Origin of the sequence: Mesorhizobium sp. CU3 (assembly GCF_006442965.1) — a bacterium.
In the GTDB taxonomy this organism is placed as follows: Bacteria; Pseudomonadota; Alphaproteobacteria; order Rhizobiales; family Rhizobiaceae; genus Mesorhizobium.
The window spans coordinates 222432-278350 of sequence record NZ_VFWX01000006.1 but is presented as its reverse complement, the minus strand read 5'-3'; the positions used below and the strand labels follow the sequence as shown (position 1 = coordinate 278350).

Here is a 55919-nt window from a genome sequence, read left to right as displayed (position 1 = left end):
GAGCACGTCGAGCGCGAACGGGCCGTAGGAGCGCATCGCGGCTCGCGAGCGCAGCTCGTTGATGATCGCCAGAGCCGGGATTTCCCACAGCGTTGTGTACATCCAAGGGCCGGGGAAAGAGAGTTCAAACTGGCCGTCGCGCCTGGTGAGCTCGTAGTCGGGCAGGCGGAAACCCTCCAGCCAGGCGAGGAATTCCGGCTCGAAGATCTGCTTGCGGCCGTAGAAATTGTTGCCGCCCAGCCAGATCATCTCCTTCTTGGAAAAGCGCAGGGTACGGGCATGGTCGAGCTGCTCGCGCAATTCGCCCTCGTCGATGTCGTCGGCGAGACGCACCGAGGTCGTGCGGTTGATCAGCGAGAAGGTGGCGTCGACCTTGGGATACATGCCCCAGATCATCTGCAGCATCAGGAGCTTGTAGAAGTCGGTGTCCAGCAGGCTGCGGACGATCGGGTCGAGCTTCCAGGTGTGGTTGTAGACGCGCCGCGCTATATCGGTCTTTGCCATATCCAACTGCCAACTTTGCTGCTCGCTGCGGAAGGAAGCCTCTTAGCATCGAATTTATGCAAGCGCTGCACTGCTTTACGGGCTGGCCCGACAAAAAGCAGCTATTCCGGTCCTGCCATCAGGATGCCGCCCTCGCCCCGATCACCTTCAACGCCGGCCGTTTCCTGCGGCTCGGCACGCGGCCGGCCACCGGCGCATCGGCGCGGCCCTCATCCTGTTCCTTCTCGGCGAACAGCCAGTCGATGAAGAGCTGGACGATCGGCGCCGAGCGCATCTCGTTGCGGCAGACGACGTAGAAATCGTCGACCGCCGGCACCGACAAAGTGAAGGGCGCGACCAGCATGCCCCTGGCCAGCAGCGCACGCGCCGTCACTGAATCACCAAGCGCCACGCCATGGCCGTGGACGGCGGCCTCCGTCGCCATGCGGGCGTCGCCGAGATGATGGCGGCGGCCGCGCGCGAGGTCGAGCGCGTCGGCGGCGGCGAGCCAGGTGTGCCATTCGCGGCCATCGTCGCCATGCAGGAAGACATGGTCGGCAAGGTCGCGCACGCCACGGATCGGGCGGTTGTTGATCAGCGTCGGGCTGACCACCGGAAACAACTCCAGACCGGACCATTTGCGCATCCAGCAATCGGTCCAGCCGCCGTCGCCATAATGCACGCAGACGTCGATCTCGGGAGCGCGAATGTCGCGGGCGTCGTTGGACGGGATCAAGGTGAGCTGGATGTCGGGATATTGCGCGGTGAAGGAGCCGAGCCGCGGCGTCATCCAGAGCAGCAGCAGCGCCGGCACGCAGGACACCGAGAGCGCGCCGGCGCTTGCCGGCCTGGTCATGCGCTGCGTGGCGGCGGCGATGCCTTCGAAGGCGGTCGAAACCGCCGGCAGGAATTCCGCGCCATGCGGTGTCAGCTTCACCCGCTGGCCCGTGCGCTCGAAGAGTTTCACGCCGAGCGACTGCTCGAGCGCCTTGATCTGGTGGCTGATGGCGCCATGCGTGACGTTGAGCTCACCAGCGGCCTTGGTCAGCGAGGCGTGCCGCGCGGTAGCTTCGAAGGCGCGCAGCGGATTGAGAGGCGGCAGGCGCTTGGCCATGGGGAGCTCCCTACTTTGTGAGATTTTCTCACACCGAAGACCCTAACAATATCAATTGATTTTTCAATGCCGCTGCCCGACACTTTTATCTGGAACAGCTTTCAAGAGACGTGAAATCCGCAGGGACAGCGGGCAACGATCCAGCCGGACAACAGGCTGGCTTGGCAAGCCATCCGTGCGGGCAGCAAGCAGAGGAGGACCGGACATGGGTTACGATCGCGGCAAGCTCGAAGCGTTGCGCCGCAAATATGGCGAGAGCCATGGCGGCGAGATGTTCGACCCGAAATTCCGCAAGGTCGCCGACAAGATCTTCAACAAGTCGGGCACGCGGCTTGCGCCCTATTCCGGCATCCCGACCTTCCTCGCCGCGCCCTATCGCGAAATCGCCGCCGAGAACCCGGATTTCGGCGACCTGCAGGTGGCGATGATCGGCGTGCCTATGGATCTTGGCGTCACCAATCGTCCGGGCTCGCGCTTCGGGCCGCGCGCGCTGCGCACCATCGAGCGCATCGGCCCCTACAACCATGTGCTGGAATGCGCGCCGACGCATGAGCTGCGCGTCGCCGACATCGGCGATACGCCGTTCCGCAGCCGCTACCGGCTGGAAATCAGCCATGAGGACATCGAAAAGCGCACCAACCAGATCGTCGATGCCGGCGTGCTGCCGCTTTCGGTCGGCGGCGACCATTCGATCAGCCATCCGATCCTGAAGGCGGTCGGCAGACAAGCGCCGGTCGGGATGATCCATATCGACGCCCATTGCGACACCAGCGGGCTGTTCGACCTGACCAAGTTCCACCATGGCGGGCCGTTCCGCAACGCGGTGCTGGACGGCGTGCTCGACCCGTCGCGCACGATCCAGATCGGCATCCGCGGCGCGGCCGAATATCTGTGGGAGTTCACCTACGAGTCCGGCATGACCGTCGTGCATGCCGAGGAGGTGACTGGTCTCGGCATCCCCGCCATCATCGAGAAGGCGCGAAAAATTGTCGGCGACGGGCCGACCTATATCTCCTTCGATGTCGACAGCGTCGATCCGGCCTTCGCGCCGGGCACCGGCACGCCGGAAGTCGGCGGGCTGACGACGCGCGAGGTGCTCGAGCTGCTGCGCGGCTTCAAGGGCCTCAACATCGTCGGCGGCGACGTCGTCGAGGTGGCGCCGCAATATGACGCGACCACCAACACCGCCCATGTCGGCGCCCAGGTTCTGTTCGAGATTCTCAGCCTGATGGTGTTCAGCCCGGCGATCAAGAAAGACTAATGCCAAACCAACTACGGCCGCCGTGCTGGAGCCGGCGGCCGGTTTCAACAACAAGCCTTCAGCAGGGGAACCAAAAAATGACTCTTCATGCCAAGTTCAAGTCATCCATTGCCGCGGCGCTGATGCTTGCCACGGCTGGCCTCGGCCTCGCCACGCAGGCCAGGGCCGACGCCGTCGACGACATCACCAAGGCCGGCGCCATCAATGTCGGCATCTTCTCCGACTTCCCGCCCTTCTCGTCGGCCAGCGCCGATATGAGCATCAAGGGCTATGACGTCGACGTCGCGCAAGCCATCGCCGATTCCTTGAAGGTGAAGCTCAACCTGGTCAGCGTCACCGGCCAGAACCGCATCCCTTACCTCACCGACAAGCGCGTCGATATATTGATGAGCGTCGGCTACTCCAAGGAGCGCGAGCAGGTGATCGACTTCGCCGCCGCCTACGCGCCCTACTACATCGCCGTCATCGGCCCGAAGGCGCTGGCGGTCAAAGGCAAGGAAGATCTCGCCGACAAGTCGATCGCCGTCAATCGCGGCACGCTGGAGGACACCTCGCTGACCGAGGCCGCGCCCGCCTCCGCCGACATCCGCCGCTTCGACAACTACAATTCGGTCATCCAGGCCTTCATCTCCGGCCAGACGCAGCTGATGGTGGTCGGCAACGACGTCGGCGCCCAGGTGCTGGCCAAGCAGGATGCGCTGCAGCCGGAGCAGAAGTTTCAGCTTTTGACCTCGCCCTCGCATATCGGCCTCAACAAGAACGAGGACCGGCTGAAGAAGGCGGTGAACGACGCGGTCGCCAAGATGCTGGCCGACGGCAAGCTCGACGAGAGCTCGAAGGCCTGGCTGAAGACGCCGCTCAATCCCGACAATCTCAAGGATTGATGTCGATCGGTTCGGCGCCGTAACAGGCGCCGAACCCCTTGCGACCTCTTTCGCCAGGCACCTCCAACAAGGTCAATCGCCATGGGCTACAGCCTCGATTTCGGCTGGCTTGCGGGTGCGGCGGGCGTGATCGCGCGCGGCGCGGCGATGACGCTGCTGCTGATCGTCGTCACCACGATCGCCGGCACCTTCCTCAGCATCCTCGGCGCCGCCGGCCGCCGCAGCGGCCCGAAGCCGCTCAAAGTGGCGATCGGCGTGTATGTCGAGGTGATGCGCAACACGCCGTTCCTGGTGCAGCTGTTCTTCATCTTCTTCGGACTGCCCAGCCTCGGCATAAGGCTAGACCCGATCCTGGCCGCCATGCTGGCGATGACGCTCAACATGGCGGCCTATACGATCGAGATCGTCGGCGCCGGCCTCGACGCGGTGCCGCGCGGACAAACCGAGGCAGCGCTTGCGCTGGGCTTGAGGCCCCGGCAGGTGTTCGTCAAGATCGTGCTGCCGCAAGCGCTGAAGGTGATCTACCCGGCGCTGACCAGCCAGATCGTCATCATGATGCTGGAATCGGCTGTGGTGTCGCAGATCGCGGTGCGCGAGCTGACCTACGAGGCCGACATGCTGCAGGCCCGCACGTTTCGCGCGTTCGAAACCTATTTCGTGGTGACGATGGTCTATCTCGGCCTGTCGATGGGGCTGCGCCGGCTGCTCGTCGCCGGCGGCCGCCGAGCGCTTGGAGCAGGTGTGTCATGATCGAATTCACCTTCTGGGACATCGTCCGCAACCTTTTGCTCGCCGCGCGCTGGACGGTGCTGTTGTCGCTCGCCGCCTTTGTCGGTGGCGCGCTGGTCGGGCTGATCGTCCTGTTCTTCCGCATCGCCAAGAACAAATGGGCGAAGCGGATCGCCTCGGGCTACATTGCGCTGTTCCAGGGCACGCCGCTCCTGATGCAGCTCTTCCTGATGTTCTTCGGCCTGCCGATGCTTGGCCTGCGCATCGACCCATGGATGGCGGCGGTGTTGGGCTTGACCTTCTTCGCCAGCGCCTATCTCGCCGAAATCTGGCGCAGCGGCGTCGACGCGCTGCCGAAGGGACAGTGGGACGCCGGCGCCAGCCTCGGTCTGCACTATCTGCAGGAACTGAGGCTGATCATCCTGCCGCAGGCTTTCGCCATCACCCGCGCGCCGACCGTCGGTTTCCTGGTGCAGCTGATCAAGTCGACGGCGCTGACCTCGATCATCGGCTTCGAGGAGCTGGTCAGGACCTCCAACGCCATCAACAACGCCACCTTCGAACCGTTCAAGGTCTACGGGATGGTGGCGCTGATCTTCTTCGCCCTATGCTTCCCGCTGACGCAGTATGCAAGGCGGCTCGAGCGCGCGGCCGCCCGGTAGTCACTCGCCACGCAAGTGTGATTTGCGGCGGGCCTGGGCGCACCTCATTCTCCGCGTCTCGGCTTGGAGAAGAGGGGGGCGGCGATGCATGCGAAACATCTTGTTGCGCTGTCAGGCCTGTTCGCCCTTTGGCTGGCCCAGCCGGTCATCGCCGCTGAACAGGAGCCGGAAAGCGTCAGCATCCCGGCCGATGGCGAGAACCAGCCGGGAGTGCTGGATGCAAGGCTGTTCAAGCCGCAGGGACAAGGACCGTTTCCGGCGATCGTCGCCATGCATGGCTGCAGCGGGCTCTGGAGCAGCAAGACTATAGGGCTCAGCCCGCGCCATGCCGATTGGGGCCGGCGGTTAGCCGCGCTCGGCTATGTCGTGCTCTTTCCGGACAGCTACGGCTCGCGCGATCTCGGCCCGCAATGCAAGAACGATGACCGGCGGGTCGAGCCCTATCGCGAGCGGGTCGAGGATGCCAATGCCGCCCGCCGCTATCTGCAGACGCTGCCCTATGTGAAGCCGGACGCCATCGGCCTGCTCGGATGGTCGAATGGCGGCTCGAGCGTGCTTTACACGGTGCGGCCGAAGGACAGGCCGAAGGCGGGCTCGCCGGACTTTCGCGCGGCGGTCGCCTTCTATCCGGGCTGCACGGCAATCGCCGACAAGGGCGACTGGGCGACACGCGTGCCGCTGCTCATCGTCATGGGCGAGGCGGACGACTGGACGCCGGCCAAGCCCTGCAAGGCGCTCGCCGACGCCAATCCCGACAAGGTGAAGCTGATCCTCTATCCCGGCGCCTATCATGACTTCGACAATGAGGCGCAGAAGCTGCACGAACTGCATGGCCTGGCCTATACGGCCAATGACGACGGCATTGCGCATGCGGGGCTGAACCCGGCCGCCCGCGAAAAGGCGCTCAAGGACGTGCCCGATTTCCTCGCCGTGCTGAAGCAGTAGGCGGCAAACGCCTACCGCCTTAATGCCCGAAGGCGAGCTTCGGCGCGATGCGGTCGCGCCTCAGCCAGCGCGCGAGCAGCAGCGCAGCCACCACGGCGAGGCCCGACGCCAGGCCGATCCAGATACCGACGCCGTTCAGGCCGAAACGGAACGCAAGCAGCACGCCGAGCGGCAGGCCGACGCCCCAATAGCCGATCGCGGCATAGATCATCGGCACCTTGGTGTCGTGCAGGCCGCGCAGCATGCCGGCGGCTACAGCTTGAGCGCCGTCGAAGATCTGGAACAGGGCCGCGAACACCAGGAAGGACACGGCAAGCGTGATCACCCTGGCATTGGCCGGGTCGGCAAGATCGATGAAGGCGCTGATCAAGAGATGCGGCCACAGGATCATCACCAGGGCCATCAGCGCCATGAAGGAGACGCCGATGACGAAGCTGGTCCAGCCGGCGCGCGAGACGCCTTCCGGATTGCCGGCGCCATGCGCCAGGCCGACGCGCACGGTGACCGCCTGGTTGAGGCCGAGCGGCACCATGAAGGAGATCGAGGCTATCTGGATGGCGATGGCATGGGCGGCCAGCGAATCGGCGTCGATCAGACCCATCAGCAGCGCCGCCGCGTTGAAGATCGTCACCTCGAAGGCGAGGATGCCGGCGATCGGCAGGCCGAGCCGGAGCAGGCCGCGAAAACGCGGCCAGTCGGCGCGCCAGAAGCGGCCGAACAGGCGATAGCGGCGGAATTTTTTCTCCAGCATCACCACCGCGGCCAGGCCGACGAACATCAGCGTGCTGGACAAAGTGGTGGCGAGGCCGGAGCCGGCGATGCCCATCGGGCGGACGCCGAGATTGCCGAACATGAACACCCAGTTGAAGAAGATATTGCAGGCGACAGCTACGAAGACGATGACCAGCGCCCAGCCCGGCCGCTCCAGCGCCGAGATGAAGGAGCGCAGCACGATATAGCCGTAAAAGGGCAGCACCGCCCATTGCAGCCAATGCAGATAGATGCCGGCCTGATGTGCAAGCTCGGGCTTCTGGCCCATGGCAAGCAGGATCGCTTCGCCATGCCAGAGGAACAACCAGATCGGGATCGAGATCAGGATCGCCAGCCACAGGCCCTGGCGCACGGTGCGGCGCAGGTCGCGCACCGAGTGGTGGCGGCGGCCGAGCTCGGTCGCCATCATCGGCGAGGTCGCCAGCATCAGGCCGAGGCCGAAGATCAGCGGCATGAAATAGAGGTTGGCGCCGAGCGCGCCGGCCGCCAGCGTATCGGCGCCCAGGCGCCCCATCATCATGACGTCGGTCGCGGTCATCGCGGTCTGGCCGAGATTGGTCAGCACCATCGGCCAGGCAAGCGCGACCGTCGCCCTGATTTCCTGACGCCAAAGGTTTTCCGGCGCGAGAGCGCCGGTTTCGATCGCAGACATTGTTCCGCTCTTCAGGACACGGCGCGTCGGCAAAAAGGCCGGAAGCCGCACACAAACGGCACGAAATGGCGCCGTTTGCGTCGTCTATTGAACGAAATGCGACACAATGGCAAGGGAGGAGCCCCCGGCAACTATTGAGCCAGCGGCGGGGACCGCCGGCGTCGCGTGCCGGCGAACCAAGGTCGGGAGGTGAGGATTGCCGTTCAGGCGCAGAAAGAACACAGCCGCGATCCCGCGCACGGTGCCGGCCTTCGAGCACATCGTGACCGAGGCGAGCGACAGTTTCCTGTGGCGGCTGGACGACTATCCGTGGGAACGCAATGTCTGGAATTTCCACCCCGAATACGAGATCCATCTGTTGCGCAAATCCTCCGGCGTGGCGCTGGTCGGCGACCATATCGGCGAGTTCGGGCCGGGCTACCTGACCATCGTCGGCGGCGGGCTGCCGCATGACTGGGTGACGGCGGTGCAACCGGGCGAGATGATCGAGGGCCGCGATATCGTGCTGCAATTCGATGCCCAAAGGCTGCGCGGCTCGTCGGGGCTGCTGCCGGAACTGCGCGAGCTGGAGCCGTTCCTCGAACGCTCGCTGCGCGGCATGCTCTTCCATGGCCAGACGGCGCTCGACGGCGCCGAGCTGATGGAGCGAATGGGCGAGGTGCAGGGGCTGGCGAGGTTCCGCCTGTTCCTCGAACTGCTCGACCTTCTGGCCACCACCGACGAATACGAGCTGTTGTCGTCGCCGGATTTTTCGCCGCTTCTCGATGCGGAATCGCTCGATATCATCCAGCGCTCGCTGACCTATCTGTTCCAGCATTTCGCCGAGGATTTGAAGCTGCCGGAGGTGGCTCAGCTGGCCGGCATGAGCGAAAGCACTTTTTCGCGCTTCTTCCAGAAGAACACCGGCAACTCGTTCAGCGACCACGTCGCCAAGCTGAGACTCTGGCAGGCCTGCAAGCTGCTCGCCGACACCGATACCCCGATCACCGACATCTGTTTCCAGGTCGGCTATATGAACATCTCCAACTTCAACCGGGCCTTCCTGCGCAAGCACAGGATGACGCCGTCATCCTATCGCAAGCTGTCGCGGCAGCGGCTGACGCTGCGGACCTGATCCAGGCCGACCACTGGTTTCCAAACGGCACTGATACTCGTGTGACGAGCAGACTCTACCCGCGCTAAATTTTGCGCCGCACAATGCATAAAAGTACAGGTCTGCTGCAACGGGGCTTCTAGTCTCGCTCTCCCCGACTGCTCATTTTGGCGACGGGTGGCAAGTCACCCGGGCGACGGTGAGGGTCGCTTAGCCTGCGGACTTGCCGCTTCCGCGAGTGTTCCTGGAGGAGAAAAACCAATGAATTCAACCCGGCTCGCTGCCAGCCTTGGCGCAGCGTTCGTGCTTACCGCTTCCGTTTCAACCGTGGCTCTGGCACAGGCGCCGGTCTGCTCGGCGCCGGTCAAGGTGCTGGCGCAGCCGCGCGACGGCCTGACGCTTCTGGAGGACTCCAAGGATGAGTTCAAGAAGCTCTCCGGCGCCTCGTTCCAGATCGATTACCTGAACGAGAACGACCGCCGCGCCAAGTCGCGCGCCGATGCTTCCACCGTCGGCAACTACAACGTCTACTATGTCGACGAGGCCAATGTCGCGCTGTTCGCGTCGTCGGGCTGGATCGTGCCGCTCAAGGATTATTATCCGGCTGACTATGACTATGCCGACTTCGACCCGGGCCGCCAGAAGGTCGCCACCTATGACGGCAAGGTGTGGTTCGCGCCGCTGACCGGCGGCGGCGACCTGATGGTCTACCGCAAGGATGTTCTGGAAGCCGCTGGCATCCAGCCGCCGAAGACGCTGGACGAATTGATCGCCGACGTGCCGAAGCTGACCAATGCCGACAAGGGCATCTACGGCATCGCGCTGCGCGGCGCGCGCGGCTCGGGCGCCAATGTCTGGCGCTGGATGCCGTTCTTCAAGGCCTATGGCGGTAAGTGGTTCGACGGCGACAAGCCGGCTTTCAATTCGGACGCCGCCGTCAAGGCGACGGAGACCTACCTCAAACTGTTCAAGGATTCGGCGCCCGGCACGCAGACCGGCAGCTGGGATGAATCGACCGGCGCCTTCCTGTCGGGACAGGTCGCCATCCTTGTCGAATCGACGCCGCTGTCGGGCATGGCGGTCGATCCGAAGACCTCGCAGGTGGTCGGCAAGATCGGCTTCCTGCCGCCGCCATCGCCGCTGCCGGGCGGTGGCTACGGCCACGGGCTTGCCATCGGCACCAAGGCCAATGCCGATGACGCGGCGAAAAAATGCGCCGGCCTGTTCATCGCCTGGGCGACGTCGAAAGAAAACGAGAAGCGCCGGCTCGACGCGCATCAGTTCGGCGAGCTCAACCGCACCAGCATCCTGTCCAGCAAGGAATTCGCCGACATCTACGGCGCCGATCTCGGCCAGGCGCTGGCCGAAACCGGCAAAGTGACGGCGGTGAACTTCTGGCAGGATCCGCGCTGGCCCGATCTCGGCGACCGCTGGGGCATCATCCTGGAAGAGCTGGTCACCGGCACGCGCACCGACATCAAAGGCGGCCTCAACGAACTCGAGGCCTATGCCAACGAGCTGGTGAAGAAGAAGTAATCCTCCCGCCCGTGGCGCGCGGTCCGCGGCATTCGTCGGAATGCGGGGACCTGCGCGGCACGGGTTCCCTGCCCGCAAGCAAACCCAAGCAAGGACAGGCCGATGCGCCGCCGCTCTTCCCTGCCCGTCACCTTTCTCGTGCCGACGCTCGCCATCCTGCTCGTGTTGTCGATGGTGCCGACGCTCTACGCCATCGTGATCGCGCTGCAGAACCGCGAGCTCAGCACGCCGGGCTATTCCTGGGTCTGGTTTTCGAATTTCGCCGACCTCTTTGCCGACCGCCGCTTCCTTAACGCCGTCTGGGTTTCGGTGAAGTGGGAGATAGTCACCGTGGTCGCGACAATGGTGGTGGCAATCGGGCTCGGCGTGCTGATGTTCGAGGTCGCCGGCCCGCGCCTGCGCAATTTCTACTGCCTGTTGTTCATCATCCCGGTGCTTTTGCCGCGCGTGTCCGCCGCCTTCGTGTGGAAATTCGCCTATCACCCGCTCTACGGCATCGCGACCTATCCGTATCGTCTCATCACCGGCGGACTGATCTTCGATCCGCTCTCCAAGCCGGCCAGCGCGCTGTTCGCGGTCGCCTCGGTCGATGTCTGGCAATGGGGGCTGTTCTTCGCCGTCATCGTGCTGAAGCTCTTGGAAACCTTGCCGCCGCAGCCGATCGAAGCGGCCAGGCTCGACCATGCGAAACGCTGGCAGATCCATGCCTATGTCACCCTGCCGATGCTGAAGGCGCCGCTGATCAGCCTGATGTTCGTCAAGATGATCGAGTCGCTGCGCTCCTTCGACCTGATCTATGTGATGACGCGCGGCGGCCCCGGCGTGGCGACAGAGACGCTCGACATGTACGCCTTCTCGCAGGGCTTCATCGAATCCGGCAAGGTCTCCTACGCCTCGGCCATGGCGGTGCTGATGATGGTCGCGACGGTCATCACCTTCACCATGCTGTGGAAGCGGGTGCAGGCATGAAGCCCGGCAAACTGATCGCCAAGGCCATACTGGCGCTGGCCGGGTTCCTCGCCGTGTTTCCGCTCGTATGGACGGCGCTCAATGCGCTCAAGAACAATGTCGACATCATCACGCGCGTGCCGAAGGTGATCTTTACGCCGACGCTCGCCAATATCGGCTACATTCTCGGCCGCGACAGCGTGCTGACCGGGCTCTACAATTCGGTCGTTGCCTGCGGCTCGGCCGTCGCGATCGGCATCGTGCTCGGCCTGCCGGCGGCTTATGCGGTGGCTCGCTATCCCAATCGATGGGCGGGCGACATCCAGTTCTTCGTCCTGTCGCTGCGCTTCCTGCCGCCGGTGGCGGTCGCCATCCCGCTGATGGTGATCTGGCTGCAGATCGGCCTCTACGACACGCTTCCCGCACTGATCGTCACCTATTCGCTGCTCACCATCTCGGTCATCATGTGGCTTGCGATTCCCGCCTTCCAAAGCGTGCCGAAGGAGATCGAGGAAGCCGCCTTCGTCGACGGCTACGGCGCCTATTCGGTGTTCTGGCGGATCGCGCTTCCCGTCGCGGCGCGCTCGCTTATCGGCGCCGTCGCCTTCAGTTTCGTGCTTGTCTGGAACGAGTTCCTGATCGCGCTGATGCTGTCGAGCTCCAACGCCAAGACGCTGCCGATCGTCGCTTCCGAACTGTCGCAGCAAGGCATGAACGTGCCCTGGGGCATCCTCAACGCATCGGTCGTGCTGCTGTCGCTGCCGCCGCTGCTTTTCCTCGGCGTCTTGAGCGGCTTCCTGAATTCCGTTTTCCGGCAAAAGAAGAGTTGAAACGATGCGGGCACTGGTGCTTGAGAAAAAAGGCGAACTGTCGCTGCGCGAGATCGCGCTGCCGCTGGACGTTGGACCGGACGACGTCAAGATCGCCATCCACACGGTCGGCGTCTGCGGCAGCGACGTGCATTATTATACGCATGGCGCCATCGGCAGCTATGTCGTGCGGGCACCGATGGTGCTCGGACACGAGGCTTCGGGAACGGTCATCGAGGTCGGCGCCAATGTCGAGACGCTGAAGGTCGGCGACCGCGTCTGCATGGAGCCGGGCGTGCCGAACCTGTCGTCGCGCGCGGCCAAGCTCGGCATCTACAATGTCGATCCCGACGTCAGCTTCTGGGCGACGCCGCCGGTGCATGGCGTGCTCGCGCCTTACGCCGTGCATCCCGCCGCCTTCACCTACAAATTGCCGGACAACGTCTCCTTCGCCGAAGGCGCGATGGTGGAACCCTTCGCCATCGGCATGCAGGCGGCCACCCGCGCCCGAATCGTGCCGGGCGACGTCGCCGTGGTGGTCGGCTGCGGCCCGATCGGCATCATGATCGCGCTGGCGGCTCTGGCCGGCGGCTGTTCCAAGGTGCTGATCTCCGATTTTTCGGCGCCCAAGCTGGAAATCGCCGCGCAATATCCGGGCATCGAGCCGGTCAATATCGGCGAGCGCTCGCTGGCCGATGCGGTTGGCGCCGCGACCGACAATTGGGGCGCCGACATCGTCTTCGAGGCGAGTGGCAGCCCGAAGGCCTTTGCCGGCCTGTTCGAGGTCGTGCGCCCGGGTGGCGCCATCGTGCTGGTCGGGCTGCCGGTCGAGCCGGTCAGCCTCGACGTGCCGGCGGCGATCGCCAAGGAAGTGCGCATTGAGACGGTGTTCCGCTACGCCAACATCTTCGATCGCGCGCTGCAGCTCATCGCCTCCGGCAAGGTCGACCTCAAGCCGCTGATCACCGGCACATATGATTTCTCCGAAAGCATCCAGGCGTTCGAGCGCGCCGCCCAGGGCAAGCCGCAGGACGTCAAGCTGCAGATCCTGCTCACCGGCCAGAAGGGATAAGGCATGTCCGCAATCGTTTGCTCCCATGTCGACAAGGCCTATGGCGCCACGACCGTCATCCGCGACCTCAATCTCGCGATCGAGGAGCATGAGTTCGTCGTGTTCCTCGGCCCGTCCGGCTGCGGCAAGTCCACGCTGCTTCGGATGCTGGCTGGACTGGAAGAGATCAGCGGCGGCGAGGTGTCGATCGGCGGCAAGGTGGTGAACGATCTGGAGCCCGGCGACCGCGGCATCGCCATGGTGTTCCAGAACTACGCGCTCTATCCGCATATGACGATCTTCGACAACATCGCCTTCGGGCTGAAGCGCCAGAAGGTGCCGGCGGCCGAGATCAGGAAACGGGTCGAGGCGGTCGCCAAGACCCTTGGGCTGGAGCCCTATCTCGGCCGCAAGCCGACCGAGCTTTCCGGCGGCCAGCAGCAGCGCGTGGCGATCGCGCGCGCCATGATCAAGACGCCGAAGGTGTTTCTGTTCGACGAGCCGCTCTCCAATCTCGACGCCAAGCTGCGCAACCATATGCGGGTCGAGATCGCCAGGCTGCACCAGTCGCTGAAGACGACCACCGTCTATGTCACGCATGACCAGCTCGAAGCGATGACGCTGGCCGACCGCATCGTGCTGTTGAAGGACGGCGTGATCGAGCAGACCGGCTCGCCGGCGGAGATCTATCGCCAGCCGGGCAACATGTTCGTGGCCGGTTTCATCGGCACGCCGAACATGAACTTTATCGAGGTCACGGTCGAACGCTCAGGAAACAGCTGGACGCTGACTGGCGCCGGCACGGTGCTTTCGATAGGCGGCTCAGATTTTCATCTCGAGCATGGCGGCCGCGCCGTGCTCGGCATCCGGCCACCCGACTTGAAGACGGCGGGAGGGGCCAGCGGCAATGTGCTGCAAGGCACGGCTGACCTCATAGAATTCCACGGCAATGACGCGCTGGTAACCTTCGGCTCCGGCGGCAAGGAGATCAGCGCCCTGGTGCCGGCCCGCGAATGCCCGCAATTGCGTGCGCCCGTCCGCTACACATTCGACGAGGACAGCATCCACCTGTTCGACGCGGCGACTGGCATGTCGCTGCGCAAGGTCAGCTGATCACGTCCAGCATCTGCCGCTGGCGGTGCATTTCGAGGAAAATGCGGTAGTCGCGGTCGAAGCGGGCGCCGGCTTGCTTGTTGGGGGCGCGCGTCCTGCCGCCTTGCTGCATGGCGACGCAGGCCGCGTTGAGATCGGGATAGAGCCCGGCGGCGGTCGCCGCCACCATGCCGGTGCCGAGCAGCACCGCTTCGTCGGCCAGCGGTTCGACCACCGTGCAGCCGGTGGCGTCGGCGTAGAGCTCCATCAGAAGCGGGTTCTTGGTGTGACCGCCGGTGACGTGCAGCGTGTCGATCAGGTAGCCGTTCTCGTTCAGCGCATCGAGCACATGGCGCACGCCGAGCGCGATGCCGACGGCGGTGCGCCAATAGAGCTTGCACAGGCTGTCGAAGGAAGCGTCCAGCGTCAGGCCGCTGATGACGCCGACGGCATGCGGGTCGGCGAGCGGCGAGCGGTTGCCGTGGAAATCCGGCAGCACATGCAGCCGCGCCGCCAGCGCGTCGCCATCCTCGGCGCGCAACTCGGCAACGCGCCCGGCGATCTTCATGTGCATGGCCGCATCGGGCTCGCCGCCGGCGCCGTGCCAGCGGATGATGTGGTCGAGAAGCGCGCCGGTGGCCGACTGGCCGCCTTCGGAGAGCCACAGCGTCGGCAATGCCGCGCCGTAATAGGGACCCCAGACGCCGGCAAAGGGTTGCGGATCCGGCGACATCGCCATGACGCAGGACGACGTGCCGGCGATCAGCGCCAAATGCCGGCCAATGTCCTTCTCGTCGCCGGCGAAGCCGCCGAGAACGCCGAGCGCGCCGGCATAGGCATCGATGACGCCGGCACCAACCCGGCATTTCGTCGTCAGGCCGAGCTCGGCGGCCGCCTCGGCCGTCAGTGCACCGATATCGGCGCCGACGGGGCTGGCCTTTTCCGGCAGACTGCCGTGCTCGAACAGATCGCCGAGACCGACGAGCTCGAAGAAATCGCGCCGCCAGCCTTTTTCCTCATGCGCGAGATATGTCCACTTCGCCGTCAGCGTGCATTGCGAGCGGGCGAGCGAGCCGGATGCCTTCCAGGTGAGGAAATCGGCGAGGTCGAATAGATAGCCGGCTTCATTCCAAGTCTTCGGCAGATGACGCTTCAGCCACATCAACTTCGGCGTTTCCATCTCCGGCGACATCACGCCGCCGATATAGTCGAGCACCGCATGGCCGCTCGTCGTGCATTCGTCCGCTTCGGCGATGGCGCGGTGATCGAGCCAGACAAGCGTGTCCCAGCGCTTCTCGCCGGTGACGGAAACGCTGAGTGGATCGCCCTTTTTGTCGCGCACGACCAGCGAGCAGGTGGCGTCGAAGGAGATGCCGGCGATGGCATCGCCGGCGACGCCGGATTTCTGCAGAGCGGCGCGCACGGCCTTGCACACGGCCGCCCAGATATCCTGCGAATCATGCTCGGCATGATCGGGCTTGGGCTGGTGCATGGCGATCGGGTGATCGGCGCGTCCGAGAAGGTTGCCGCCGGAGTCGAGAATGCCCGCGCGAGCGCTCCCGGTGCCGACATCGACCGCGCAAACGAAACTCTTCGTCAAGATGCTTTTTCTCTCGCTCCCAGGCCTGCAATCAGATCGGGCAATTGCAGCATGTCAGCGAATATAAAGTCCGGTTCGGTCGACGCAAGCCGGGCTTTCAAGCCGGGATTGCCGGCATGCGAACCGCCGGTGAAGGCAAAGACGCGCATGCCCGCAGCGCGCGCCGCGGCGATGCCGGCCGGACTGTCCTCGATGACCAGGCAATTGCGCGGATGCACCTGCATCGAGGCGGCGGCATGCAGGAAAAGGTCGGGCGCCGGCTTGCCGCGCTTGACCATGGTGGCACTGAAAAGATGCGGCTCCAGGAGCGCTAGCAGGCCGGTGACGTCGAGCGCGTAGCGGATGCGCTCCAGCGTTCCGGATGAGGCGACGCAGCAGGGCCGGCCAAGCTTCGGCAGCACCTCCTTGACGCCCGGGATCGGCTTCAATTCCTCGCGAAATTTGCGCATCAGGTCGACGCGCATGGCAGTCAGATGCTCGTCGCTGATCTCCAGGCCGAAATCGCGGCCGAGGATCTCGCGCACGCTCTTCATGCTCTTGCCGAGGAAATGCTCGTAGGCGGCGTCCTCGCTGACCGCACCGCCGGCGAGATCGATCATGGCAAGCAGCGCCGAGACCGAGAGCGCCTCGCTGTCGACCAGCACGCCGTCGCAGTCGAAGATGACCATTTCCGGCGTCATCGAGGCTTGCTTCCAGTCGATTCTTTGTTGGAGCGTGATCTTTTCCGAAAACCGGTTCCCACTTTTCGGGATCACGCTCTAGAGCTTGCCGGCGAGATAGCGCGTCAGCGTTTCGCGCGCGCCGTTCGCCCACAGCACGTTCAGCGCATGGCCGAAAGCCTCGGCGAAGACGGGCGAGCGGCCGACATCACCATAAATGTCCTCCATCGCCAGCCAGGCCTTCGGATCGTCCTTGGCCTTTCTCGCGGTCGCCTGCATGCGATCCCAATTGGGATCGTTCGGCTCGATCACCGCGCCGCTGTCGGTGGTGCCGAAGCAGTAGCGGCACCACAGCGCCGATTCCAGCGCGAGGCCGGCGACGCCCTTGCCCGCCTTCAACCGGTCGGCGATGGTCGGAATGATGAATTTCGGCTGGCGATTGGAGCCGTCGAGGCAGAGCCGGCGGATGGTGTCGCCGATCTTCGGGTTGGAGAAGCGGCGCTCGATGAGCTGGTAGTAATCCTCCAGGTCGGTATTCGGCACAGGCGGCACGGTCGGGATGATCTCGTCATGCTCGAGTTTCGACAGGAAGCTGCGCACCAGCGGCTCCTGCATGCCTTCATGGACGAAATGGATGTCCATCAGGCCGGCCGGATAGGCGATGGTGGCGTGGCCGCCATTGAGGATGCGTATCTTCATCAGCTCGTAGGGAGAGACATCCTTGACGAACTGCACGCCGACCTTTTCCAGCGCCGGGCGGCCGGCGGTGAAGTGATCCTCCAGCACCCATTGCTTGAACGGTTCGCAGAACACCGGCCAGCTGTCCTCCAGGCCGAAATCGTCGGCGAGGATCTTGCGCTCGCGGTCGGTGGTGGCCGGCGTGATGCGGTCGACCATGCCGTTCGGGAAAGCGACCTTGTCTTCTACCCATCTGGCAAGATCCTCATCGATCAGCCGGGCGAGGCCGATGACGCCGTCGGAGGTGACATGGCCGTTATGGGGGATGTTGTCGCAGGACATGACCGTGAACGGCACGATGCCGTCGGCGCGGCGGCGCAACAGGCCGGCCAGGATGATGCCGAACACCGTCTTCGGCTTTGCTCCCGGCTGCGCGTCGGCGACGATGTCGGGATGGGCCGGGTTGAACTTGCCCGACGCCGGATCGATGAAATAGCCGCCCTCGGTGATGGTCAGCGACACGATCTTGATCGCCGGATCGGCCAGCTGATCGATGACCGCGGCGGCATCGCCGGGCATCAGGAAATCGATCATGGCGCCGGTGACGCGGGCGCTCATATGGCCCTGGTCCTGCTCGACCACCGTGGTCAGCCAGTCCTGTTCCTGCAGCCTGGAGCGGCCGACCTTCTCGCCGTCGAAGACGCCGGCGCCGATCAGCGCCCATTCATGGCCCTGGCCGGTGGCGAAGAGATCGTCCAAATAGATGGCCTGGTGCGAACGGTGGAAATTGCCGACGCCGAAATGGACGATGCCGGCTCTCAACGCCGAGCGGTCGTATTGCGGCCCGGCGACCTTGGACGGAAGCTTGGCGAGGTTCGCGGAGGAGAGTTTCACGGTCATCGCATTTTACCCTTTGGCCGACCCGCAGCCCAACTGTTCCGCCTCCCTGGGAGAGCGAGGATGAGGGGCAGCATCCGGTGCTTCGGCGTGCTGCCCCTCACCTGCCCATGGCGTCTTCTCCGGAGGAAAGAGAGAAGCGCCTTCCCCCTCAACTCATCCAATTGCCGCCGTCGACATTGTAGGTCTGGGCGACAATGTATTCTGCCTCGTCGCTGGCGAGGAAAACCGCCATGCCGGCCAGATCCTCGGGCCTGCCCATGCGCCCGTAAGGCACGTTTTCGCCGACCAGGCGTTTCTTCTCGCCCTTCGGCCGGTTCTCGTATTTGGCGAACAGCGCGTCGACCTGGTCCCACATGTCGCTGTCGACAACGCCCGGCGCGATGCCGTTCACGTTGATGCGATGCTTGATGAGATCGAGCCCTGCCGACTGCGTCAGCGAAATGACCGCAGCCTTGGTGGCGCAGTAGACAGCCACCAGCGGCTCGCCGCGCCGTCCGGCCTGGCTCGCCATGTTGATGATCCGGCCGCCCTTGCCACGCCCGATCATCGAGCGGGCGGCCGCCTGCAGCATGAACAGCGTGCCGGCGACATTGACCGTGAACAATTTGTCGTAGCTCGCCTTGGTGATCTCGACGATCGGCGCCAGGTCGAAGATCGCGGCGTTGTTGACCAGCACGTCGAGGCCGCCGGTTCTGGTTTCGACCGCTTTCACCGCCGCGTCGATCGAAGCCTGGTCGGTGACGTCGAGCTTGACCGCATAGGCCTTGTCGCCGATCGCAGCCGCGGTCTTTTCCGCGGCCGACAGATCGATGTCGGCAATCGCCACCGTCGCCCCTTCGCGCGCGTAGGTTTCGGCGAAGGCCTTGCCGATGCCGCGCGCCGATCCGGTGATCAGCGCCGATTTGCCTCTCAACCTCACAGTCCCGCCCTCACTGAGCCAACGCCTTGCCGTCGGCGCCGAAGCGATGCAGCTTGGTCTTGTCGGGGGTCAGATAGACGGTATCGCCGTGCTTGACCGCTACCTCGCCGTCGGCGCGCACATTGACCGTGCCGATGCCGTCTGCCTGGACATGCAGGAAGGTATCGGATCCGAGATGCTCGGCAACGCCGACCGTCGCCTTCCAGTCGCCCGACGTGGTCGAGATGTTGAGATGCTCTGGCCGGATGCCGATGGTCTTGGCACCATACTTGTCGGCCGGCGCGCCTTCGATGAGGTTCATCTTGGGCGAGCCGATGAAGCCGGCAACGAATAGGTTTCGCGGCGTCTTGTAGAGTTCCATCGGCGAGCCGACCTGCTCGATGTTGCCGGCGTTGAGGACGACGATCTTGTCGGCCATGGTCATGGCTTCGACCTGGTCGTGTGTGACGTAGATCATCGTCGTCTTCAGTTGATGATGCAGTTCGCTGATCTCGAGGCGCATGGTCCCGCGAAGTGCGGCGTCGAGGTTGGACAGCGGCTCGTCGAACAGGAAGGCCGAAGGTTGGCGCACGATGGCGCGGCCGATGGCGACGCGCTGGCGCTGGCCGCCGGAGAGCTGGCCGGGACGGCGTTCGAGATAGTTGGTAAGGTTCAAGACGCGCGCGGCGTCCTTCACCTTCTTGTCGATGGTCGCCTGGTCCTCGCCGGCCATCTTCAGCGGGAAGGCAATGTTCTTGGCGACGGTCATATGCGGGTAGAGCGCGTAGGACTGGAACACCATGGCGAGCTTGCGCTTGGCCGGCGCCTCGCGGGTGACGTCGCGGCCGTCGATGTTGATGGTGCCGCCGCTGGTGTCCTCGAGGCCTGCGATCAGCCTGAGCAGCGTGGACTTGCCGCAGCCGGACGGACCGACGAACACGACGAACTCGCCATCCTCGATGTTGAGGTCGATGTTGGGGATGATCGTCGTCGACCCGAAGGATTTTGAGACGTTCTTGAGCGTGATGTTTCCCATGGTTTCCTCCCGGGGATAGTCTTCGTCGTCCGCCGCTTGGGCGTTCCTACTTCACGGCACCGCGCTACTTCACAGCACCAAAGGTCAGGCCGCGCACCAGTTGCTTCTGGCTGAACCAGCCCATGATCAGGATCGGCGCGATGGCCAGCGTAGAGGCAGCCGAGAGCTTGGCCCAGAACAGGCCTTGCGGGCTGGAGAAGGAGCTGATGAAGGCGGTGAGCGGTGCGGCATTGGTGGTGGTGAGCCGGATCGTCCAGAACGCCTCGTTCCAGGCCAGGATGATGTTAAGCAGCATGGTTGAGGCGATGCCCGGCACCGCCATCGGCGTCAGCACATAGATGATCTCGTTCCACAGCGAGGCCCCGTCCATGCGCGCCGCTTCGAGGATCTCGCCGGGGATCTCGCGGAAATAGGTGTAGAGCATCCAGACCACGATCGGCAGGTTGATCAGCATCAGCATGACCATCAGGCCGATGCGGCTGTCGAGCAGGCCGGAGTCGCGGAAGATCAGGTAGATCGGGAACAGCACCGCGACCGCCGGCATCATCTTGGTGGACAGCATCCACATCAGGATGTCCTTGGTCCGCCTGGTCGGCGAGAAGGCCATCGACCAGGCCGCCGGGATGGCGACGATGAGGGCGAGGATGGTCGAGCCGACCGAGAGCAGCACCGAATTGAAGAAGAATTTGAAGTAGCCGCTCTGCTGCTGCACCTCCGAATAGCTCTCGAAGGTTCCCGACGGGATCAGGTTGAAGCCCTGGATCGCCTCCTGTTCCGACTTGAACGAGGTGATGATCGTGTAGAGGATCGGAAAGAAGATCAGCAGGGCGACGATCCAGGCAGCTAGCGTGGCGATGGTCTTGTGCTGGGTGGTGACTGCGCGTGCCATCTGATCCTCCCTTACTTGTCCAGGTTCTTGCCGACGGCGCGCATGGCGAAGAAGGCGACGATGTTGGCGAGAATGACGGCGATCACGCCACCGGCGGATGCCTGGCCGATTTTGAACTCCAGCAATGCCTTCTGGTAGACGAGGAAGGGCAGGTTGGTGGAGGCGTAGCCCGGGCCGCCATTGGTGGTGACCAGGATCTCGGCATAGACCGAGAGCAGGAAGATCGTCTGGATCAGGATGACGACGGTGATGGCGCGCGACATGTGCGGCAGCGTCAGATACCAGAAGCGGCTGAGGAAGCCGGCGCCGTCCATCTCGGCCGCCTCCTTCTGCTCGCCGTCGAGCGACTGCAGCGAGGTCAAAAGGATCAGCGTCGCGAAGGGCAGCCATTGCCAGGCGACGATGATGATGATGGCGGTCAGCGGATGCTGGCCGAACCAGTCTATGGGTTCGCCGCCGAAGAAGCGCGCAATGTCGGCGAAGACGCCGTATTGCGGATGCATGATCATGTTCTTCCACACCAGTGCCGCCACCGGCGGCATGACGAAGAATGGCGAGATCACCAGGATGCGCACGATGCCCTGGCCCCACATCGGCTGGTCGAGGAGCATCGCCAAAAGGATGCCTCCGACCACGGTGATGATCAGCACGCTGACGACGATGGTGAGCGTGTTGAGGATCGAATAGAGGAAGGCCGGATTGGAATAGAACAGCGCGTAATTGGAGAAGCCGACGAAACCGTCGCGGATCGGGTTCAGCGGATTGTATTGCTGGAACGAGAACCACAGCGTGAAGGCCAGCGGCACGATCATCCAGACGAACAAAAGGATTACCGATGGCGCCATCATGAAACGGGCAAGCGAACGGGTTTGCTGAGTAGCCATGACGGTCACCCTCCAACGGTCAGCCAGGTTTTAGAGTTGTGCCAGAATTTTCCCGAGTTTGAAAAGAGGCCGCCCGAACTGGGTTTCGGGCGGCCTCCTGCCGGTCATGATGCGCGACCGGCTTTCGGCACCGGGAGGAGCCTTACTTGATGTAGCCGCCTTCGGTCATCGCCGCGGTGGCAGCGTCCTGCGCCTGCTTCAGCGCATCGTCGACGCTCGACTGGCCGGCAAGGGCGGCCGAGAAGAGCTGGCCGACGGTGGTGCCGAGGCCCTGGAACTCAGGAATGGCGACGAACTGCACGCCAACATAAGGCACCGGCTTGACGGTCGGATGCGTCGGGTCGGCGGCGTTGATGGAGTCCAGCGTCATCTTCGCGAAGGGCGCTGCCTTCTGGTACTCCGGATTGGCGTAGAGCGAGGAGCGCGTTCCCGGCGGAACGTTGGCCCAGCCCTCCTTAGACGCGACCAACTCGGCATAGTGCTTCGAGGTCGCCCAGGACACGAACTTCTCGGCGGCGTCGGCCTTCTGCGTACCGGCGGGGATCGCCAGCGACCACGCCCACAGCCAGTTGCCGCGCTTGCCGAGCCCATTGTCGGGGGCCAGCGCATAGCCGACCTTGTCGGCGACGGTCGAGTTCTTCGGGTCGGAGACGAAGGACGCGGCGACGGTGGCATCGATCCACATGCCGCACTTGCCCTGCTGGAACAGCGCCAGGTTCTCGTTGAAGCCGTTGGACGAGGCGCCTTCCGGACCGTCGGCCTTCATCAGGTCGACATAGAATTGCAGCGTGTTCTTCCACTCCGGTTGGTCGAACTGCGGCTTCCAATTCTCGTCGAACCAGCGGGCGCCGAAGGAGTTCGACATGGCGGTCAGGAAGGCCATGTTCTCGCCCCAGCCGGCCTTGCCGCGCAGGCAGACGCCGTTCACGCCATTGGCGCGGTCGGTCATCTTGTCGGCGGCCTGCTTGATGAAGTCCCAGGTCGGGGCGTCGGGCATCTTGAGGCCCGCCTTCTCCATCAGGTCCTTGCGGTACATGACGAAGGAGCTTTCGCCGTAGAAGGGCGCGGCATAGAGCTTGCCGTCGACCGAGAGACCGCCGGCGATGGCCGGGATGATGTCCTTGGTGTCGTAGTCGTCGCCGAGCTTGTCGAGCGGCAAGAGCCAGTTCTGCTTCGCCCAGATCGGAACCTCGTAGGTGCCGATGGTCATGACGTCGTACTGGCCGCCCTTGGTGGCGATGTCGGTGGTGACGCGCTCGCGCAGCACGTTCTCTTCAAGCGTGACCCAGTTGAGCTGGATGTCGGGGTTAGCCTTGGTGAAGTCGTCCGTCAGCTTCTGCATGCGGACCATGTCGCCATTGTTGACGGTGGCGATGGTGATGGATTCGGCATGCGCGGCGAAAGCAAGAGCGCTGGCCGACAACAAGCCCAGGGTGAGCGTGCGAAGTTTCATCAAATTCCTCCCATAAACCAAAGTGAGCATTTGCCTTGGCTCTGGGCAATTACTCACTTGGCGTGAATTATGTCAAGGCGGAATCGATGCTGCAGTGCAATAGAAATGACGCAGCGTGACCCAGCCGGCGAGGCGGCCGGCGATAGTCGAAGAACGTAGCTAGAGGCGGTTGGCCTATGGGCAAGCGATCTCGGCGAGGATCCAATCGCGGAAGGCGCGGATCTTCGGCACGTTGCGGCGCGCCGTCGGATAGACCAGCCAATAGGCGTGACCGTCGTCGCCGACCAGGTCGAAAGGCTGGACGAGACGGCCGTCGGCGATCTCATTCTTGAACAGCGCCCGGGTGAGGATAGCGACGCCGTGACCGGCCATCGCGGCGTTCGCCTCATAGGCCTGCGCACCCATGCTGGAGCCCGGCCGCCTGGCGAGGTCGTGCCCGGTGACGCCGGCCGCCTCGAACCATTGCGTCCACCAGATGTCGCCGGGATCGAGGATCGGCAGCCGCAGAAGATCCGCCGGCTGCTTGACCCCACCGATGCTCGCCGCCAGCTTCGGGCTCAGCATCGGCGTGAAATCGGCGTCGAGCAATTTGTGAGACTCGAGGCCCGGCCACTTGCCACCACCGGAGCGGATGGCGAGATCGACATCCTCGCGCGCGAAATCGGTCAGCCGGCTCGACGTGTCGAGCCGCACGGCAAGTGCGGGATGAGCAAGCTGGAAAGAGCCCAGATGCTGCGCCAGCCAGTTGGAAGCGAAGGTGAGCACCGTGGTGACGCAAAGCAGCCCGTCGGCCCCGCCGCGTGCCGCGGCATAGGCCTGGCCGAGGATAGCGAAGGCTTCGCTGACGGCCGGCGCCAGGCGCTGCCCCGGTTCGGTCAATTCGATCTGCTTCGGACGGCGCAGGAAAAGCGGCGCGCCGATGCGCTCCTCGAGCACCTTGATCTGATAGCTCGCAGCCGCCTGGGTCATGCCCAGTTCCTGCGCGGCCTTGGTGAAGGAGAGATGCCGGGCCACCGCCTCGAAAACCCGGATCGCCGGAAGCGGCGGCAACGGTGCAAGCTGCGGGGGCTTCAGATCGGGCATAAAACCTCCTTATGGGTCATGATCGAGGTTTAATTGGCAGCGCGAGTCCGCCAGACCGATATTTGGGGTCGACGATCATTCCAGTTCAAGAAGAAGCGAAAGCTGAAGATCATGACCACGATCCAGGAAAAGCTCGTTACCACCCCGGCGCAAAGCTGGTTTTCCCTGCTGATGCACGAATTTTCACGATTTGCCCGCCGCCGGCGCGGCTATGTCGATGTACGCGATCTGTCGCCGCATCTGCAGCGCGACATGGGATTCCTCGACGGCAACGACCCGCGCGGGCCGTCGCAATAAGTGGCTCGTTTTTATCGGTGTTCAGCCCGCGAGCAGAGCTTCGGCCGTCCGCTCGTCGGTGATGAGACCGTTGACCAGCCGGCGGTTGACCGCCGCCAGTATGCCCGGCAGCTTGCGCTCGCCCATGGCCAGCGCAATGACCAGCGATTTTTCGCGCGACGGCAGTGAGGCCGAAGACACGCGGTCGTTGGTTATGCCCTCGATCATGCGACCCTCGCGGTCGTAAACCCAGCCGACGATCTCGGCGATGCCGCCGGCCTTCTGCAGCGCCTTCAACTCGCTTTCCGAAATGAAGCCGTCCTCATAGAGCGGCGCCTTGGGGCCAAGGTCGCCGATGCCGACGAAAGTGACGTCGGCTTCCGCGGCCAGCGCCAGCGTCGGCTGGATCATCGGCTGGTTGAGCAACATGTCGCGCTCCTCCGGCGAGGAGGCGATGACCGGCAATGGCATCGGGAAGGATCGCGCCTTGACGCGGTCGGCCATGGTGAAGATGACGTTGTAGAAAGCGGCGGAGCCGTCGGGCGAGATGTTGCCGGTCAAGGACACCACCTTGTGCTGCGGGCACTCCATCGGCGGCAGTTGCTCGATCGCTGCCTTCAGCGTGCGGCCGGTGCCGATCGCCATAACGATCGGCGCTTCGGAGCGCAACCGGCGCTCGATCTCGGCCGCGGCCGCTTCGGCGATGCCGATGGTCGTCGAGGTCGAGGTCGGATCGCTCGGCACCACTTCGACCAGGTCGAGCGCGAAGCGCGACTTCAGCCTGGCAGCAAGGTCGAGGCAGTTGGCGATCGGATGGTCTACGCGCACCTTGATCAAGCCCTCAGACATGGCCAGAGAGACCAACCGCTGCGCCGTCTGCCTGGAGATGCCGAGCTTGGCTGCGATCTGGTCTTGCGTGTTGCCGGCAACGTAATAAAGCCAGCCGGCGCGCGCGGCGTCGTCCAACCTGGTGTTGCCGGTTTCCTGTCGCGAATTCACGTCCTGCCTCCCAACCCCGACAAGGGCGCTATAGCTTACAGCGATTATTTTGGCGCGCAATTGTCTGTCAAAAGAGCAAATGTTTGCAGGCGTCGCCCGCCACCAAAAGGTTGCTCGTCCCCAGCGTCAACCATTTGCGGCTGGGCGGTTTATCTCGGCGGCGAAACCCATTAAGGGGAGCGGACAAAGGAGCCGCGCATGACGCCGAAAGCCGTTTTCTGGGACATGGACGGAACGCTGGTAGACAGCGAGCCGCTGCACGAGGCAGCCCTTGCGGCCGCGCTGCGCAGCGTCGGCATCGCGCCGCCGACCGACCTGCATGAACGGGTGCTGGGCGTCGCAGCATGGCCGGTCTACGAGATGCTGCGCGACGAGTTCGGCTTGGTCATGCCCTTCGACGACTGGATCGTGCGCAAATACGACCACTATCTGCCAATGGCAGACACGCTGAAGCCGCGCCCCGGCGCGATCGAGGTGTTCAACGAATTGCGGGCGCTCGGCGTCGAGCAGGCGGTGGTGTCCAACTCCGACCGGCTGATCGTCGACGCCAATCTCTCCGCCGTCGGGCTGATCTATCCGGGCATGCGCACGGTGAGCCGCAACGATGTCATCGAAGGCAAGCCTTATCCGGAACCCTTCCTGCGCGCCGCCTATCTCGCCGGCGTCGATCCGAAGGATGCGTTCGCGGTCGACGACAGCGTGACCGGCGCTATGGCCGGGCTGGCGGCCGGCATGAAGACGATCTTCTGGCCGGAAGCGCCGATGGCAGGACCGCCGGGCGCGATCGTGATCAACAGTGCCGAAGAGTTGCGGGCGCAGTTGGGGCTGTGATCAGCCTCCTTCTCCCCGTCACTATACGGGGAGAAGGTGCCGGCAGGCGGATGAGGGGCAGCGCTGACCTGGCAAAACGCTGGCGCATAGGCGTTGACTTCTGAAACCTTGGTGCCGCCCCTCATCCGCCCTTCGGGCACCGGAACGGGGAGAAGGGAAAGAAGCTCAATTCCGATAGACCGGCTCTTCCTCGTCGAGGATCGCCTTGAGCTCGGCGAGATGGCGCTCGGCCTGGCCGGGGTAGTCGTCCATTTCGCTGGCTGTCTTTTCGGCGATCTCATCCGATAGCGTGCGCAGCGGGCGGCCGGTCCATAGCGCCTTGATGTAGGTCTCGGCGGCGCGCTCGAAATAGAACATGCGGTTGAAGGTGTCGGCGACGCTGTCGCCGATGACCATGACGCCGTGATTGCCCATCACCATCACCTTGACCTTGGGATCGGTGAGAAGCTGCGAGCAGCGCTCGCCCTCCTCCTCGAAGGCCAGCCCGCCATAATTGGCGTCGACGACATGGCGGTTGAAGAACATGGCGGAGTTCTGGTCGACGGGCGGCAGCGTCGAATCGGCCAGCGAGGCAAGCACGGTGGCGTGGATCGAATGCACATGCATGGCGCAGCGCGCATGCGGGACGTTGCGGTGAATGGCGCCGTGCAGGCCCCAGGCGGTCGGGTCGGGCGCGTTGGGCCCGGAGAGCGTTTCAGGATCGTTGGCGTCGATCAAAAGCAGGTCGCTCGCCTTGATGCGCGAGAAATGCACCTGGTTGGGGTTCATCAGGAATTTGGTGCCGTCCTCGTTGACCGACAGCGAGAAATGATTGGCCACCGCCTCATGCATGTTGAGCCGCGCCGTCCAGCGGAAGGCGGCGGCGAGATCGACCCGCTCCTCATAGTAGGGCAGGTTGCTCAGCGGTTCCTTGTGCAGGCGGGCAAGGCTCATCGAAAATCCTCCGCTTGGGTCTACTAGCAAGAATGCCGTGCGGGGCGCCGACCAGCAACCGATAAACGATGGCTCAGGCCGCCGAGACGCTCAGGCCGCCGGGCGCGCCGACTGCAATCCGCCCTGCTCGACGATGAACTCGATGACCTCCTTGAGGCCCCTGCCGCGCGACAGATCGGTGAAGCCGAAGGGGCGCTTGCCGCGCATGCGGCCGGCATCGCTCTCCATGATTTCGAGATTGACGTTCACATAGGGCGCGAGGTCGCTCTTGTTGATGATGAGGAAATCGGAGCGGGTGATCGCCGGGCCGCCCTTCCTCGGGATCTCCTCGCCTTGGCAGACCGAGATGACGTAGAGCGTCAGATCGGCAAGGTCGGGCGAGAAGGTGGCGGCAAGATTGTCGCCGCCGGATTCGATGAAGATGATGTCAAGATCGGGGAATCTCTTGTTGAGCTCCGCGATGGCGCGCAGGTTGATCGAGGCGTCCTCGCGGATGGCGGTGTGCGGGCAGCCGCCGGTCTCGACGCCGACGATGCGCTCTTCGGGCAATGCCTGCAGCCGCGCCAGCATCATGGCGTCTTCCTTGGTGTAGATGTCGTTGGTGACGACGGCGATGGAGAAGTCGTCGCGCAGTGCCTTGCACAGCTTTTCGGTCAGCGTGGTCTTGCCGGAGCCGACAGGGCCGCCAATGCCGATGCGAAGAGGACCGTTTTTCGAGGTCATGCCGGAAACTCCGAAATAGCGAGGATGGCGAAGCCCAACCCGATCAGCAGGCAGAGCGGAGAATAAAGGCGCTGGTCGAGCCGCGCGAAAGGCTGTTCGGACGCCAGCCGGCGCCACCAGGGCGTAAAGCCGGCGATGCCACGGCCGAGAAAGACGAGGCCGATCATCAAGGCGGTGGCGGCCAGGCCTGCCCTCGGAAAAGGCGTGGCGAAGACGCCGGTCAGCGCCAGCGGCCAGAGCGTCGCCAGCGCCAGACAGGCCGCGACGGCGAAGCTCGCGAATGACGACGGCATCTCGTCGACGCCGCGAAAACCGACGACGGCGCGGGCGCAGGAGGCCTGATCCGTGCCCGGCCAGATGCCGCCTATGCCCCAATAGACATGCAGCGAGGTGATCAGGAGCAGGACGAAAGAGAGGATGAGCGCAAGGGCTGTCATGAGCGGAACAATCGCGAATATTGGGTTTCGTGACGCATCGCCGTTATGTCCGAGATGAAGGCCGAGCCGCCGAGATCGTCGACGCTGGAGGCGGCCGCGCGGGCTGCGGTCGACAGCGCAGGCGACTCAAAGCCGGCTAACAATGCGGTGGCATCGACCTGGCCGACGACACCGAGCCGGATCGCCGCCTGGACCAGATTGGAGAAGAAGGCCTGCAGGAAGGCGGACAGGGCGTCCCGTAGGCCGATGCCATGGTCGCCGGCCACGGCGCCGACGGCGACGCAGTAGGGGCAATCGGCGGGCAGGCGCTCGAGCCCCGGAGACGGCCAGGCGGACGCCGCCTTCAAGAAAGCCGCGCCCTGCAGCATCGTCTCCAGGTGGCGCTCCTGCGAGCCGGCCAGCGCTTCGGCCAGGGCGGCGACCTCCGCAAGATCGCCGTCGTCCCGCGCGCAGCGCCAGGCTTCGGCGAACAGCACCGCGTCGTTCCAGCCGGAACCCATCTCGACCAGCGTCTCCAGCCATTGGGCGAGGTCCCGGCGATTGGCGATCAGCCCGTCCTGCACGGCGCGTTCCAGGCCGTGGCTGTAGGAAAAGCCGCCGACCGGAAAGGCCGGCGACAGCCATGCCATCAGCCGCAAAAGCGCGACGCTGGAAGACTGCTCAGTCATGGTGATGGTGGTGACCATGGTCGTGGTGGTGATGGTCGTGATCGTGATCGTGATGATGATCATGGTCGTGGTGATCGTGGTCGTGGTGATCGTGCGAATGATCGTGGCCATGCCCCGAATAGGCGCCGCGCACCGGGGTGAACGGCTCAGACACTTCGGCCACCGTAGCGCCCAGGCCTTCCAGCATCGCCTTGATGACGTGGTCGCGCAGAATGAGGATGCGGTTCGGCTCGATCGCGGCGGCGAGATGGCGGTTGCCGATGTGCCAGGCAAGCTCGGTCAGATGCACGGCGTCGCGGGCGCGGATGTCGTAGACCTCTTCGGGCGCCGCGACGATCTCGAGCTGGCGGCCGTCCTCCAGCACCAGCCGGTCGCCGTCGCTGAGCGCCACCGGCTCGGGCAGGTCGACCAGCACCTTATCGCCGGCCGCCGTCTCGATGGCCCGCCGGCGCAGGTGCCGCTCGTCATGCGGCAGCACGGCTTTGTCGTAGGGGGCCACCGGTCCGGCTTCGCCGGCCGGAAGAACCGAGACGGCGCGCGGAAATTTGGTGAAGTCGGTGGTGATGTTGAGTTTCATCTCATGGCTCCGCCATTGGCTTGGGCGCGGGCGCGGGCGGGCCGCGACAGCACGCGATCGAAATAGGCGCCGACCCGCTCGGAGTCGACCGGGAATTTTCCGGCGCGCGCCCAGGCGCCCATGTCGCCGAGCAGCACGTCGACAGCGGTGAACCGGTCGCCCAGCGCAAAAGGCCTGTCGCCGAGCCTGCGATCCAGCGCCTGCACTTCGGAGGCGAAATCATAGACCGCCGCCGGACCGACATCGACGCGGACATCCTTCGGCAAGAGGAAACGGTGGCGCAGCTTGTTCCACAGCGGCGCCTCCAACTCGCTCTGGGCGAAATGCATCCAGGAATCCATCTCGGCGCGACCGGCGAGGCCCGGATTGGCGCCCATGCCTTTGTCGGCATGCTTGTCGGCCAGATAGACGCAGATCGCCGCGGAATCCGTGATTTTCAGGTCGCCATCGATCAGGATCGGCACCTTGCCGGAGGGATTGAGCGCATAGGCTTCCGGCGAGCGCAATTTGACCTCGACGAATTCATAGGGCTGCCCGAGTTCCTCGAGCATCCAGAGCACCCGGCTGACGCGGGAGCCACGCGATCCGACAGCCTTGTACATGGTTGACCCTGCCTTTCCCCTGAATCCTAGACCATCGCGTTCGCTCAGACGATGGTGTCGAAGAGCCGCAGGATGAAGGAAATCTGGTAGATCAGCGCGGCCGCGACGAAGGCGATGTGGAAGCGCTTGTCGCGCACCAGGATCGCGACCAGACACAAAGCGACGAAGACCGGCGTGCGGAACAGATACTCGTTGCCGAAACGGGCGAAGTGCTCCGGGCCTTTGAGCAGCGTGTCGATGACGTCGAGCAGATAGGTCGCCGCCAGCAGGCCGAAGAACCAGGCGCGACGCGAGTAAAAATAGTCCTCGTAGCTGGTGTAATCGAGCATCGAATCCGGGAACAGCAGCGCGCAGAGCAGGAACAGCGTGATGGCGTAGAAAATGATGAAAAGATATTTGCCGAAGGTCCAGTTCTCGATGGCGTAGAGCCCGAACTCCCACCACCAGAAATGCACCAGCATCAGCAGCACCGAGGCGACCCAGGCGAGATGCACCGCGTAGAGCCGGTACTGTCCAGGATGCTGGACGATGCGGGCGGTTCCCGAGAGCAGCCGGGTGACGCCGAGGCCGATCACCATGCCCATGACGATGCGGATATGCGGGAAGATGTCGTGCGGAGAGGCGATTTCGGTGGCCATGCCCGATCACATTGCGGCTGATGCTTGGCCGCATATTGCGGCCTCGACGCGCCAGCCGCAACGGTCTTTGCCCGCTCACCGCAAACGCATCAGAACAGAAAATACCTCTGCGCCATCGGCAGCACCGTCGCGGGCTCGCAGGTCAAGAGCTCGCCATCGGCGCGCACCTCGTAGGTTTCTGGATCGACCTCGACATGCGGCGTGGCGTCGTTGAGCACCATCGAATGCTTGCCGATGCCGCCGCGCGTGTTTTCGACCGCGACCATCGCCTTGGCGACGCCGAGCCTCGCCTGCAGGCCGGCATCGAGGGCGGCCTTGGAGACGAAGGTGACCGAGGAGTTGGTCAACGCCTTGCCATAGGCGCCGAACATCGGCCGGTAGTGCATCGGCTGCGGCGTCGGGATTGAGGCGTTGGGATCGCCCATCGGTGCGGCGGCGATCGAGCCGCCGACCAGCACCATCTCGGGCTTTACGCCGAAAAAGGCCGGGTTCCACAGCACCAGATCGGCGCGTTTGCCGACGGTGATCGAGCCGATCTCCTTCGACAGGCCGTGCGCGATGGCCGGATTGATCGTGTATTTGGCGATGTAGCGGCGGACGCGGAAATTGTCGTTGTCGCCGGTCTCGTCGGGGAGCGACCCGCGCTGGCGCTTCATCTTGTCGGCGGTCTGCCAGGTCCGGATCGCCACCTCGCCGACGCGGCCCATGGCCTGGCTGTCGGAGGAGATGATCGAGAAGGCGCCGATGTCGTGCAGGATATCCTCGGCAGCGATCGTCTCCTTGCGGATGCGGCTTTCAGCGAAGGCGATGTCTTCCGGGATCGACGGCGACAGATGATGGCAGACCATCAGCATGTCGAGATGCTCGGAAAGCGTGTTGACCGTGTAGGGCCTGGTCGGATTGGTCGAGGACGGGATGATGTTGGGCAGGCCGCAGACCTTGATGATATCCGGCGCATGGCCGCCGCCGGCGCCCTCGGTATGGAAGGCGTGGATGGTGCGGCCTTTGATCGCCGCGACCGTGTTCTCGACGAACCCTGACTCGTTCAGGGTGTCGGTGTGGATCATCACCTGCACGTCGTAAGCGTCGGCGACCGACAGGCAGCAGTCGATCGCGGCCGGCGTCGTGCCCCAGTCCTCATGCAGCTTCAGCGAACAGGCGCCGGCCAGCACCATTTCCTCCAGCGCCGCCGGCTTCGAGGCATTGCCCTTGCCGGACAGGCCGATATTCATCGGGAAGGCGTCAAAGGACTGGATCATGCGCGCCATGTGCCAGGGGCCGGGCGTGCAGGTGGTGGCCAAGGTGCCGTGCGCCGGGCCGGTGCCGCCGCCGAGCATGGTGGTGACGCCGCTCATCAGCGCTTCCTCGATCTGCTGCGGGCAGATGAAGTGGATATGCGCGTCGAAGCCGCCGGCGGTCAGGATCTTGCCCTCGCCGGCGATGATTTCCGTGCCCGGGCCGATGATGATGGTGACGCCGGCCTGCGTGTCCGGATTGCCGGCCTTGCCGATCGCGGCGATGCGGCCGTCCTTGAGGCCGATATCCGCCTTGACGATGCCGATAAGCGCATCGACGACCAGCGCGTTGGTGATGACCGTATCGACCGCGCCGTCGGCCCGCGTCACCTGGCTCTGGCCCATGCCGTCGCGGATGACCTTGCCGCCGCCGAATTTCACCTCCTCGCCATGGACGGTGAAATCCCTCTCGACCTCGATGAAGAGCTCGGTGTCAGCCAGGCGCACCTTGTCGCCGACGGTCGGACCATACATCTGCGCATAGGCGGCGCGGGTAATTCTGGCCATCAGCGATTGCTCCCGAAAACGAGGTTGGTTGGGGGTTGGCCGCACATTGTCGCCATCCAATGGTCACGCAATGACCCGTTCGGCGACACTTTGCCCGCCCATTTGGCGGTTGAGGTGGCCTGGTCAGCCCAAAACGAGTGTTTGCCAAACCGATGGAAGGAACATCCATGCGCAGAACGATATTTTTCGCCGCCGCCGCCAGCCTGATCATGGCAGGCGCCGCGAACGCCCAGCAGTCGGCGCCGACACCGAGCCCCTCTCCCGCCGCTCCGGCGCCAGCCACTCCGCAGGCTCAGCCGGCCGTGCCGTCGATCCAGGGCGTCAGCATCGTCGACATCACCGAGCTGCCGAAGGACACGCAGACCCAGGTCAACAAGATCGTGGCGCAGCGCGGCGATGTCGGCCTGCAGACCTTGCGCAAATCGATCGACGCGACGCCCAAGGTGAAATCGGCGCTGGACGCCAAGGGAGTCAGCTCGGCGCAGGTGATCGCCGCCAGCCTGCAGCCCAACGGCGCGCTGACGCTGATCACCAAGAAAGCGAGCTGATTGAGCGGGCCGGCGGTCCCGATGCGGGTCCGCCGGCGCGAGCGCGGCGGAGATCACAGCTTGCCCATCACCTTTTGCTGGAAACCGTAGACCTCGCGTTTTCCACCGAGCGGCACCAGCGTGACGTCACGCTCCTGGCCCGGCTCGAAGCGCATGGCGGTGCCGGCGGCGATGTCGAGCCGCATGCCGCGCGCGCGGTCGCGGTCGAATTTCAACCCCTCATTGGTCTCGAAGAAATGATAGTGGCTGCCGACCTGGATCGGCCGGTCGCCGCTGTTGGCGACCTTGAGCGTCACTGTCGGCAAGCCGGTGTTGAGCTCGATTTCGCCCTTTGCGGGAATGACTTCGCCCGGGATCATCTCGGCCCTCACAGAACGCCGAAGGCAAGGCCGAGACCGACCGCCGCGCAAGCCGCACCGGCGGCACGCACCAGGCCGCGGAAGCGCAGGCCGAGACCGAGAGCCGCCGCTATGCCGACGCCGTGGAGCAGCGCGGTCGCGACGGCGAAGCCCGCCATATATTCGAGACCGCCGGCATTTTCCGGCACTTCCGTGCCATGCGCGTGGCCGTGGAACAGCGCAAACAGGCCGATGATCGCCACGCCCGCCGAGACCGGCAGGTCGATCGCCAGCGCCACCAGCAGGCCGAGCGCGACGACCGAGGCGAGAATGCCGGGCTCGACGAAAGGCACCGGCACATGCAGCATGCCGAGCGCTGCGCCAAACAGCATGACGCCGACGAAGGCGAGCGGCCAGGCCCAAATCGCCTTGCCGCCTTTCAGCGCCGCCCACAGGCCAACGGCGATCATCACCGTCATATGGTCGAGGCCGGACAACGGATGCGCGAAGCCAGCGGCAAAGGACGAGGTAGAGCCAACGCCGACATGTGCGTAAGCCGGCATCGCCGCGGCCAGGAGCAGGATGGCGGCGAGCGTGGTGCGTTTGGTCGAAGCGGGGATCATCTGGCTACCTCTGATTATTTGTTCAAGCGGCTTGGCGCGGGCCGCAGCCTTCGGCCTTCAGCACGCGCTTGGTAGAAGGCGGATATTTCTTCAGCAAAGCCGCCGGCCGGATCGGGCGCGGCGCGAAATTGCCGCCGCAATTCGGACAGACGCCGCCAAGCACTGTTTCGGCGCAGTCCGCGCAAAACGTGCATTCGAAGGTGCATATCCGCGCATCGCTCGCATCCGGCGGCAGATCCTTGTCGCAGCACTCGCAGTTGGGCCTGATTTCCAACATCGGTCCTCTCCTTGCCTTACGGGCCTCAGCGGATCGGCTCATGCACGGTCACCAGCTTGGTGCCGTCGGGAAACGTCGCCTCGACCTGGACGTCGTGGATCATCTCGGCGATGCCGTCCATGACCTGGGCGCGGGTGACGACATGCGCGCCCGCCTCCATCAGCTCGGCCACGGCGCGGCCGTCGCGCGCACCTTCGACGACGAAGTCGGTGATCAAAGCGATGGCTTCCGGGTGGTTGAGCTTGACGCCGCGCTCCAGCCGCTTGCGCGCCACCATCGCCGCCATGGCGATCAGCAGCTTGTCCTTTTCACGCGGCGTCAAATTCATGCGATATCCCGGTATTCGAAATCAGAGTGACCACAATTTGGGCAGACCCGCCCGCCCGTTGAGCAGTTCGACGAGCGGAACCAGCCGCTTGCGGAGCTGGTAGCCGTCGCCGGCGTGAAGCCTCGCAAGAAGCTTGCCAGATCGGCCGACGCGCCAAAAGCTGGCGCCGCCTTCATCGCCGATGACCTGTCGAGCCGGCTCCAGCAGGTCTTGCGCATTCGGCGACACGAGCAACAGGGTGGCGATCGCCGACGCGCCGCCGGCCACGGCCGGACGGGCCAGCCTTGCGGCGATATCGGGGCCAACGCGGAAATCCTCGGCGTGGATGAGCGCGCCGCCCTGGCGGATCCGCCAGCGGTCGTGGAAGCTGCCTTGAACGGTGCGCTCGCCCATCGCCAGCCGGCCGAACAGCGTCGCTTCGAGGATCAGCGCCTCGGCGCCTTCGGCAAGCTCGACATCCAGCCCGCGGGCGAAGGCCGCCTGGTCGAAGACGATGGTTTCCTGCGGCAGCCAGGCGATGCGGCCGCCGGCGGCGGCGCGCAGGCTGACCTTCGCCTCGGCGCGATCGGCGGCGGCGCGATAGACCTTCTCGCAAGCCTGGGTGGTGATCGAGGCGGATGCGCCTTCGCCTACTTCGATCGCCCAGCCGATGCGGTCGCCGCCGGTCAGGCCGCCGGCGGTGTTGATCAGCACGGCTTCGAGCGGATCGCCGCGCACCGAAGGCATGCGGATCTTGGCCGAGCCGTCCTGGTAGAGACGTTGCAGCCTGGTCCGGCCGCCGTTCCTGCCGCAGAAAAGCCTGCCTAGGCCGGCAACACGTTGTGCGGCAGGCAACGGGGGCCCGGCAGGCAAAGGAGCGGCGGCCTGGGACGCCAGGCGATTGTCGATCATGTCCATCGCGCCAAGGTTAAGCACGCTCGCGGCTTTGTCGATATAGCTTGTTGCTTGACATCGTTTCGGTTTCTATAGAGGGAAGCCACCCTGGAGCGGTCATGCGGCGCCTTGCGTGGCAGGAACAGCCCGTTCGTGGAAGCCGGGGATCAAAAAGAGGCGCTGATCGTTTGGCGTCGGGAAACGACAGGGAAGGGAACGAATGGCTGACCAACTGACGACCGAGATCATCGAGAAGATCAAGGCGCATGCCGAAACCGGCGGCGAGGAAATCACCCCCAGCACCGATCTCGGCACGCTCGGCATCCATTCGCTGGAGCTGACCGAGATCATCTTCGACCTGGAAGAGAAATACGGCATCGAGATCGAGATGAACACGGTCGATGCCTGGAGCAATCTGAAGAACGTCGGCGACATGGTCGAGGCGGTTCGCGAATTGATCGCGAAAAAAGCCTGACTGCATGCAAAAACGCGTCGTTATCACCGGCATCGGCGGTATTTGCGGGCTCGGCAACGATGTGGCCGCGATGTGGGATGCCATGCGCGCCGGCCGCTCGGCCATCGGCGCGATCGAGAATCCGTCCCTGCATGATTTGAAGGTCAAGGTCGGCTGCGAGGTCAAGGCATTGCCGGAGCACGGCATCGACCGCAAGCAGCTGGTATCGATGGACCGCTTCAGCCTCTTGGCGGTGATCGCGGCGCGGGAAGCCATGCGGCAGTCGGGGCTGAGCGCGCATGCCGACAACACCTACCGGATGGGCGCGATCGTCGGCGTCGGCGTCGCCGGCTTCGAGACCATCGAGGAGAATTACCGGGCGATCCTAGTCGAAGGCAAGAATCGCGCCGCCATCTTCACCGTGCCGAAAGTGATGCCGGGCGCAGCAGCCGGCCAGGTCAGCATGAATCTCGGGCTGCGCGGCCCGGTGTTCGGTGTCACCTCGGCCTGCTCGTCGGCCAATCATGCGATTTCCACGGCGGTCGACCAGATCCGGCTCGGCCGCGCCGATGTGATGCTTGCCGGCGGCACCGAGGCGCCGCTGGTCTGGGGCGTGCTCAAAGGCTGGGAAGCGCTGCGCGTGCTCGCGCCCGACACCTGCCGGCCGTTCTCGGCCGACCGCCAGGGCCTGTCGCTCGGCGAAGGCGCCGGCATGGCGGTGCTGGAAAGCTACGACCACGCCATGGCGCGCGGCGCCACCATCCTTGCCGAGATCGCCGGCGTCGGGCTTTCCGCCGATGCCTCCGACATCGTCGCCCCGACCATCGAAGGGCCGGAAGCGGCGATGCGCTTCTGTCTGGCGGACGCCGGGCTCAACCCGGAAGATATCGACTATCTCAACGCGCACGGCACCGGCACCAAGGCCAACGACCAGATCGAGACCGCGGCGATCAAGCGCGTTTTCGGCGGCCATGCCGGCGCGCTTTCGGTCTCCTCGACCAAGTCGATGCATGCGCATTGCCTCGGCGCCTCCGGCGGACTGGAGATGATCGCCTGCGTCATGGCGATCCGCGAAGGCGTCGTGCCGCCGACCGCCAATTACCGCGAGCCGGACCCGGACTGCGACCTCGACGTCACGCCCAACGTGGCGCGCGAACGCAAGGTGCGCGCGGCGCTCAGCAACAGCTTTGCCTTCGGCGGCACCAATGCGGTGCTGGCCTTCAAGGCCGTCTGATCGGCGCGGCTGATCCGCCAAAGCGCGACTTCGGTTGACTGTGCGTGCACGGCCAACCGCCTGCCGGCATGTTGATCGCGACGAAGCCCGGTCGTAATTCTGTGCACCCCGCCACGAGCGCCGCCTGGCGCCATCCCGCACCCCGGAGCCTTCGATGACCGACCTGTCCGCCTTCCCGATCGCCAAGCGCTGGCCGGCCAAGCATCCCGACCGGCTGCAGCTCTATTCCGCCACGACGCCCAACGGCGTGAAGGTGTCGATCGCGCTGGAGGAGATCGGTCTCGCTTACGAGCCGCACTATGTCGATATCGGCAAGAACGAGAGCTGGACGCCGGAATTCCTGTCGCTCAACCCGAACGGCAAGATACCGGCGATCATCGATCCGGACGGGCCGGGCGGCAAGCCGATCGGCTTGTTCGAATCCGGCGCCATCCTGCTCTACCTGGCGGACAAGACCGGCAAGCTGATGCCCGCCGATCCGATCCGGCGCTACGAAACCATCCAGTGGGTGTTCTTCCAGATGGCGTCGATCGGCCCGATCTTCGGCCAGGTCGGCTTCTTCAACAAATTCGCCGGACGCGAGATCGCCGACAAGCGGCCGCTGACGCGCTACCGCGACGAATCGCGCCGGCTGATCGGCGTACTGGAGACGCGGCTCAAGGGCCGGCAATGGATCATGGGTGACGACTACACCATCGCCGATGTCTCGATGCTCGGCTGGGTGCGCAACCTGATCGGTTTTTACGAGGCGCGCGAGTTGGTCGGCTTCGACGATTTCCCAACCGTCGCCGCATGGCTGGAGCGGGGCTTGGCAAGGCCGGCGGTGAAGCGCGGCCTGACCATCCCGGCAAAGGGCTGAAAGACTATTTGGCCTTGGCCTTGGCGCCGCGGCCGAACACTGAAGCCGCGAGCCGCGCCGTCGCCACCACCGCGCCGGTCGCCACGCTGGCTACGGTGCGGATCGGGCCGGACTTGCCGGCCGCCTTCGCAGTCGCAGGCTTGTGCGGCTTCGCGGGCTTGACCGCGACCTTGTGCGCAGCACCTGCCACGACTTTCCTGGGCGCCGCCTTGCCGAAGGCCGGCTTGCCGTCCTTCGCAAGCGGCGCTTCCTCGGCAGGTTTGGGCTGCCTGGGCTGATTGGCTCGGCCCTTTGCGGGCGCAGGTTTTCTGGTTCTGGTTGCCATCGGACGGCTCCCTCAACGGCGGATAAAGGGGATGCCGCCATAACGACCTGAAAACCTTAAGGTTCCCGAGCAGAAATATTGAAAATTGAGCGGGTTAACCAATCACCAGGGTGATTAACCAATCACCAGGGTGATTAACCAATCACCTCCGTGATTAACCAATCACCAGATCGGCCGGCCGGCGGCGCGCCAGCACGCGCTCGATGTTGGGCATGTCGTTGGAGGCGATCCAGGCGCGGGCATCCTCTTCGGACTTTCCATGTTCGTGCCAGCGCTCCATCAGGCGGCGCTCAAGCTCACCCCGGGGCACGTCGACGAAGATGGTGAAATCGAACAGCGGCGCCAGCCGCGACCACGGCTCTTCGTCGAGCAGAAGATAATTGCCCTCGACCAGGACGAACTTGGTGTCCGCCGAAACGATCTCGGCCGCGGCGCGCGACAATTCGATGTTGCGGTCGAAGACCGGAATGGCGATGTCCGGCTCGCCCGACCGGATGCGCTTCAAGAGCGTCTCGAAGCCGGCGAAATCGAAGGTTTCCGGCGCGCCTTTGCGCGCGCGCATGCCGCGGCGGTTGAGGATGATATCGTCATAGTGGAAGCCATCCATCGGCACGACTTCCGAGGTGCCCTCCGGCAAAAGCTCGTGCAGCCTGCCCGATATGGTCGATTTGCCGGCTCCCGGCGGCCCGGCAATGGCGACGACGAAACGCTTGGCCTTGCCGGCGCGCTTGAAGATGGCGGCGGTGATATGGGCTAGGTCAGACATCGACGCCTCTGCGTTAGCGAATCCGGCCGCATCTTGGCGGGTGGTGGTGGAAATATCAAACGGTGATCCTATCGCCGGGTTTGCTATCGCGGGCTTCGAAGATTGGCCCCGGCCTTTCTCACATCGTCATCCACGGGCGAAGCAAGGAGCGTAGCGACGCAGCGCAGACCCGAGGATCCATGCCGTGACGCGGAGGCGCTGCTACGGTGCAGAATTCTGCTCCGCTGCGCCTTGCGATCAAGGTAACGGCATGGATTCCAGGGTCTGCGCGCGTCGCTTCGCTCCTTGCTTCGCCCTGGAATGACGAACTCGCGGGCGCTCTGCCCAAACCAGTCACGCCGGCACCGAACGCCCGATGCGCAGGAACTCGCCGTCGAACGGCACCTCCTCAGCAGTGCCGTTGGCGGCGAGGATGCGCATGCGGTCGCTCACCGTCTCGATGGCGCTCGGCGGCTCGACACCCGCGGCGGGAACACCCCCGATGACATGGCGGAAGGACACAGAGCGTCCCTCGGCAAGCGCGAAGGCCGTCGCCACGCCTTCACGCTTTAGCCAATTGTCGCCGAGCGAGGCGGCATGGCCGACCGCGGCGCGGCCGTCCTCGATGCCGAGCACGCCGAGATGGCGACCGCTCCACGGCGCGTAGTCCCGGCCGCCATTGGAGAACCACAGCATGGTGATGGGCAGTTCGGCCGGGTTCTTCAGCACCAGCACCAGATCCTTTTCGGCGCGCCGCGCGATTGCCGTCCAACCCGGACCGGCATGGTCAGCCTCGACCAAGGTGATGAAATCCTCGCGCTTGTCCTGCATGCGGTAATCGGTGAGGTCGGCGGCGCCGCCGGCGGCGAGCGGGAACTGCGCGAGATCGCCGGAGCGGGCCGGATAGGCTAGCATGAAGCGGCCGCGCGCCGGGTCCGGCTCCAGCGGCGTCGGCGGCGTCACCGCGACGCGCTTGGGCGAAAAGGCGAGCCGGCCGCCGTCCCGCATGGAGGTCATCGGATGATGTGCCACCGAGATGGCGCCGGAGCCGCCGGAAAAGATATGTTCCTGGTAGAGGAAGGGATGGCCGTCGCGAAGGGTAAAAACCTTGTCGATCGCCGCGCCCATGACCTTGCGGCGCAGCCGGAACACGGCGCGCCAGCCGCCGGCAATGGCGCCGTTCTCGACGACATCCCATTCGCTGTTCGCCGGCCAGCCATGCAGGGGAGCTGCTTCGACATCGCTCGCCGAAAACGGCGCGCAAAGGAAATCGCCGGACAGCCTCACCGTGCCTTCGGGGGTGCTTTCGGGCAGCGTTTCGCGCGGCGAACCGACCCAGGGGGCACGGTGCAGCGGCTTCAGGATGCGGCCGTCGGCCTCGACGTCCATGGCGGCGATGTGGCCGACCGCGAGGTCGAGCGAAACCGAGATGCCTTTTGCGCTGATGGTGACCGTGTCCATGGGTGCCTCCCCGAATCTCTTTGGGGCGCAAGGAAAGCCTGCGTAGTGCCTTCCGCGCAAGTCGGCTGACGGGCAATTTGCATCAGGACGTCGCGCCCTACGAGCTCCCTCTCCCCCACAAAGGCTACGCTATGCACACATCTTTTGTGATTGGCGTGACTGATCGGGCCTGAGGCTTGATTGCCAGGTGGTTCCCCCAATCCGTCGCTGCTTCGCAGCGCCACCTTTCCCCCCCTCCGGAGGGAAAGGAAGGGAGCCTTGCTGGACAAGCGTTGACGGCAAAAGAAGCTTGGCGCCTTTCCTCTACCCCGTCGATCGGGGGAGAGGTGGCTCGGCGAAGCCGAGACGGAGTGGGGGTCGACCGGCGTCGACGCAGACAGTTGGCCTCACCCGCCCTACTGCCGCTTATATTCCCGCACCGGTGACTTCGTCCCGTCCGTGTAGGTCACCTGGACCGCCATCGACGTGATGTCGTCCTTCACCTTGAAATAGGGCTGGTAGTTGTCGGGGATGGAGTAGGGGTCCTTGGCGTCGCAAGGCGGCATCTTGATCTCTTTGTCGAGCGTCGTGCCGTTCAGGCTGTAATGCACAGCCTTGATGGCGCAGCGGTAGGACAGCATCTGGGTGAAATAGACCAGGCCGTGATTGCCGCCGGAATCGAAGGCGATCCATGAGGTCCAGAACTGGTCGAGTATCTGCTTGTTGCCCTGCTGCAGCGCGCCGTCCGGGTCGAAGCGGATGTCGAACGGGCCGGTCTCGCGGCCCCTGATGTCGAGATATTTGATGGCGATGGTGGTGGCCGCGGTGCTGTCCGGCAATTCGAAGCTCGGATTGGGCATCGGCTTGCCGGTGCGCTGGTCGTTCATCGCCATCACACCGGTGTCGATGAACGGACCTGTATCGCCGAGCCGCCAGGAAATCGCCGTCGCCGGCTCGGGCAGCGAGATCGTCATCGACCAGCCGGCATTGGAGCGCATCGGCGTCAATGTCGGCGCGAAGCGCGACGGGTCGAGCACGTCGCCAAGCGCCGTCAGGCGGCTGCGACTGCGGTCGAGCCAATCGGCCAGCTGCGTCTGGTCGACGAAATATTTGAGCAGGCCGCCATCCTTCTCGTAGGAAACGAATTTGGTCAGCGCCTGGGCTTCGTTCCGCTTGTCGGCCAGCGTCTGGCTGCCCAGACGATCCTCGGAGAATTCCTGCGCCAGCAGGAAGTAAGCCGGCGCGTAATCCGGATTGGCCGCGATGAAGGCGTTGAGCTTGTCGAGCCGCTGGGCGTCGTCGAACTGCAACAGATGGACGAGCTTGATCGACGGCGCCTTGGCCTTTTCGGCAAGCTGGCCGAACACTTCGCGCGCGCCGGCCTTGCCGTCCTGGACACGAATTAAGGTGGCAAAGCGCGTATAGGGATCGACGGCGTCGACATCGAAGCCGGCAAAGGCGAGATAGGAACGCCTTGCATTGAGCATGTCGCCGGCAAGCTCATAGACGCGGGCGTTGTGGTAAAACTCGTCGGGCCGCTTGGGATCGCCGATCGCGCCACCTTGCGCCGAAAGCTGGGCAAAGCCCTTGGCTATGGTGTCGATGGAAGCGGCGATCTGTTCGGTGGTCGCCTGCAGTTTTTCGGCCTGCGCCTGCTGCTGCTTCTGGCCGGCGGCCAAAGTGTCCGTCGTCTGCTTGACTGCCTCGACGCTCTTTTGCGTCTCAGCGCCCTGCGCCGCCTGCTGCTGCTGGGTGGCTGCAATCTGCTCGGTGGTCTTGGCCACCGTGTCCGTCGATTTCTTCACCTCCTCGACGGTCTTCTGCGTCTCGGTGACGGTCTTCTCGATCTTGGCGACCTTCTCCGAGACGATGCCCAGCGACTGCTGCAGTTGCGCGACCGCCGGCACCAGCGCGGCAATGACGCCGTTCTGCGAGGAGGTTTCCTGCTGGACGGCGTAGACGCCGCTGGCGATGGCGGCGGCACTGGTGGCGAAGATCAGCGCCGGCATGGCTCTTGCCGCCAGCACCAGGCGCAGCACCATCGCAATGGCGATGATCAACGCCGCGACCGCCGCACCCAGCGCGATATAGGCGGCAAAGGGTCCGAGTGGATTGAGCACGTCGCCGACCGCGCCGCTGATGAAAGCAAAACTCGCCGCCCATTTGCCGGTGCGGCTCAGCGATGCCCGCAGAAGCGAGGTCGTACCCGTGGCGATTTCCGACATGCCGATTCCCCCAAACCGATTGCCGCATCATAGCGGCAAGGGGATGCGGATGGCAAAACCCGCCTATCTAGGTGTGTCCAAAAGGCCGCGAAAGCTGGGTAAAATGCCCAGCCCCCGCCGTTAACCAGTTGGACGGGGCGGATCGGTTACGTTAGCGTCCCGGCGTCTCAGCAACAGTTTCAGAACAATCTTGCCCCGTTCCTTTCCGCTCCTCCACAAGCTCTTCGCCGTCTTGGCACTTCTCGCGCTGGTCGCCGGCTGCACCACGGCCGCACCCCCGGAAAGCGTGCTCAACGTGCCGGCGCAGCCGCAGAAATACGCGGCGATCGTGGTCGACGCCTCGAGCGGCAAGACACTGTTCGAGGTCAATTCGCGGTCGCAGCGCTATCCGGCGTCGCTGACCAAGATGATGACGCTCTACATGCTGTTCGAGGCGATGGAGAGCGGGCGCGTCACCAAACAGACGCAGATCCCGGTCTCCGACCACGCCGCCTCGCAGCCGCCGACCAAGCTGCGCTTCAGGCGCGGCGAGACGATCGACGTCGATTCCGCCATCCGCGCCATGGTGGTGAAATCGGCCAACGACGTCGCGGTGGCGGTGGGCGAATATCTGGGCGGCGGCTCGGAAGAGCGGTTCGCCCAGATGATGACCGCCAAGGCGCGCTCGCTGGGCATGAGCGGCACCAATTTCCAGAACGCCTGCGGCCTGCCCGACGACGGCCAGGTGACGACGGCGCGCGACATGGCGGTGCTGGGCATGGCGCTGGAGAAGCGCTTCCCGCAGCATTTCCACTATTTCTCCGAAAGCGACTTCATGTTCCGCGGCCGGCTGGTGCGCGGCCATAACGACATGCTTGGACGGGTGCGCGGCGTCGACGGCATCAAGACCGGCTATATCCGCGCTTCCGGCTACAATATCGTCACCTCCTACAATGCCGACGGCAGGCACCTGATCGTGGTGGTGATGGGCGCCGACAGCGCGCGCCAGCGCAACGACCATGTCGAGGCGCTGATCCAGCGCAGCCTTGGGCAGTCGACCGCCGCCGCGGCCCAGCCAAGGCTGATGTATGCCGGCCAGCAGCCTGACTCGCCGCCGCCGGGCTCGGCATTGCCTGGACTGCCGCAGCAGGACTCGTCATTGCCCGGTTTGCCGCCGCCACCGGATCAGGCAACAGCCGCGCCGCCGCCGGGTTCGCCGGCGTCCGACCTGCCGTCGCCGGATCTGGCTTCGCCGACGTCGCCGCTGCTGCAGACGCAGTAGGGCGTCGGGGCGCTCAGCTCTCGCCCGCCATCACCACAAAATCCTTGCCGGTGCGGCTGTCGGGGTGGAGCGGCGCGTCGGTCAGCACCAGCACCATGCCGGCGCGCATGCGCGACTGCACCGCATCGGCAAAGCCCTTGGTCACGGTAAGGCGCTTCAGCACCGATTGCGCACCGCCGCCGAACATGGCGCCGGAGCCGGCGCTGCGGCTGATATCGACCCATTGCAGCGTGCCGCCTGGGCCGCTCGGCTGCATGGTCATGACATAATTGCCGAGCTTGCCGTCGCCGGCGACGCTGAGCGGCGCCTGGTCGACCACCTTGTCGTTCTCGATCAGCAGCATCTGCTTGTCGGCCGAAGAGCCGATCACCGAAATGACCGGCTGGGCCTTGTCGCTGGTCCAGTCGGTCGGCGCCTTGCTGCCGTCCTTGCTCGACACGATCTGGGCAAACTGGCCGGCGGCGGAGCCGCCCAGCACCATGCCCGGATGCACCAGATCGGGCGCCGCGTCGGGCCCGCCGGCGATGATCACCGGTGTGCCGAGATGGGTGATGGAGAAGAGGTCCGCCGAGAAGGCGAGCGGCAGGCGCACGCAGCCATGCGACGCGGGATATCCCGGCAGATTTCCGGCATGGAGCGCAATGCCCGACCAGGTCAGCCGGTTCATGTTCGGCATCGGCGCGTCGTCATAGGTGCTCGACTTGTGGTTCTTGTCCTTCTCCAGGATGACGAACACGCCGGTCGGCGTCTCGTGGCCGGGCTTGCCGGTCGAGCAGGTGGAGACCGCGATGCGGATGCCGTTGCGGTAGACATGGACGCGCTGCTCAGGCAACGAGACGATGATCGCCAGCGGACCGTCGGGCGTGCGGTCCGGATGCCAGGTGAACTGGCCCGGCTGCATGTCCTGGATATCCTTGAGTGTTTCGGCGGCCCGCGCCGTACCGGCGACAAGGCCGAACAGGCTGACCGCAAGCAACTGACGCCGATGCAGGATCATCATCGCACCCCTCGATGGAAGGGGCAGTGTAACGGATTGTGGGGGTTGCGGCTATGTGGGTGTGGCGCAGGCCCCCAACGCGTTGTCATTCTAGGGCGGAGCAAGGAGCGAAGCGACGCGCGCAGACCCTAGTATGACGAACGTAAAGGGGCAGCCCCGCGCCCTGTCGTTACCCTACCGAACCACCAGCACCGGGATTTCCGTCAGCGACACCACTTCGGCCGTCTGGCTGCCCAGCACCAGCCTTCCCAGCCCGCGGCGGCCGTGCGAGGCCATGACGATGAGGTCGCTCGCTTCCGAGCGGGCGACGTCGAGGATCGCCTCGGCGGGCGTGCGGTTCTCGATATGCAGGGTTTTCGCGACGACGCCCTTGGCATCGGCATCGGCCTTGCATTTGTCCAGCACCTCGCGAGCGTATTTGCGCGCGCTTTCCTCGTAATCGACCAGCGCGTCGGCGGCGACATAGCCGGACATCGCGCCGCCCCAGGCAAGCGTCGGGAACGCCTCGGAGACGTTGAGGAAGGTGACCGCGGCGTCGAGGCCCTTGGCGAGCTCCAGCCCATGGGCGACGCCCTTGCCGGCGAGTTCCGAACCGTCGGTGGCGATCAGGATTTTCTTGTACATGATGACGATCCCTCATTTTGTGGGGCGCGACCCCCGGTGGTGGCCTGGCCGTGATCAGGCTTGAGCTTGATGTAGTTTGCCGGGTTGGTCAGCCCCAGGGGCGGAATGGAGCCAGGCGGCAGGGATTGTCGCGCCAGGGCGGCGAGAACTTAACTTTCGAGGGCGGCGCTGCCCCTCATTGCCCTGCCGGGCATTTCTCCCCGTATAGTGACGGGGAGAAAGAAGCTCGCGCCGCCGGCTTCGCCAATCGCCAACGCTGCAGGAAGTGCGCCGAGGTGGCGCTCAGTTTCCTTCTCCCCGTTCACGGGGAGAAGGTGCCCGAAGGGCGGATGAGGGGCGGCGCCGACTTTGGAGATTGGCCGTTGCCAGCCCTGGTCCCTTGGATTTGCCGCCAAGGCTCGCTGTCCGGACAGCAGCCCACCCATCACAAGAACTTGTTCGGTCATACGAGATTCACACTCGCCATGGATATGCTGCGCCGGCTTGGCGTATCGTAGCCGCGAAGCCCGCGAACAGGAGCACTGACCATGGCCGGCGACCCCAAAACATCAGCGCAGATCCAGGCCGACAACGAGAACGAAACGGGTAGCGAATATCTCGAGGCGGAAACCGTATCGGAGGGCGACGAGCACGCCGCCGACGAGATCCTCGAAGCGCCGGAAGTGCCGGATTCCGAACCGCATGTTCCCGGAACAGCGGGCACGGCGCGGATCAAGCCGAAGAAGAAGCCGTCGGCGATATCGGGGCGCAAATTCCGCAAGCGCGACCTGGTGCGCATCGACGATCTGCGGCCCAGCCTGGCCGACCGCATCCGCTCCGACCATCCCGACCTGCCGCGCGGCGCCCGCGTCAGCCGCGAGGAGCTCGGCCGCTACCGCATGCGCTACATGGAGGAATTGCTGCAGCAGGAGCATGGCGAATTCTCCGAGCTCGACCGCCAGGTGGTGGAATCGATCGCCAAACAGGACACGATTTCGGAAAACTCGGAAGAGGAGTTCGAGGAGCGCCGCACCTTCCCCGACCGTGTCTCCGACAACATGGCCGCCTTCGGCGGCAGCTGGTGGTTCCTGATCTCATTCGCCACCGTGCTTCTGGTCTGGATCGGCATCAACCTGTTCGAAGGCTTGAACAGCGCCTTCGACCCCTACCCCTTCATCCTGCTCAACCTCCTGCTCTCCTGCATCGCCGCCATCCAGGCGCCGGTGATCATGATGAGCCAGAAGCGCCAGGAGGTGAAAGATCGCCTGCGCTCCTTCAACGAATACCGCGTCAACCTCAAGGCCGAGCTCGAAGTGCGCCATTTGCACGAAAAACTCGACTATCTGATCTCGCGCCAATGGACGCGGCTTGCCGAAATGCAGCAGATGCAGCTCGATGCGATGAACGAGCTGGCAGGTGCGAAGAAGCAGAAGCGGGCGACACGGGCGGTGCGGCGCAAGACGGCGAAGGTGGGAGCGGAGGGATGAGGCCAGCAGTTCCTCGCCCCACGATAGTGGGGAGAGGTGGCCCGGCGAAGCCGGGACGGAGAGGGGAACGCCCTATCCGATGGCCTATCGCTCAGACAATCAACCCACCAGACCGCCCGCCACCCCAATTGGCCGTTGAAGCCCGAAGCGGCTTCCGCTAAGAAGCCGTGGCTGGCCGGCTCACCGGCTGGTTCGTTTTCCGGTTCCCCGGGAAGCACCCGTAGCTCAGCTGGATAGAGCGCTGCCCTCCGAAGGCAGAGGTCACAAGTTCGAATCTTGTCGGGTGCGCCACTAAATATCTGCAATCATTGCGATATTTCTTATGAGACTCTTGGAGGATTGTCCCCTCACATTCCGGGTAACACGGGGGTAACACCGAATCTGGATTTGGACGTCAGCGAGGGATTTTCTACCGCTCCTTGAATGCAAGCTCTGCCTGGTCCATCAGCGGCTTGGTCAAGTACGACAATGCCGTTCTTGCCGACGTCTCGATGAATACCTCGACAGGCATGCCAGGCACCAATTTGGAAGATCCCAACTTCGCCAACTCCCCAGGCTTGGGGGCAACACGAACCGTGTAATAGCTGGCTCCGGTCCGCTGATCTTGGGTGAGATCGGCGGAAACCATGGTCAATGAACCCTCGATTTCGGGGGTGGTCTTTTGATTGAAAGCGGGAAACCGCATCGTCGCAATCTGACCGGGATAGACCTGATCGATGTCGCGCGTCGCGATCTTGACCTCGATCGCAAGCGCATCCCCGTCCGGAACGATCAGCATGATCTGCTCGCCTGGCGCGATCACGCCCCCGACGGTGTGCACCGCTAACTCATGAACACGACCGCTCTGGGGTGCCCGGATGTCGATCCGATTAAGCTGGTCCACGGCAGCCGTTTTCCGTTCAGATAGCTCCGAAAGCTTGGAGCGCGTTTCGATCAAATCCTTGCCGACCTCGGCTCGCAGGTCCTGATCGATCTGTATGATCTGAAGCTGGATTTCCGCGATCTTGCCTTTGGATTGGGCGATCGTTGCCGTCAGTTGGCCGCGCTCGCCTTCGAGACGAGCCGCTTCGCGTTCCAACGACGTCAGCCGTTCGATCGGAACAAGCTTCTTTTGCCACAGCGCGCGGACTCCATCGAGTTCCTTGTGGATCAGATCGGTTTCCTTCTGATTGGCTTCGATCTGTCCCGTGTAGCCCTTGATTTCATCCTGCAGCTGTGTGACTCGCTCCTTCAATTGGGCCTTTTGGCCGGCCCTCGCCTCCAGACGCATCTTGAATAGAGCCCTTTCCGCAGCGATAGCATGTGCTGCCTCCGCCTCCGAGGCGGCGTCGCGGCTTCGTTCGATCAATGCCGCCGGAAACACGATCTGTTCGGCATTGTCCCGCTCCGCCTCGAGGCGGGCCTCACCTGCGAGCAGCTCATCTACGCTCTGGGTGACAATTGTGGCGTTGGCCAGCGTCTGCGTCTTGTCGAGCCGAATTAGGATATCTCCGGCACTGACGTGATCGCCTTCGCGCACGCGCAATTCTCCCACGATGCCGCCCGTGGCATGCTGAACCTTCTTGACGCTGGAATCGACGACGACAATGCCCTGGCCGATTACGGCGCCAGATAGCCGCGAAGTCGCCGCCCAACCGCCGATCCCGAACGTCACAAAGGCAAAGATCAACATGCCGACGATTATGTACCGTTGGATAGATCGAAGCGCCGGGGGTATCAGTTCGCCTTCCACTGCGCCCCTCCCTTGCCCTCGGCAACCACCCTCAGCGGTACGGCCGGATGCAAGACCCTTCTTAGTACCTCTTCCCTTGGCCCGAATGATTGCACATTGCCATCGCCGACGACCAGGACGTGACTGACACCTTCAAGTGCCTTTGGCCGATGGGCGACCACGACGGCGATGCCACCACGACGCCGAACACTCAGGATCGCTTCCGTCAGCGCATCCTCGCCCTCGGAATCCAGGTTCGACGTCGGCTCATCGAGAACGACCAAGAACGGATTCCCGTAGAATGCCCTGGCCAGACCGATGCGCTGGCGTTGGCCTGACGACAAGGCCATTCCCCCCTCACCGACGCGCGTTTGATACCCATCGGGCAATGAGAGAATTAGATCGTGCACGCCCGCAGCCTTCGCAGCGTCCAGGATCGCCGCTGCAGTCGCGCTCGCATCGAAACGAGCCAAGTCGAGACGAGCGATATTGAGGGCTATGCTGCCGTCGAACAATTCGATGTCCTGAGGCAGATAGCCAATGTGCCTGCCCAGCGACTCGGAGGACCGGTGCTCGAGCACGGCATTATCGAGCTTGATTTTGCCCCGCACATGCGGCCAGACCCCTACCAGCGCCCGCGCAAGGGTGGATTTACCGGCACCGCTTGGGCCTATCACGCCGACCGCCTCGCCGCTTTGCATCGAGAACGACACGTTGGACAGCAGTGGTTTTTCGGAACCTGGAGCTGCGACGTAGAGGTTCTCGACCGCCAGCGCCCCAGTGGGCTGGGGCAATGCAAGCGGTTCCTCCTGGCGGGGTAGGAGTTTGAGCAGATGATCCAGCCGCTCGCTGGACTGGCGCGCGGCGATGAATCCCTTCCAGTTGGCAATCGCAATTTCAACCGGGGCGAGCGCGCGAGCCGTCAGAATTGAGCTCGCTATGATTATGCCGGCGGTCGCTTCCTGGTTGATGACCAGGTAAGCACCAACCGAAAGGACCAACGATTGGAGAAGCGAGCGGAAGGTCTTCGAGACTGAGCCAAGCCCGCTTGCAATATCGCTCGATGTTTCGTGAGCCGCGAGATATTTCTGATTGACGTCCTGCCAGCGCAATGCCGCCTGACGCCGCATGCCCATAGCCTGCAGGACCTCTGCGTTACGCCTTCCTTCCGCGGCCAATGCGTTCCGCAAGACAGCGTGTCGTGAAGATGCCTTGGCCGGTCCCCGAGTTCGCGCGTCCGTGAGAACCGTCAGTCCTACAAGGACGACGCCGCCTGCCAGAGCGGTCACACCGATCCAGAAATGGAAGAGAAAGCAGATGGCCAGGTAGATCGGCATCCACGGCAGATCGAATAAGGCAGTCGGACCGCCACTGGACAGGAAACTGCGGACTTGATCAAGATCGCGCAGCGGCTGCAGGCCATCACCGTCGCCGCGCGTCTTCAGAGGTAGCCTGACGAGCGCGTCGTAGACTCGCAGCCCCAGCCTTTCGTCGAGATAGCGGCCGATACGCACGCTGATCCGGTTCCTGACCAGATCGAGCCCGCCTTGCAGCAGGTACAGCATCGTCGCAAGGACCAAGAGCGCGACGAGCGTCGGAACGCTGTGTCCCGGCAGGACACGATCATATACTTGAAGCATGAAAAAAGAGCCGTTCAGCATCAGAAGGTTGCTGAGGCCGCTGAACAGGGCGAGAGCCCAGAAGATTCGGCGACAAGACACGAGAAATGTGGAGATTTCCGAGCGGGGCTCCTCGAACTTCGCATTCGACCAGCCGTCGCCGGAGAATACCCGGCGGCGGAGGGCTTCGAGGGCCCCAACGAAAAAGGTCTTGGTCTCTGCAAGGCGTGAGCGCCCCCCTCCAGCCAACGCGGCCAATGCTGTGGCTGCCATCCGCAGGCGCGAAAGTTTGATCGAATTGAGATTTGCCGCCGGCGGAATTTCCCGCCCCTCAGAGACAGTCATGGCTCTTGCCTTTGCCAGGTGCTTACTTTGGAGAGGCGCGATCGCGAGATCGCGCCTCGATGGCTCCTGGGGCTGGCTCTACACGAAGTGGAAGTCGTGGCTGTCCAGAGCGCTTAGCTTGACATTCTTCAGGGTAAGGGTGTCAGAGCCCGATGAGATGACCACATCGTGGCCAGCCTGGGTCGCATGATCAAGGACACTCGCAAAGCTGTCAAAGACGCTCTTGCTGAACTGCAATGTATCATGGTGACGTCCGATGGCATCGAAGTCCTTGATGACGTCCTTGCCGAAGTTCGCGGCAAACACGAACGTGTCATCACCACCTTTTCCAACGAATCGATCGTTGCCCGTGGTGCCTGTCAGGGTGTCGCTTCGAGTCGACCCGGTTATTGTATGCTCTGAACCGGAGTGGCCCGGATCGGTAGGTGTTGGCTGCGTAGGCGTCGAGCCCGAGACAGTAACCGCCGCTGCCGAGGAAGCCTTACCGGTGTTACCGGCGACATCCGTCGCAGTGGCCGTAAAACTGTGGCTGCTGACGGACAACGCCTTGGTGCTATAGCTCCAGGCGCCATTGGCATCGGCAGTGGCAGTGCCGATCTTGGTCGTACCGTCGAAGACCGTCACGGTGCTGTTGGCTTCAGCGGTGCCTTTCAGTGTCTCGACATGCGTTTTCGCCAGGTCGGCCGCGGAAGTCGATGCCACAATCGTCGGGGCCGATGGTACGGCGGTATCGACTTTTACCAGCAGCGGCGCCGATGTTTCGGTGGCCGTCGAGGTCGCCCCCTGCGAGCCCGCAATCGCTGCACCATCAGTGTTGATCGGGAGCAGAGCCCCCGTCGTGTCGATGTTTCCGCCAAGCGTCGTTGTCCCCGGGTCAGCTTCGACATATCCGTATGCGCCTGCAAGGTCGAATGTGTTATTCGATACCTCGTTGCCGCTGCCGTGGCCCAAAAAATAGACAGTGTAGGCCCCGCCTTTGAGAAGATTGTTGGATATTTCAATGTTGCTCGCGTCAAGCGATATGAAAGCCGAAGTAGACGGGAAAGAGGTCATGTCGATGGTATTGTGTATAATGGTTCCGCTCGTGAGCGGAGTCGCCCCGATATTACTACCGGGGACCTGAATCCCATCAATATGCGCAACGTCGGGGGGGACACCCATATTATTAGAGAGGTTGTGGATATAGTTGCCCTCAATTATGGCATGCTGCCCTTCAAGCCAGATACCATTCTCGGCGTTGCTGATATCACTGAAACGAATGGTTGTATTATCACCCTGTCCTACGCGACCATTAGGGTTGATATCGACCGCGTTCAATGAATTGTGGCCTATAACATCACAATACTCCATCGTGGCGCCGGTGGACTCGAATGAAACGTTTCCCGTGATTCGACAGTCCACAAGCTTCACATTCGGGGCGGTGATCACCACATCGCCGGTAATATCAAGGCCGCTGACAACAGCCCCGGCTGTGTTGATCGTGAGGTCGCCAGACGGCTTGAGAGTCACGCCATCACGCACGCCAGTTGTTGACGCATTGGGAAATCCGGAAGTCGTGCTGCTGCTAGCCCCAGTGGTTGCAGCCGTGAAGCTGTGACCGCCGTCCGACAACTTGCCGGTTGTGAAGTCCCATGCCCCACTGGAGTTTGTGGTCGCGCTGCCCAGCAACGTCGTGCCGTCATACACCTTCACCGTGGTATTGGCCGCAGCCGTGCCGGTCAGCGTGAGCGTGTTCTTGTTTGTGATGCCATCGCCGATAATCGCGCTGTCGGGCGAGAAGGAAGTGATTGATGGGGTGTCCATGTGGCTACTACCTCTTTCTTGATTTTTCTCCGCCCAATTTTGTCGTGGGGTGCGCCTGATGGAGTAACAGAGGTAAACGCGAAGGGCGTCGTCCAACTGCCGACCCCACTAACGAACGGTTGTTTCGACCCGCAACTCACAAGAAGTAACCGACTATTACAGTTGGCCGTCACAACTTCGACGAAATGCGCATGTCGTTAGTTTCGACTCTGCCGTATAAGCGCCAGCTGCGCGGGCTCGTCCTGAGTGTTGACCCTTAAATTATTGCTCCGATACTGGGGACAGTCTTCCCAGAAAAATCGATACCCCCAGGGCAACTCGGCTGGTAAGTCGGGTATCAGGTGGCGGCGGTTCAGGCGCATGCTCGCCAAGGGCGCAGCGCTCGTTCGCGAGTCGGGTGGGCAGGACGCAAGATCCGGATCGCTGGCGCTTACGGTTTTTGCCGGGACTCGCCCGGATCTGGCGGGGGTGGAGGGGCACGCACCAGCGGGCGTTGCTGGCCTGGCGATCCCCCCTAAACACTAAGCCGTCTGCCCTCTCACGCGTCGCCTGGAGGCACAGTCCACGAGCACAGCAGGATCGTATGCGACGGCGAATGACCACAATCGGTCCACGCGGAACGCGGGGGGCAGCTCGCAGGGCGGTCCAGCCGCACAATCTCGATCGCAGGCCTTGGATTTTAGGGCCCAACAGGTAGCATATGAGCATTGCGGCATTCGGGCCGCCGCGGCTGGCTCTCGCAGGCCTGACCGCGACGCCGGAGTGCCACCGCCTGTCCCACATTTTTGGTAGCGCGTCCCGCACGTCTCGACGCTGATCGTGAACGCGCGAAGCGTCCATGGCGAAATCGTGACTTTCCAGGAACTGCTTAAGAAAGCGTTCACACCTGATTGATCAATTTATTTATCGACAATCCACGCCAAGCCTAGACGGGTGGCTGCACGGCTAAGTTGGGCCGGCGCGACGAATCACCTGTCGGCCTTTCATGTGTTCCCGCCGGCAGCCAGATGTTGGCAGGTAGTTGTTGCGATCTCTCTCGACTGGCAGACACGGCGGCGGTCAAGTCGTGGCAGCATTTTAGCTGCGGAGCTGAGTTCAGCCGAGGTCATTGCGCCGACGCCTGAACTGCTGGAGGGCTTTCCGGATCGCCTCCAACTCAAATTGCTGCCGTCTGAATTTGCGCTCGAGCTCAGCGATCCGTCGATGCGCGTTGGACTGCAATGCTTCCGCAGCACCGGCCCCGGACTTCACCTGCCTGTGTGGTGCAGGAGGGCGGCCCGGCCCGCGAAGTGCTGGCGGCCCTCCGGCCATAAAGGTCGCGCGCCATCTGTAGAGGTCCTTGCGCAGAACATTCAATTCGGCGGAAAGGGTGGTGACATTCTCGCCGGCGAGCATGCGCATGACCGCCGCAACCTTTTCCTCGCGACTAAACTTGCGCGCCTTTTTAGTCATGATTTCTACGAGAGTGTCCGCCATTTGTCTCTGCGCTGGAAATTGGGGCCGCTCGGCTCCTTGCGCATTTTAGGCGCTATTTCGGTGCAATCGATCCACGCATTCATGTGCTTTTTAGGCAGCCTGACCCCTCATGTTTAGGACAGCCGTCGACAGCTCAGCTACGCCTTTCGGATTAACGGCCTAAGGCGGTGCCGTCCGCCTCGCATTCGCGGGCAAGCTTGATCAGCCTGAAACAGGTTTAAGGATGCCCAAGAGCTGATGGTCCTTGAACCGCGGACCGAGAGCCACCCTCACCCCAGCGCCTCCCCTATCGCTTGCGCCAGCCTCTCCACCCCATCCCGCATCTGCGCCGCGTCACACGCCGCATAGCCCAGCACCAGCCCTTGCGTCGGCGCCGTGTTCTGGAAGTATTTCGACAGCGGCGAGACGTTGATCGCTCTTCTTGCCGCCGCGTGGCTGACCTTGATGTCGTCGATGCCCTCCCTCAGATAGCCCACCACCTGGATGCCGGCTTCGGCGGGTGAGAGGGTGATTTCGTCGCGCAGGCGCTCGGCGACGATGTCGCGGAAGAGCTGGCGGCGCTGGGCGTAGATGCGGCGCATGCGCTTCAGGTGCCGGCTCATATGGCCTTCGGTGATGAAATCCGCGAGTGCTGCCTGCAACAGCAGCGGCGCGAACTGGCCGGTGGTGGAGAGCGCGTTGACGATGCGGCCGGCGAGCTCGATGGGCAGCACCATGAAGCCGACGCGCAACGCCGGGAACAGGAGTTTGGCGAAGGTGCCGACATAGATGACGCGGCCGGAGCGGTCCATGCTCTGGATCGCCGGCACGGGGCGGCCCTGAAAACGATATTCGCCGTCGAAATCGTCCTCGATCACCCAGGCGTTGGCGGTCTCGGCGATGTCGAGCAGGCGCAGCCGCTCCTCCATGCGCATGGTGATGCCGAGCGGATGCTGGCAGGCCGGCGTCACATAGATGAGGCGGGGCGCAGGGTCCGGCATGTCGAGACGCCAGCCGCGATCCTGGTCGACCGGGATGGGCGCGATCCTGGCGCCGGCCACGGTGAATGCGGCCTTGGCGCCGTAATAGCCGGGCTCTTCCATCCAGACGGTGTCGCCGGGGTCGAGCAAAAGCCGCGCCAGGAGATCGAAGGCGGCCTGCGCGCCGGTGGTGACGACGATCTGCTCCGGCCGGCAGCGCACGCCGCGCGCGGAGTAGAGATAGCCGACGATCGCCTCCTTCAGCGCCGGGTGGCCGGTGACGTCATAGGTGCCGAACAGCGTCTCGCCGCCATGGCTGGCGCGGCGCGCCACCAGCCGGCCCCAGACGCCGAAGGGAAAGCTCGACGCATCCGGCATGCCCGGGTGGAAGGCGACGTGGCCCGGCCTGCCGTGGTGGCAGGGCTGGCTGAGCAGCTCCTCGCCGCGCCGCGAGGGCGCGCGCAGCGGCATCGGGGGCGCCTCGCGCGGTGTTTCGCGCGGGCCGTCAGGCAAGTCGACGATCACCGGCCGCGCGCCCTGGCGGTTGGCGAGATAGCCTTCGGTGACGAGCTGGTCGTAGGCGGCGACGATGGTGTTGCGGCCAAGGCCGAGCTCGGCGGCCAGCGCGCGGGTGGAGGGAAGCTCGGAGCCCGGGGGCAGCGCGCGGTTGCGGATGATGGCGACGAGGCCGTGATAGAGCTGGCGCGACAGGTGCTCGGGGCTGGCGCGGTTCACGGTGAGCATGTCGAGGGGGAAGGGTTGCGGTTTGGGGTGGGGGCGCATGGGGTTAGCC

General features: G+C 64.0%; 56 protein-coding genes and 1 tRNA gene (1 of these 57 only partly in view). 20 read left to right on the top strand and 37 right to left on the bottom strand.

Translation table 11 applies throughout. From position 1 onward, the window contains the following. Both pncB and gcvA read right to left on the bottom strand, forming a co-directional pair. Window positions 1–504, bottom strand: partial view of a nicotinate phosphoribosyltransferase gene (pncB, locus tag FJ988_RS12050; protein ID WP_140817769.1) — the 5' end (the start) only. 801 nt of this gene lie to the left of the window's left edge; only the first 504 of its 1305 coding nucleotides appear in the window; the start codon lies at window positions 502–504; its stop codon lies beyond the left edge, outside the window. Window positions 505–622: 118 nt separating this feature from the next. Further along, complete coding sequence (gcvA, locus tag FJ988_RS12045) at window positions 623–1597, bottom strand: transcriptional regulator GcvA (protein ID WP_140817767.1); 975 nt, start codon at window positions 1595–1597, stop codon at window positions 623–625. 205 nt (window positions 1598–1802) lie between these two features. On the opposite strand from gcvA, the gene speB reads away from it, so the two are divergent. From speB to FJ988_RS12020, 5 genes are all read left to right on the top strand, one after another. After that, entirely contained in the window at window positions 1803–2858 is a 1056-nt protein-coding gene (speB, locus tag FJ988_RS12040; RefSeq protein WP_140817765.1) for an agmatinase, read from the top strand. 77 nt (window positions 2859–2935) lie between these two features. Then, a complete protein-coding gene (locus FJ988_RS12035; RefSeq protein WP_140817763.1) occupies window positions 2936–3742 on the top strand; it encodes a transporter substrate-binding domain-containing protein in 807 nt (268 codons plus the stop codon). An 81-nt stretch (window positions 3743–3823) separates the two neighbouring features. Further along, window positions 3824–4492 carry an amino acid ABC transporter permease gene (locus FJ988_RS12030; protein ID WP_140817761.1) on the top strand — a complete coding sequence of 223 codons (669 nt, stop codon included), beginning with the start codon at window positions 3824–3826 and terminating at the stop codon, window positions 4490–4492. Continuing rightward, entirely contained in the window at window positions 4489–5133 is a 645-nt protein-coding gene (locus FJ988_RS12025; RefSeq protein WP_140817759.1) for an amino acid ABC transporter permease, read from the top strand. The genes FJ988_RS12030 and FJ988_RS12025 overlap by 4 nt, the downstream gene beginning before the upstream one ends. Window positions 5134–5217: 84 nt before the next feature. Then, entirely contained in the window at window positions 5218–6078 is an 861-nt protein-coding gene (locus FJ988_RS12020) for a dienelactone hydrolase family protein (RefSeq protein WP_140817757.1), read from the top strand. A gap of 19 nt (window positions 6079–6097) precedes the next feature. On the opposite strand, the gene FJ988_RS12015 is transcribed toward FJ988_RS12020, so the two are convergent. Beyond that, complete coding sequence (locus FJ988_RS12015) at window positions 6098–7501, bottom strand: MATE family efflux transporter (protein WP_140817755.1); 1404 nt, start codon at window positions 7499–7501, stop codon at window positions 6098–6100. A 196-nt stretch (window positions 7502–7697) separates the two neighbouring features. Here FJ988_RS12015 and FJ988_RS12010 point away from each other — a divergent pair, with 196 nt between their 5' ends. From FJ988_RS12010 to FJ988_RS11985, 6 genes are all read left to right on the top strand, one after another. Then, window positions 7698–8615 carry an AraC family transcriptional regulator gene (locus tag FJ988_RS12010; protein WP_140817753.1) on the top strand — a complete coding sequence of 306 codons (918 nt, stop codon included), beginning with the start codon at window positions 7698–7700 and terminating at the stop codon, window positions 8613–8615. A 240-nt stretch (window positions 8616–8855) separates the two neighbouring features. Beyond that, window positions 8856–10130, top strand: coding sequence for an ABC transporter substrate-binding protein (locus FJ988_RS12005; protein ID WP_140817751.1), 1275 nt, complete (start codon window positions 8856–8858; stop codon window positions 10128–10130). 102 nt (window positions 10131–10232) lie between these two features. Continuing rightward, complete coding sequence (locus FJ988_RS12000) at window positions 10233–11099, top strand: carbohydrate ABC transporter permease (RefSeq protein ID WP_140817749.1); 867 nt, start codon at window positions 10233–10235, stop codon at window positions 11097–11099. After that, window positions 11096–11908 (top strand): carbohydrate ABC transporter permease, encoded by an 813-nt coding sequence (locus tag FJ988_RS11995; protein WP_140817747.1) that lies wholly within the window; start codon window positions 11096–11098, stop codon window positions 11906–11908. The genes FJ988_RS12000 and FJ988_RS11995 overlap by 4 nt, the downstream gene beginning before the upstream one ends. Before the next feature lie 4 nt (window positions 11909–11912). After that, window positions 11913–12959, top strand: coding sequence for an NAD(P)-dependent alcohol dehydrogenase (locus FJ988_RS11990; protein ID WP_140817746.1), 1047 nt, complete (start codon window positions 11913–11915; stop codon window positions 12957–12959). A 3-nt stretch (window positions 12960–12962) separates the two neighbouring features. Continuing rightward, on the top strand, window positions 12963–14051 hold the full coding sequence (locus tag FJ988_RS11985; protein ID WP_140817744.1) for an ABC transporter ATP-binding protein: 1089 nt from the start codon (window positions 12963–12965) through the stop codon (window positions 14049–14051). Here FJ988_RS11985 and FJ988_RS11980 read toward each other — a convergent pair. From FJ988_RS11980 to FJ988_RS11940, 9 genes are all read right to left on the bottom strand, one after another. Then, window positions 14044–15630, bottom strand: coding sequence for an FGGY-family carbohydrate kinase (locus tag FJ988_RS11980; RefSeq protein ID WP_140817742.1), 1587 nt, complete (start codon window positions 15628–15630; stop codon window positions 14044–14046). The two genes, FJ988_RS11985 and FJ988_RS11980, sit on opposite strands and share 8 nt — an antisense overlap. Beyond that, the gene (locus FJ988_RS11975) at window positions 15627–16310 is read right to left on the bottom strand and encodes an HAD family hydrolase (protein ID WP_140817740.1); all 684 of its coding nucleotides are present in this window, start codon (window positions 16308–16310) and stop codon (window positions 15627–15629) included. The genes FJ988_RS11980 and FJ988_RS11975 overlap by 4 nt, the downstream gene beginning before the upstream one ends. A 78-nt stretch (window positions 16311–16388) precedes the next feature. Further along, window positions 16389–17867, bottom strand: coding sequence for a mannitol dehydrogenase family protein (locus FJ988_RS11970; RefSeq protein WP_140817738.1), 1479 nt, complete (start codon window positions 17865–17867; stop codon window positions 16389–16391). Window positions 17868–18015: 148 nt separating this feature from the next. Then, window positions 18016–18786, bottom strand: a complete 771-nt coding sequence (locus tag FJ988_RS11965) for an L-iditol 2-dehydrogenase (protein WP_140817736.1) — start codon at window positions 18784–18786, stop codon at window positions 18016–18018. 10 nt (window positions 18787–18796) lie between these two features. Beyond that, on the bottom strand, window positions 18797–19801 hold the full coding sequence (locus FJ988_RS11960; RefSeq protein WP_140817734.1) for an ABC transporter ATP-binding protein: 1005 nt from the start codon (window positions 19799–19801) through the stop codon (window positions 18797–18799). 64 nt (window positions 19802–19865) lie between these two features. Beyond that, a complete protein-coding gene (locus FJ988_RS11955; protein ID WP_140817732.1) occupies window positions 19866–20690 on the bottom strand; it encodes a carbohydrate ABC transporter permease in 825 nt (274 codons plus the stop codon). Between the two features lie 11 nt (window positions 20691–20701). After that, window positions 20702–21574: a carbohydrate ABC transporter permease gene (locus tag FJ988_RS11950; protein ID WP_140817730.1), complete on the bottom strand. Its 873-nt coding sequence runs from the start codon at window positions 21572–21574 to the stop codon at window positions 20702–20704. Window positions 21575–21716: 142 nt separating this feature from the next. Beyond that, window positions 21717–23027, bottom strand: a complete 1311-nt coding sequence (locus FJ988_RS11945; protein ID WP_140817728.1) for a sugar ABC transporter substrate-binding protein — start codon at window positions 23025–23027, stop codon at window positions 21717–21719. A 174-nt stretch (window positions 23028–23201) separates the two neighbouring features. Beyond that, window positions 23202–24110, bottom strand: a complete 909-nt coding sequence (locus FJ988_RS11940) for a LysR substrate-binding domain-containing protein (RefSeq protein ID WP_140817726.1) — start codon at window positions 24108–24110, stop codon at window positions 23202–23204. A gap of 111 nt (window positions 24111–24221) precedes the next feature. Between FJ988_RS11940 and FJ988_RS11935 the strand changes: the two genes are divergently transcribed. Further along, window positions 24222–24407 carry a hypothetical protein gene (locus tag FJ988_RS11935; protein WP_140817724.1) on the top strand — a complete coding sequence of 62 codons (186 nt, stop codon included), beginning with the start codon at window positions 24222–24224 and terminating at the stop codon, window positions 24405–24407. Between the two features lie 21 nt (window positions 24408–24428). On the opposite strand, the gene FJ988_RS11930 is transcribed toward FJ988_RS11935, so the two are convergent. Next, window positions 24429–25385 (bottom strand): sugar-binding transcriptional regulator, encoded by a 957-nt coding sequence (locus FJ988_RS11930; protein WP_140817722.1) that lies wholly within the window; start codon window positions 25383–25385, stop codon window positions 24429–24431. Between the two features lie 198 nt (window positions 25386–25583). Here FJ988_RS11930 and FJ988_RS11925 point away from each other — a divergent pair, with 198 nt between their 5' ends. Beyond that, window positions 25584–26216, top strand: coding sequence for an HAD family phosphatase (locus tag FJ988_RS11925; protein WP_140817720.1), 633 nt, complete (start codon window positions 25584–25586; stop codon window positions 26214–26216). A 165-nt stretch (window positions 26217–26381) separates the two neighbouring features. Here the strand turns inward: FJ988_RS11925 and FJ988_RS11920 are convergent, their stop codons facing one another. From FJ988_RS11920 to ureC, 8 genes are all read right to left on the bottom strand, one after another. Then, window positions 26382–27149, bottom strand: coding sequence for a class II aldolase and adducin N-terminal domain-containing protein (locus tag FJ988_RS11920; RefSeq protein WP_140817718.1), 768 nt, complete (start codon window positions 27147–27149; stop codon window positions 26382–26384). Between the two features lie 90 nt (window positions 27150–27239). After that, entirely contained in the window at window positions 27240–27872 is a 633-nt protein-coding gene (gene ureG / locus FJ988_RS11915) for an urease accessory protein UreG (protein WP_140817716.1), read from the bottom strand. Further along, a complete protein-coding gene (locus FJ988_RS11910) occupies window positions 27869–28309 on the bottom strand; it encodes a DUF3995 domain-containing protein (protein WP_140817714.1) in 441 nt (146 codons plus the stop codon). Before FJ988_RS11910 ends, ureG begins: the two co-directional genes overlap by 4 nt. After that, on the bottom strand, window positions 28306–28977 hold the full coding sequence (locus tag FJ988_RS11905; RefSeq protein WP_140817858.1) for an urease accessory protein UreF: 672 nt from the start codon (window positions 28975–28977) through the stop codon (window positions 28306–28308). Before FJ988_RS11905 ends, FJ988_RS11910 begins: the two co-directional genes overlap by 4 nt. Beyond that, window positions 28970–29554, bottom strand: coding sequence for an urease accessory protein UreE (gene ureE / locus FJ988_RS11900; protein ID WP_140817712.1), 585 nt, complete (start codon window positions 29552–29554; stop codon window positions 28970–28972). Before ureE ends, FJ988_RS11905 begins: the two co-directional genes overlap by 8 nt. Continuing rightward, window positions 29551–30156, bottom strand: coding sequence for a glutathione S-transferase family protein (locus FJ988_RS11895; protein WP_140817710.1), 606 nt, complete (start codon window positions 30154–30156; stop codon window positions 29551–29553). Before FJ988_RS11895 ends, ureE begins: the two co-directional genes overlap by 4 nt. 44 nt (window positions 30157–30200) lie before the next feature. Next, a complete protein-coding gene (locus FJ988_RS11890; RefSeq protein WP_140817708.1) occupies window positions 30201–30794 on the bottom strand; it encodes a hypothetical protein in 594 nt (197 codons plus the stop codon). A gap of 89 nt (window positions 30795–30883) precedes the next feature. Next, complete coding sequence (ureC, locus tag FJ988_RS11885) at window positions 30884–32596, bottom strand: urease subunit alpha (protein ID WP_140817706.1); 1713 nt, start codon at window positions 32594–32596, stop codon at window positions 30884–30886. Between the two features lie 167 nt (window positions 32597–32763). On the opposite strand from ureC, the gene FJ988_RS11880 reads away from it, so the two are divergent. Then, window positions 32764–33144 carry a hypothetical protein gene (locus FJ988_RS11880; protein ID WP_140817704.1) on the top strand — a complete coding sequence of 127 codons (381 nt, stop codon included), beginning with the start codon at window positions 32764–32766 and terminating at the stop codon, window positions 33142–33144. 53 nt (window positions 33145–33197) lie between these two features. On the opposite strand, the gene FJ988_RS11875 is transcribed toward FJ988_RS11880, so the two are convergent. The 5 genes from FJ988_RS11875 to FJ988_RS11855 are packed head-to-tail and all read right to left on the bottom strand — an operon-like array spanning window position 33198 to window position 35625. Beyond that, window positions 33198–33503, bottom strand: coding sequence for an urease subunit beta (locus tag FJ988_RS11875; protein ID WP_140817702.1), 306 nt, complete (start codon window positions 33501–33503; stop codon window positions 33198–33200). 8 nt (window positions 33504–33511) lie between these two features. Next, window positions 33512–34105, bottom strand: coding sequence for a HupE/UreJ family protein (locus FJ988_RS11870; RefSeq protein ID WP_140817700.1), 594 nt, complete (start codon window positions 34103–34105; stop codon window positions 33512–33514). 22 nt (window positions 34106–34127) lie between these two features. After that, window positions 34128–34382, bottom strand: coding sequence for a DUF1272 domain-containing protein (locus FJ988_RS11865; RefSeq protein WP_140817698.1), 255 nt, complete (start codon window positions 34380–34382; stop codon window positions 34128–34130). Window positions 34383–34407: 25 nt separating this feature from the next. Next, window positions 34408–34710 carry an urease subunit gamma gene (locus tag FJ988_RS11860; RefSeq protein ID WP_140817696.1) on the bottom strand — a complete coding sequence of 101 codons (303 nt, stop codon included), beginning with the start codon at window positions 34708–34710 and terminating at the stop codon, window positions 34408–34410. A gap of 21 nt (window positions 34711–34731) precedes the next feature. Continuing rightward, window positions 34732–35625 carry an urease accessory protein UreD gene (locus FJ988_RS11855; RefSeq protein WP_407067726.1) on the bottom strand — a complete coding sequence of 298 codons (894 nt, stop codon included), beginning with the start codon at window positions 35623–35625 and terminating at the stop codon, window positions 34732–34734. A gap of 178 nt (window positions 35626–35803) precedes the next feature. Between FJ988_RS11855 and FJ988_RS11850 the strand changes: the two genes are divergently transcribed. From FJ988_RS11850 to FJ988_RS11840, 3 genes are all read left to right on the top strand, one after another. After that, on the top strand, window positions 35804–36058 hold the full coding sequence (locus FJ988_RS11850; protein ID WP_140817694.1) for an acyl carrier protein: 255 nt from the start codon (window positions 35804–35806) through the stop codon (window positions 36056–36058). A 4-nt stretch (window positions 36059–36062) separates the two neighbouring features. Continuing rightward, the gene (locus FJ988_RS11845) at window positions 36063–37271 is read left to right on the top strand and encodes a beta-ketoacyl synthase (RefSeq protein ID WP_140817692.1); all 1209 of its coding nucleotides are present in this window, start codon (window positions 36063–36065) and stop codon (window positions 37269–37271) included. A gap of 154 nt (window positions 37272–37425) precedes the next feature. Then, window positions 37426–38130, top strand: a complete 705-nt coding sequence (locus tag FJ988_RS11840) for a glutathione S-transferase family protein (RefSeq protein WP_140817690.1) — start codon at window positions 37426–37428, stop codon at window positions 38128–38130. A gap of 4 nt (window positions 38131–38134) precedes the next feature. On the opposite strand, the gene FJ988_RS11835 is transcribed toward FJ988_RS11840, so the two are convergent. From FJ988_RS11835 to FJ988_RS11820, 4 genes are all read right to left on the bottom strand, one after another. Continuing rightward, window positions 38135–38455: a hypothetical protein gene (locus FJ988_RS11835; protein ID WP_140817688.1), complete on the bottom strand. Its 321-nt coding sequence runs from the start codon at window positions 38453–38455 to the stop codon at window positions 38135–38137. Window positions 38456–38609: 154 nt separating this feature from the next. After that, window positions 38610–39221 carry a nucleoside triphosphate hydrolase gene (locus FJ988_RS11830; RefSeq protein ID WP_140817686.1) on the bottom strand — a complete coding sequence of 204 codons (612 nt, stop codon included), beginning with the start codon at window positions 39219–39221 and terminating at the stop codon, window positions 38610–38612. 333 nt (window positions 39222–39554) lie between these two features. Next, window positions 39555–40661 carry a hypothetical protein gene (locus FJ988_RS11825; RefSeq protein WP_140817684.1) on the bottom strand — a complete coding sequence of 369 codons (1107 nt, stop codon included), beginning with the start codon at window positions 40659–40661 and terminating at the stop codon, window positions 39555–39557. 395 nt (window positions 40662–41056) lie between these two features. Beyond that, window positions 41057–42865: a methyl-accepting chemotaxis protein gene (locus FJ988_RS11820; protein WP_140817682.1), complete on the bottom strand. Its 1809-nt coding sequence runs from the start codon at window positions 42863–42865 to the stop codon at window positions 41057–41059. A gap of 190 nt (window positions 42866–43055) precedes the next feature. On the opposite strand from FJ988_RS11820, the gene FJ988_RS11815 reads away from it, so the two are divergent. Beyond that, window positions 43056–44126: a D-alanyl-D-alanine carboxypeptidase family protein gene (locus FJ988_RS11815; protein WP_140817680.1), complete on the top strand. Its 1071-nt coding sequence runs from the start codon at window positions 43056–43058 to the stop codon at window positions 44124–44126. A 13-nt stretch (window positions 44127–44139) separates the two neighbouring features. Here FJ988_RS11815 and FJ988_RS11810 read toward each other — a convergent pair whose 3' ends face one another. Continuing rightward, complete coding sequence (locus tag FJ988_RS11810; RefSeq protein WP_140817678.1) at window positions 44140–45126, bottom strand: L,D-transpeptidase; 987 nt, start codon at window positions 45124–45126, stop codon at window positions 44140–44142. A gap of 171 nt (window positions 45127–45297) precedes the next feature. Continuing rightward, a complete protein-coding gene (locus FJ988_RS11805; protein ID WP_140817676.1) occupies window positions 45298–45747 on the bottom strand; it encodes a universal stress protein in 450 nt (149 codons plus the stop codon). 527 nt (window positions 45748–46274) lie between these two features. On the opposite strand from FJ988_RS11805, the gene FJ988_RS11795 reads away from it, so the two are divergent. After that, on the top strand, window positions 46275–47213 hold the full coding sequence (locus FJ988_RS11795) for a DUF1003 domain-containing protein (protein ID WP_140817674.1): 939 nt from the start codon (window positions 46275–46277) through the stop codon (window positions 47211–47213). A 214-nt stretch (window positions 47214–47427) separates the two neighbouring features. Further along, a tRNA-Arg gene (locus FJ988_RS11790) sits at window positions 47428–47504 on the top strand. 118 nt (window positions 47505–47622) lie between these two features. Here FJ988_RS11790 and FJ988_RS11785 read toward each other — a convergent pair. The 5 genes from FJ988_RS11785 to FJ988_RS11765 all read right to left on the bottom strand — a co-directional run bounded on the left by FJ988_RS11785 (window position 47623) and on the right by FJ988_RS11765 (window position 55909). After that, the gene (locus FJ988_RS11785) at window positions 47623–48945 is read right to left on the bottom strand and encodes an HlyD family type I secretion periplasmic adaptor subunit (RefSeq protein WP_140817671.1); all 1323 of its coding nucleotides are present in this window, start codon (window positions 48943–48945) and stop codon (window positions 47623–47625) included. Beyond that, entirely contained in the window at window positions 48930–50888 is a 1959-nt protein-coding gene (locus tag FJ988_RS11780; protein ID WP_246688517.1) for a type I secretion system permease/ATPase, read from the bottom strand. Before FJ988_RS11780 ends, FJ988_RS11785 begins: the two co-directional genes overlap by 16 nt. Before the next feature lie 78 nt (window positions 50889–50966). Then, a complete protein-coding gene (locus tag FJ988_RS11775; RefSeq protein WP_140817669.1) occupies window positions 50967–52691 on the bottom strand; it encodes an Ig-like domain-containing protein in 1725 nt (574 codons plus the stop codon). A 1095-nt stretch (window positions 52692–53786) separates the two neighbouring features. Then, window positions 53787–54167, bottom strand: coding sequence for a transposase (locus FJ988_RS11770; protein ID WP_140817667.1), 381 nt, complete (start codon window positions 54165–54167; stop codon window positions 53787–53789). 269 nt (window positions 54168–54436) lie between these two features. Next, complete coding sequence (locus FJ988_RS11765; RefSeq protein ID WP_140817665.1) at window positions 54437–55909, bottom strand: PLP-dependent aminotransferase family protein; 1473 nt, start codon at window positions 55907–55909, stop codon at window positions 54437–54439. Window positions 55910–55919: the final 10 nt, after the last annotated feature.

Bases quoted from the DNA above. Each gene is read 5' to 3' on its own strand.
- gcvA (WP_140817767.1), bottom strand. From the start codon at position 1,597: ATGGCCAAGCGCCTGCCGCCTCTCAATCCGCTGCGCGCCTTCGAAGCT.
- speB (WP_140817765.1), top strand. From the start codon at position 1,803: ATGGGTTACGATCGCGGCAAGCTCGAAGCGTTGCGCCGCAAATATGGC.
- FJ988_RS12035 (WP_140817763.1), top strand. From the start codon at position 2,936: ATGACTCTTCATGCCAAGTTCAAGTCATCCATTGCCGCGGCGCTGATG.
- FJ988_RS12030 (WP_140817761.1), top strand. From the start codon at position 3,824: ATGGGCTACAGCCTCGATTTCGGCTGGCTTGCGGGTGCGGCGGGCGTG.
- FJ988_RS12025 (WP_140817759.1), top strand. From the start codon at position 4,489: ATGATCGAATTCACCTTCTGGGACATCGTCCGCAACCTTTTGCTCGCC.
- FJ988_RS12020 (WP_140817757.1), top strand. From the start codon at position 5,218: ATGCATGCGAAACATCTTGTTGCGCTGTCAGGCCTGTTCGCCCTTTGG.
- FJ988_RS12015 (WP_140817755.1), bottom strand. From the start codon at position 7,501: ATGTCTGCGATCGAAACCGGCGCTCTCGCGCCGGAAAACCTTTGGCGT.
- FJ988_RS12005 (WP_140817751.1), top strand. From the start codon at position 8,856: ATGAATTCAACCCGGCTCGCTGCCAGCCTTGGCGCAGCGTTCGTGCTT.
- FJ988_RS12000 (WP_140817749.1), top strand. From the start codon at position 10,233: ATGCGCCGCCGCTCTTCCCTGCCCGTCACCTTTCTCGTGCCGACGCTC.
- FJ988_RS11995 (WP_140817747.1), top strand. From the start codon at position 11,096: ATGAAGCCCGGCAAACTGATCGCCAAGGCCATACTGGCGCTGGCCGGG.
- FJ988_RS11990 (WP_140817746.1), top strand. From the start codon at position 11,913: ATGCGGGCACTGGTGCTTGAGAAAAAAGGCGAACTGTCGCTGCGCGAG.
- FJ988_RS11985 (WP_140817744.1), top strand. From the start codon at position 12,963: ATGTCCGCAATCGTTTGCTCCCATGTCGACAAGGCCTATGGCGCCACG.
- FJ988_RS11975 (WP_140817740.1), bottom strand. From the start codon at position 16,310: ATGACGCCGGAAATGGTCATCTTCGACTGCGACGGCGTGCTGGTCGAC.
- FJ988_RS11970 (WP_140817738.1), bottom strand. From the start codon at position 17,867: ATGACCGTGAAACTCTCCTCCGCGAACCTCGCCAAGCTTCCGTCCAAG.
- FJ988_RS11960 (WP_140817734.1), bottom strand. From the start codon at position 19,801: ATGGGAAACATCACGCTCAAGAACGTCTCAAAATCCTTCGGGTCGACG.
- FJ988_RS11955 (WP_140817732.1), bottom strand. From the start codon at position 20,690: ATGGCACGCGCAGTCACCACCCAGCACAAGACCATCGCCACGCTAGCT.
- FJ988_RS11950 (WP_140817730.1), bottom strand. From the start codon at position 21,574: ATGGCTACTCAGCAAACCCGTTCGCTTGCCCGTTTCATGATGGCGCCA.
- FJ988_RS11945 (WP_140817728.1), bottom strand. From the start codon at position 23,027: ATGAAACTTCGCACGCTCACCCTGGGCTTGTTGTCGGCCAGCGCTCTT.
- FJ988_RS11940 (WP_140817726.1), bottom strand. From the start codon at position 24,110: ATGCCCGATCTGAAGCCCCCGCAGCTTGCACCGTTGCCGCCGCTTCCG.
- FJ988_RS11935 (WP_140817724.1), top strand. From the start codon at position 24,222: ATGACCACGATCCAGGAAAAGCTCGTTACCACCCCGGCGCAAAGCTGG.
- FJ988_RS11925 (WP_140817720.1), top strand. From the start codon at position 25,584: ATGACGCCGAAAGCCGTTTTCTGGGACATGGACGGAACGCTGGTAGAC.
- FJ988_RS11920 (WP_140817718.1), bottom strand. From the start codon at position 27,149: ATGAGCCTTGCCCGCCTGCACAAGGAACCGCTGAGCAACCTGCCCTAC.
- ureG (WP_140817716.1), bottom strand. From the start codon at position 27,872: ATGACCTCGAAAAACGGTCCTCTTCGCATCGGCATTGGCGGCCCTGTC.
- FJ988_RS11910 (WP_140817714.1), bottom strand. From the start codon at position 28,309: ATGACAGCCCTTGCGCTCATCCTCTCTTTCGTCCTGCTCCTGATCACC.
- FJ988_RS11905 (WP_140817858.1), bottom strand. From the start codon at position 28,977: ATGACTGAGCAGTCTTCCAGCGTCGCGCTTTTGCGGCTGATGGCATGG.
- ureE (WP_140817712.1), bottom strand. From the start codon at position 29,554: ATGAAACTCAACATCACCACCGACTTCACCAAATTTCCGCGCGCCGTC.
- FJ988_RS11895 (WP_140817710.1), bottom strand. From the start codon at position 30,156: ATGTACAAGGCTGTCGGATCGCGTGGCTCCCGCGTCAGCCGGGTGCTC.
- FJ988_RS11890 (WP_140817708.1), bottom strand. From the start codon at position 30,794: ATGGCCACCGAAATCGCCTCTCCGCACGACATCTTCCCGCATATCCGC.
- ureC (WP_140817706.1), bottom strand. From the start codon at position 32,596: ATGGCCAGAATTACCCGCGCCGCCTATGCGCAGATGTATGGTCCGACC.
- FJ988_RS11880 (WP_140817704.1), top strand. From the start codon at position 32,764: ATGCGCAGAACGATATTTTTCGCCGCCGCCGCCAGCCTGATCATGGCA.
- FJ988_RS11875 (WP_140817702.1), bottom strand. From the start codon at position 33,503: ATGATCCCGGGCGAAGTCATTCCCGCAAAGGGCGAAATCGAGCTCAAC.
- FJ988_RS11870 (WP_140817700.1), bottom strand. From the start codon at position 34,105: ATGATCCCCGCTTCGACCAAACGCACCACGCTCGCCGCCATCCTGCTC.
- FJ988_RS11865 (WP_140817698.1), bottom strand. From the start codon at position 34,382: ATGTTGGAAATCAGGCCCAACTGCGAGTGCTGCGACAAGGATCTGCCG.
- FJ988_RS11860 (WP_140817696.1), bottom strand. From the start codon at position 34,710: ATGAATTTGACGCCGCGTGAAAAGGACAAGCTGCTGATCGCCATGGCG.
- FJ988_RS11850 (WP_140817694.1), top strand. From the start codon at position 35,804: ATGGCTGACCAACTGACGACCGAGATCATCGAGAAGATCAAGGCGCAT.
- FJ988_RS11845 (WP_140817692.1), top strand. From the start codon at position 36,063: ATGCAAAAACGCGTCGTTATCACCGGCATCGGCGGTATTTGCGGGCTC.
- FJ988_RS11840 (WP_140817690.1), top strand. From the start codon at position 37,426: ATGACCGACCTGTCCGCCTTCCCGATCGCCAAGCGCTGGCCGGCCAAG.
- FJ988_RS11835 (WP_140817688.1), bottom strand. From the start codon at position 38,455: ATGGCAACCAGAACCAGAAAACCTGCGCCCGCAAAGGGCCGAGCCAAT.
- FJ988_RS11830 (WP_140817686.1), bottom strand. From the start codon at position 39,221: ATGTCTGACCTAGCCCATATCACCGCCGCCATCTTCAAGCGCGCCGGC.
- FJ988_RS11825 (WP_140817684.1), bottom strand. From the start codon at position 40,661: ATGGACACGGTCACCATCAGCGCAAAAGGCATCTCGGTTTCGCTCGAC.
- FJ988_RS11820 (WP_140817682.1), bottom strand. From the start codon at position 42,865: ATGTCGGAAATCGCCACGGGTACGACCTCGCTTCTGCGGGCATCGCTG.
- FJ988_RS11810 (WP_140817678.1), bottom strand. From the start codon at position 45,126: ATGATGATCCTGCATCGGCGTCAGTTGCTTGCGGTCAGCCTGTTCGGC.
- FJ988_RS11805 (WP_140817676.1), bottom strand. From the start codon at position 45,747: ATGTACAAGAAAATCCTGATCGCCACCGACGGTTCGGAACTCGCCGGC.
- FJ988_RS11795 (WP_140817674.1), top strand. From the start codon at position 46,275: ATGGCCGGCGACCCCAAAACATCAGCGCAGATCCAGGCCGACAACGAG.
- FJ988_RS11780 (WP_246688517.1), bottom strand. From the start codon at position 50,888: ATGACTGTCTCTGAGGGGCGGGAAATTCCGCCGGCGGCAAATCTCAAT.
- FJ988_RS11775 (WP_140817669.1), bottom strand. From the start codon at position 52,691: ATGGACACCCCATCAATCACTTCCTTCTCGCCCGACAGCGCGATTATC.
- FJ988_RS11770 (WP_140817667.1), bottom strand. From the start codon at position 54,167: ATGGCGGACACTCTCGTAGAAATCATGACTAAAAAGGCGCGCAAGTTT.
- FJ988_RS11765 (WP_140817665.1), bottom strand. From the start codon at position 55,909: ATGCGCCCCCACCCCAAACCGCAACCCTTCCCCCTCGACATGCTCACC.